Source organism: Pseudoalteromonas sp. BMB, from assembly GCF_001709235.1.
Taxonomy (GTDB): domain Bacteria; phylum Pseudomonadota; class Gammaproteobacteria; order Enterobacterales; family Alteromonadaceae; genus Pseudoalteromonas; species Pseudoalteromonas maricaloris.
In genome coordinates this window covers 115,344-173,014 of sequence record NZ_MBQA01000001.1, presented here as the reverse complement: position 1 = coordinate 173,014, position 57,671 = coordinate 115,344, and the positions used below count along the sequence as shown (strand labels likewise).

At 43.4% G+C, this 57,671-nt stretch carries 46 protein-coding genes and 1 other RNA gene (1 of these 47 only partly in view); 10 read left to right on the top strand and 37 right to left on the bottom strand.

Annotated elements, in window-relative coordinates; all coding sequences use genetic code 11:
• Nucleotides 1-798: the 5' portion of a TolB family protein gene (locus BB427_RS00770; protein ID WP_069018640.1), read on the bottom strand. Its footprint begins 153 nt before the window's first position; only the first 798 of its 951 coding nucleotides appear in the window; its start codon is at nt 796-798; the stop codon falls past the left edge of the window.
• A 364-nt stretch (nt 799-1,162) separates the two neighbouring features.
• Here BB427_RS00770 and BB427_RS00765 point away from each other — a divergent pair, with 364 nt between their 5' ends.
• A complete protein-coding gene (locus tag BB427_RS00765; RefSeq protein WP_069018639.1) occupies nt 1,163-2,371 on the top strand; it encodes a porin in 1,209 nt (402 codons plus the stop codon).
• A 134-nt stretch (nt 2,372-2,505) separates the two neighbouring features.
• Here BB427_RS00765 and BB427_RS00760 read toward each other — a convergent pair whose 3' ends face one another.
• Both BB427_RS00760 and BB427_RS00755 read right to left on the bottom strand, forming a co-directional pair.
• Nucleotides 2,506-6,948, bottom strand: coding sequence for a di-heme oxidoredictase family protein (locus BB427_RS00760; RefSeq protein ID WP_069018638.1), 4,443 nt, complete (start codon nt 6,946-6,948; stop codon nt 2,506-2,508).
• Between the two features lie 349 nt (nt 6,949-7,297).
• The gene (locus tag BB427_RS00755; RefSeq protein ID WP_069018637.1) at nt 7,298-7,810 is read right to left on the bottom strand and encodes a GNAT family N-acetyltransferase; all 513 of its coding nucleotides are present in this window, start codon (nt 7,808-7,810) and stop codon (nt 7,298-7,300) included.
• Nucleotides 7,811-8,167: 357 nt separating this feature from the next.
• Between BB427_RS00755 and BB427_RS24310 the strand changes: the two genes are divergently transcribed.
• Nucleotides 8,168-8,326, top strand: coding sequence for a hypothetical protein (locus BB427_RS24310; protein WP_019647551.1), 159 nt, complete (start codon nt 8,168-8,170; stop codon nt 8,324-8,326).
• Nucleotides 8,327-8,630: 304 nt separating this feature from the next.
• Here BB427_RS24310 and BB427_RS00750 read toward each other — a convergent pair whose 3' ends face one another.
• The gene (locus BB427_RS00750; RefSeq protein WP_069018636.1) at nt 8,631-9,176 is read right to left on the bottom strand and encodes a hypothetical protein; all 546 of its coding nucleotides are present in this window, start codon (nt 9,174-9,176) and stop codon (nt 8,631-8,633) included.
• Between the two features lie 174 nt (nt 9,177-9,350).
• A complete protein-coding gene (locus BB427_RS00745; protein WP_069018635.1) occupies nt 9,351-10,238 on the bottom strand; it encodes a LysR family transcriptional regulator in 888 nt (295 codons plus the stop codon).
• Between the two features lie 105 nt (nt 10,239-10,343).
• Between BB427_RS00745 and BB427_RS00740 the strand changes: the two genes are divergently transcribed.
• Nucleotides 10,344-11,210: an MBL fold metallo-hydrolase gene (locus BB427_RS00740; RefSeq protein WP_069018634.1), complete on the top strand. Its 867-nt coding sequence runs from the start codon at nt 10,344-10,346 to the stop codon at nt 11,208-11,210.
• The gene (locus BB427_RS00735; protein WP_069018633.1) at nt 11,204-11,827 is read left to right on the top strand and encodes a DsbA family protein; all 624 of its coding nucleotides are present in this window, start codon (nt 11,204-11,206) and stop codon (nt 11,825-11,827) included. Before BB427_RS00740 ends, BB427_RS00735 begins: the two co-directional genes overlap by 7 nt.
• Nucleotides 11,828-11,970: 143 nt before the next feature.
• Here the strand turns inward: BB427_RS00735 and BB427_RS00730 are convergent, their stop codons facing one another.
• From BB427_RS00730 to BB427_RS00710, 5 genes are all read right to left on the bottom strand, one after another.
• Complete coding sequence (locus BB427_RS00730) at nt 11,971-13,446, bottom strand: serine hydrolase domain-containing protein (RefSeq protein WP_069018632.1); 1,476 nt, start codon at nt 13,444-13,446, stop codon at nt 11,971-11,973.
• A gap of 352 nt (nt 13,447-13,798) precedes the next feature.
• Entirely contained in the window at nt 13,799-15,928 is a 2,130-nt protein-coding gene (locus BB427_RS00725; protein WP_069018631.1) for a tetratricopeptide repeat protein, read from the bottom strand.
• Nucleotides 15,929-16,568: 640 nt separating this feature from the next.
• Nucleotides 16,569-17,465, bottom strand: coding sequence for a TIR domain-containing protein (locus BB427_RS00720; RefSeq protein WP_069018630.1), 897 nt, complete (start codon nt 17,463-17,465; stop codon nt 16,569-16,571).
• On the bottom strand, nt 17,465-17,752 hold the full coding sequence (locus BB427_RS00715; RefSeq protein WP_069018629.1) for a hypothetical protein: 288 nt from the start codon (nt 17,750-17,752) through the stop codon (nt 17,465-17,467). The genes BB427_RS00720 and BB427_RS00715 overlap by 1 nt, the downstream gene beginning before the upstream one ends.
• Before the next feature lie 51 nt (nt 17,753-17,803).
• Nucleotides 17,804-18,517: a hypothetical protein gene (locus BB427_RS00710; RefSeq protein ID WP_069018628.1), complete on the bottom strand. Its 714-nt coding sequence runs from the start codon at nt 18,515-18,517 to the stop codon at nt 17,804-17,806.
• Between the two features lie 159 nt (nt 18,518-18,676).
• On the opposite strand from BB427_RS00710, the gene BB427_RS00705 reads away from it, so the two are divergent.
• On the top strand, nt 18,677-19,231 hold the full coding sequence (locus tag BB427_RS00705; RefSeq protein ID WP_069018627.1) for a recombinase family protein: 555 nt from the start codon (nt 18,677-18,679) through the stop codon (nt 19,229-19,231).
• A gap of 27 nt (nt 19,232-19,258) precedes the next feature.
• Here BB427_RS00705 and BB427_RS00700 read toward each other — a convergent pair whose 3' ends face one another.
• From BB427_RS00700 to BB427_RS00670, 7 genes are all read right to left on the bottom strand, one after another.
• The gene (locus BB427_RS00700) at nt 19,259-20,422 is read right to left on the bottom strand and encodes a hypothetical protein (RefSeq protein WP_069018626.1); all 1,164 of its coding nucleotides are present in this window, start codon (nt 20,420-20,422) and stop codon (nt 19,259-19,261) included.
• An 82-nt stretch (nt 20,423-20,504) separates the two neighbouring features.
• A complete protein-coding gene (locus BB427_RS00695; protein WP_069018625.1) occupies nt 20,505-20,924 on the bottom strand; it encodes a hypothetical protein in 420 nt (139 codons plus the stop codon).
• A 125-nt stretch (nt 20,925-21,049) separates the two neighbouring features.
• Complete coding sequence (gmtX, locus tag BB427_RS00690) at nt 21,050-21,700, bottom strand: gamma-mobile-trio protein GmtX (protein ID WP_069018624.1); 651 nt, start codon at nt 21,698-21,700, stop codon at nt 21,050-21,052.
• Entirely contained in the window at nt 21,693-24,281 is a 2,589-nt protein-coding gene (gene gmtZ, locus BB427_RS00685) for a gamma-mobile-trio integrase GmtZ (RefSeq protein WP_069018623.1), read from the bottom strand. Before gmtZ ends, gmtX begins: the two co-directional genes overlap by 8 nt.
• Nucleotides 24,278-25,747, bottom strand: a complete 1,470-nt coding sequence (gene gmtY / locus BB427_RS00680) for a gamma-mobile-trio recombinase GmtY (RefSeq protein ID WP_069018622.1) — start codon at nt 25,745-25,747, stop codon at nt 24,278-24,280. Before gmtY ends, gmtZ begins: the two co-directional genes overlap by 4 nt.
• Nucleotides 25,748-25,930: 183 nt before the next feature.
• Nucleotides 25,931-26,027: signal recognition particle sRNA small type (ffs, locus tag BB427_RS00675), an RNA gene on the bottom strand.
• Between the two features lie 146 nt (nt 26,028-26,173).
• Nucleotides 26,174-27,052, bottom strand: coding sequence for a DUF3014 domain-containing protein (locus tag BB427_RS00670; RefSeq protein WP_069018621.1), 879 nt, complete (start codon nt 27,050-27,052; stop codon nt 26,174-26,176).
• 554 nt (nt 27,053-27,606) lie between these two features.
• On the opposite strand from BB427_RS00670, the gene BB427_RS00665 reads away from it, so the two are divergent.
• The 3 genes from BB427_RS00665 to BB427_RS00655 are packed head-to-tail and all read left to right on the top strand — an operon-like array spanning nt 27,607 to nt 30,543.
• On the top strand, nt 27,607-28,746 hold the full coding sequence (locus BB427_RS00665; RefSeq protein ID WP_045964207.1) for a patatin-like phospholipase family protein: 1,140 nt from the start codon (nt 27,607-27,609) through the stop codon (nt 28,744-28,746).
• A 30-nt stretch (nt 28,747-28,776) separates the two neighbouring features.
• A complete protein-coding gene (locus BB427_RS00660) occupies nt 28,777-29,955 on the top strand; it encodes a beta-propeller fold lactonase family protein (RefSeq protein ID WP_069018620.1) in 1,179 nt (392 codons plus the stop codon).
• A 6-nt stretch (nt 29,956-29,961) separates the two neighbouring features.
• Nucleotides 29,962-30,543 carry a GNAT family N-acetyltransferase gene (locus BB427_RS00655; protein WP_069018619.1) on the top strand — a complete coding sequence of 194 codons (582 nt, stop codon included), beginning with the start codon at nt 29,962-29,964 and terminating at the stop codon, nt 30,541-30,543.
• 240 nt (nt 30,544-30,783) lie between these two features.
• Here the strand turns inward: BB427_RS00655 and BB427_RS00650 are convergent, their stop codons facing one another.
• Nucleotides 30,784-31,995 carry an alpha/beta hydrolase gene (locus tag BB427_RS00650; protein WP_069018618.1) on the bottom strand — a complete coding sequence of 404 codons (1,212 nt, stop codon included), beginning with the start codon at nt 31,993-31,995 and terminating at the stop codon, nt 30,784-30,786.
• A 115-nt stretch (nt 31,996-32,110) separates the two neighbouring features.
• On the opposite strand from BB427_RS00650, the gene BB427_RS00645 reads away from it, so the two are divergent.
• Nucleotides 32,111-34,201 carry a winged helix-turn-helix domain-containing protein gene (locus BB427_RS00645; protein WP_069018617.1) on the top strand — a complete coding sequence of 697 codons (2,091 nt, stop codon included), beginning with the start codon at nt 32,111-32,113 and terminating at the stop codon, nt 34,199-34,201.
• A 91-nt stretch (nt 34,202-34,292) separates the two neighbouring features.
• On the opposite strand, the gene BB427_RS00640 is transcribed toward BB427_RS00645, so the two are convergent.
• Nucleotides 34,293-36,263 (bottom strand): monovalent cation:proton antiporter-2 (CPA2) family protein, encoded by a 1,971-nt coding sequence (locus BB427_RS00640; protein WP_069018616.1) that lies wholly within the window; start codon nt 36,261-36,263, stop codon nt 34,293-34,295.
• Between the two features lie 153 nt (nt 36,264-36,416).
• Here BB427_RS00640 and BB427_RS00635 point away from each other — a divergent pair, with 153 nt between their 5' ends.
• The gene (locus BB427_RS00635; protein ID WP_010371382.1) at nt 36,417-37,313 is read left to right on the top strand and encodes a GGDEF domain-containing protein; all 897 of its coding nucleotides are present in this window, start codon (nt 36,417-36,419) and stop codon (nt 37,311-37,313) included.
• A 34-nt stretch (nt 37,314-37,347) separates the two neighbouring features.
• Here BB427_RS00635 and BB427_RS00630 read toward each other — a convergent pair whose 3' ends face one another.
• From BB427_RS00630 to tsf, 18 genes are all read right to left on the bottom strand, one after another.
• Nucleotides 37,348-37,695, bottom strand: coding sequence for a hypothetical protein (locus BB427_RS00630; protein ID WP_039497156.1), 348 nt, complete (start codon nt 37,693-37,695; stop codon nt 37,348-37,350).
• Nucleotides 37,688-38,995, bottom strand: a complete 1,308-nt coding sequence (gene tilS / locus BB427_RS00625) for a tRNA lysidine(34) synthetase TilS (protein WP_069018615.1) — start codon at nt 38,993-38,995, stop codon at nt 37,688-37,690. Before tilS ends, BB427_RS00630 begins: the two co-directional genes overlap by 8 nt.
• A gap of 87 nt (nt 38,996-39,082) precedes the next feature.
• Nucleotides 39,083-40,039: an acetyl-CoA carboxylase carboxyl transferase subunit alpha gene (gene accA / locus BB427_RS00620; RefSeq protein ID WP_010371368.1), complete on the bottom strand. Its 957-nt coding sequence runs from the start codon at nt 40,037-40,039 to the stop codon at nt 39,083-39,085.
• 16 nt (nt 40,040-40,055) lie between these two features.
• A complete protein-coding gene (gene dnaE, locus BB427_RS00615) occupies nt 40,056-43,547 on the bottom strand; it encodes a DNA polymerase III subunit alpha (RefSeq protein WP_069018614.1) in 3,492 nt (1,163 codons plus the stop codon).
• A 2-nt stretch (nt 43,548-43,549) separates the two neighbouring features.
• Nucleotides 43,550-44,143: a ribonuclease HII gene (gene rnhB, locus BB427_RS00610; RefSeq protein ID WP_069018613.1), complete on the bottom strand. Its 594-nt coding sequence runs from the start codon at nt 44,141-44,143 to the stop codon at nt 43,550-43,552.
• Nucleotides 44,133-45,287: a lipid-A-disaccharide synthase gene (gene lpxB / locus BB427_RS00605; protein WP_069018612.1), complete on the bottom strand. Its 1,155-nt coding sequence runs from the start codon at nt 45,285-45,287 to the stop codon at nt 44,133-44,135. The genes rnhB and lpxB overlap by 11 nt, the downstream gene beginning before the upstream one ends.
• A gap of 72 nt (nt 45,288-45,359) precedes the next feature.
• Nucleotides 45,360-46,133: an acyl-ACP--UDP-N-acetylglucosamine O-acyltransferase gene (gene lpxA, locus BB427_RS00600; protein ID WP_017216085.1), complete on the bottom strand. Its 774-nt coding sequence runs from the start codon at nt 46,131-46,133 to the stop codon at nt 45,360-45,362.
• A complete protein-coding gene (fabZ, locus tag BB427_RS00595) occupies nt 46,133-46,585 on the bottom strand; it encodes a 3-hydroxyacyl-ACP dehydratase FabZ (protein ID WP_010371351.1) in 453 nt (150 codons plus the stop codon). The genes lpxA and fabZ overlap by 1 nt, the downstream gene beginning before the upstream one ends.
• Before the next feature lie 10 nt (nt 46,586-46,595).
• Nucleotides 46,596-47,639, bottom strand: a complete 1,044-nt coding sequence (lpxD, locus tag BB427_RS00590) for a UDP-3-O-(3-hydroxymyristoyl)glucosamine N-acyltransferase (protein ID WP_039497143.1) — start codon at nt 47,637-47,639, stop codon at nt 46,596-46,598.
• The gene (locus BB427_RS00585; protein ID WP_010371344.1) at nt 47,639-48,157 is read right to left on the bottom strand and encodes an OmpH family outer membrane protein; all 519 of its coding nucleotides are present in this window, start codon (nt 48,155-48,157) and stop codon (nt 47,639-47,641) included. Before BB427_RS00585 ends, lpxD begins: the two co-directional genes overlap by 1 nt.
• 11 nt (nt 48,158-48,168) lie before the next feature.
• The gene (gene bamA / locus BB427_RS00580; RefSeq protein WP_039497140.1) at nt 48,169-50,640 is read right to left on the bottom strand and encodes an outer membrane protein assembly factor BamA; all 2,472 of its coding nucleotides are present in this window, start codon (nt 50,638-50,640) and stop codon (nt 48,169-48,171) included.
• Between the two features lie 166 nt (nt 50,641-50,806).
• Complete coding sequence (gene rseP, locus BB427_RS00575) at nt 50,807-52,159, bottom strand: sigma E protease regulator RseP (RefSeq protein WP_069018611.1); 1,353 nt, start codon at nt 52,157-52,159, stop codon at nt 50,807-50,809.
• A 2-nt stretch (nt 52,160-52,161) separates the two neighbouring features.
• Nucleotides 52,162-53,352, bottom strand: a complete 1,191-nt coding sequence (gene ispC / locus BB427_RS00570; protein ID WP_069018610.1) for a 1-deoxy-D-xylulose-5-phosphate reductoisomerase — start codon at nt 53,350-53,352, stop codon at nt 52,162-52,164.
• The gene (locus BB427_RS00565; protein ID WP_017216091.1) at nt 53,349-54,215 is read right to left on the bottom strand and encodes a phosphatidate cytidylyltransferase; all 867 of its coding nucleotides are present in this window, start codon (nt 54,213-54,215) and stop codon (nt 53,349-53,351) included. The genes ispC and BB427_RS00565 overlap by 4 nt, the downstream gene beginning before the upstream one ends.
• A 10-nt stretch (nt 54,216-54,225) precedes the next feature.
• Nucleotides 54,226-54,999, bottom strand: coding sequence for an isoprenyl transferase (locus BB427_RS00560; protein WP_017216092.1), 774 nt, complete (start codon nt 54,997-54,999; stop codon nt 54,226-54,228).
• A gap of 171 nt (nt 55,000-55,170) precedes the next feature.
• Nucleotides 55,171-55,728 (bottom strand): ribosome recycling factor, encoded by a 558-nt coding sequence (frr, locus tag BB427_RS00555; protein WP_010371327.1) that lies wholly within the window; start codon nt 55,726-55,728, stop codon nt 55,171-55,173.
• Nucleotides 55,729-55,820: 92 nt separating this feature from the next.
• Entirely contained in the window at nt 55,821-56,558 is a 738-nt protein-coding gene (gene pyrH / locus BB427_RS00550; RefSeq protein WP_010371324.1) for a UMP kinase, read from the bottom strand.
• 139 nt (nt 56,559-56,697) lie between these two features.
• Nucleotides 56,698-57,549 carry a translation elongation factor Ts gene (tsf, locus tag BB427_RS00545; RefSeq protein ID WP_010371321.1) on the bottom strand — a complete coding sequence of 284 codons (852 nt, stop codon included), beginning with the start codon at nt 57,547-57,549 and terminating at the stop codon, nt 56,698-56,700.
• Nucleotides 57,550-57,671: the final 122 nt, after the last annotated feature.

The window sequence follows — 57,671 nt, the reverse complement described above, 5'->3', positions numbered from 1 at the left end:
TGAAGCGAAATACACCTTTGTGCCGTCTGGAGACCAAGATGGATCCCACTCTTGAATGTCATTACGGGTCAGTCGCTTGTTATTGGTTCCATCAATATCCATGACATATACTTCCTGATTCCCATCTCTATTAGATAGATAGGCTATTTTTGCGCCGTCTGGGGAAATTTGAGGAGACATGTTGTCAGTGTCATCTTGAGTGAGTTGAATAGCCTCACTACCATCCAAATTGGCTATGCTAATTTGGCTTGGGCTGGCTTTAGATTGATATAGTAATCGCCCATCTGGCATAAACTCTGGAGCACGACCTTCAAGATTTTTAATTTGGCGCTGTTCACTACCATCTGCATTCATTAACCAAATTTCTTCTTGCCAAACGCCTTCCTTATTTTCATATTCTCTGCCAAACGCTATCGTCATTCCATCCAAAGACCAAGCAGGTGCACTATCCCACACATATTTTTTACTGGTTAATCTTTTCAGATTGCGGCCAGTAATATCAACGGTATGAATTGACCATGTTTTGAAGTTATCGTATTTACCGTAAAAGGTTACTTTTTCTCCTGATGGTGAGACAGCAGGATAGCCGTCACTTGACGTGGCTTTCACGATCTTTACTGGCGATTTACCATCTTGGTCACTTAAGTAAACCGCTTTGCTATTACCGTCTTTAAAACCGTATATAATACCGTACGACTCTGATGATGGTTCACTATACGATTGAACTTCATGAATAAAAAGCAACATAATGGTGAAAAAACAAGCCAATTTTGAGGTGCCAATTTTTTTAACAAGCATTACTCAATCTCCCTTTTGTAGTTGTGTATCTAATTGGAAGACTACAGAAGTCTATCTACCAAAAACATGATGTTTTATTAATTTTTCGCTGAATTACAATTTTTCGTACTATTTTGCTGTTACAAAATGCAGATATTGCTATAAACCCTTATATTTATTGCGTAAAATCAATCAATAATCTCAGAACGCATACTTCCCTAACTCATTGATATTTAGATTCAATGAACAGAAAATGAATAAATTTACCAAAAATCACGTTGTTTTCTTGATATTTTTTCACTTTTGCCTGTATTTTAGCTTTGATAATCTCCATTTTTTAGCTAATTTAACCCTATTTAGCAACAACATTGAAACAAGGTAATTCATGAAAAGAACACTTGCTGCCACTCTTATCGCTAGCGTGACTACTATTCCAACAGTAAACGCTATCGAGATATTCAAAGATGAAAAGAATAGTGTCACGATTGGCGGCTTTATCGATGCTCGAGTTATTAACACTCAAGGCGAGACTGAGTTGGTAAACGGCGCATCGCGTATTAACTTTGACTTTAAACGCCAATTGAAAAACAACTGGCAGGCTTTCGCACTCCTTGAGTGGGGTGTAAACCCTGTTGGTAGTAGTGATATTGTTTACAGCAACCGCTTCGAATCAATACAAGACGAGTTTTTATATAACCGATTAGGTTATGTTGGTATTAAGCACGATGAATACGGCCAAGTTACCTTAGGAAAACAATGGGGCGCTTGGTACGACGTGGTATACAGCACCAACTACAGCTTAGTTTGGGATGGTAATGCCGCAGGTGTTTACACCTATAACAAAGACGACGGCGCGATCAATGGTACTGGTCGTGGTGATAAAGTGCTGCAATACCGTAATCAATTTGGCAAGCTGAGCTTTGCGGTACAAGCTCAGCTAAAATCTGACGATTTTTATACTTGTGATGTCGTTGATATTTCCAGCAGCTCATGTGAAACCCTATTTAATCAAGGGGATAGTGCAGCACAAATGGTAGAGTTTAATTCAACCTACGGCGCTTCACTCACCTATGCAGCAACCGAAAACTTAACCCTCACAGCCGGTGTTAACCGCGGAGAGTTTGATATTGTGTATGCTGCTGGTCGAAATCAATCGGTTAAAGATTTAATTTATGGCGTCGGTATTACCTATGGTGATTTCTATAAGCCAGGTTGGTATGGAGCTGCAAACATCAATAAAAACGAAAACCACGATACAGATAACCTAGGCCGCTTAATCAAGGATGCCGTTGGATTAGAGTCGCTTGTTAGCTACCGTTTTGACAATGACGTGCGTACATTTATCGCTTACAACGTATTTGATGCGGGCGATGACTATGTGATCCAACCAAATTTTAATGCTGATCCTAATGATGTTTTTAAGCGTCAGTTTGCCGTGATAGGCGCACACTACTTTATGTCTGAAGACACCATTTTGTACATTGAAGCGCGTAAGGACTTTAGTGACTTCTCAAGCGCCGATGCCGCGCAAGAAGCACAAATGTCACAAACCGAAGACGACGGTATCGCCATCGGTTTCCATTACACGCTGTAAGACTAAGCACTGTAATAACAACTTCAAGTGCATCAAAGCTCATGACTTTCATGAGCTTTGATGCACTAATTGATTTCAACATTCTGCCCGTGGCTGTATCTGGCCAAAATATACGATATTGAAAACTTACAAATTTACAGTGAGTTTAAAAATGCCAACACGGCTGATTTATCATTTGCCGACAAGCTTTCGTAAGCGACCCTCGCCGCTTGCGCTTCACCATCATGCCATAAAATAGCCTCTTCAATCGTTCGCGCACGACCATCGTGCAGATAGCTTGGCTCAGCGGTACAAAACTCATTGCCTTGCCCACCTAACACATTATCAACACCACCTGTCACACAAGCAGACAATCCAATCCCCCATAATGGCGCTGTTCGCCACTCAGCACCGCTCGCGATGCCTTCACCTAAGTTATCCGCAAGGCCAGGGCCCATATCATGTAGTAATAAATCAGTATACGGATGGATCGTTTGCGCACGTAACTCCGCAAATGGATGATACTCACTGGTTTCAAATGTTGCTGTATGGCAACCTTCACAGCCAATTGAGGTAAAGCGCGCCTTTCCTAATTGCACCTCAAGGTCGTCAAGCCCACGCTGCGCTCTTACACCCAATAAAGCGATATATTTGCTTAGCGCAGTGAGATGTTGATCAGACACTTCTACACCGCCACCTCCGCAGCTTGATTGTGATGCCCCACAGTCAGGATTTGGAAATACCGAGTTGGTTACCCCCATATCCGTATTAAATGCACTAGCGACTTGGTGTTTAATTGATGCCGCCGCAGCTTTGTAGCCAAAGCGTCCTAACCGTGTTTGACCAGTAATAGGATCGTTCACGCGCTGCGCTTTGCCCGAAATACCGTCGCCGTTACTGTCGTTTTCATCCGCCAGGGCTAACACCGCACTCTCTGGTATCGCTTCAAGTAAGCCCAAACCCACCAGCTGAGGCGCGATACGGGCTGAATAGCGTGCTGGAGTGGTTTTATTAAATTGGTAATTGGGTGAACGCAAACCATTATTTTCAGTCCACGAGGCAATCGTTACATCTCCCTCGCCTTGCGTCTCGGTATCTATGCCTGTGTTTTTAGGCTGTAACACATTCCCCAATAAGGGATGGGTGTTGCCATTGATATCGGCCACTTTAAACACCCATTTTGCCAATGAGCCGCCAATAGCTGGTGGCGCCGCTCGACCATTGCGGACATGGCAAGCTGCGCAACTGTCGTTGATATAGTGTGGGCCTGACTTTCCAACCACCGCACTAAACACGCCATTTTCTCCGTTGCGTTCATCGTGCTCACCATTAACAAAACTACTGTGGTGAACACGTCGCCCCTGAACAAATGCCTGTCCATTTTGGCTCGATAAATTGGTCGCCATTTGCATAAAGTGATTATCAGGCTCATTGGTGTAATTGTATGGCAATGTGGTTTTGCCTCCTAACCACCCCGCTTCTGCAATCGGGTAAGAATCTTCGCGTTGTGATGATGGATCAGCAAAGTCGCCAACGGTTTTCCATGGGACAAGCCCTTCACCTACCATGTATAAATACGTTGTACCATAATAATTTTCTCGCCCTTCTGGTGGCGCATCAAGAAACTGGCTAACTTCAAACTCCATGCGCTGACCAACTTCAAGAGGCAAAAAGCCTGCCGCTGGGTCCCAATTTAGCGGTCTGTAGTCATCAATGATCACTCTGTAACGATATTGATCACCTGAATCACTTATCTTATTAAAGTTCGTATCATAACTGCCGTTATCAAGCTCAACGACCGCACCGCCACCAAAGTAATTACCATGGTACTCAGCAACTGTGCCTAACCCACGATACCAAGCACGAAATTCGCGCGCACCGAGTTTCCATTCTGTAATAAAGGTCACTTCAATGCGTGAGCCGCCTTTAGCTACAAAATCAGCGATTTCAAATTGCGCAGTTCGATGCGTCCAATAATGCGATAAATAGTGATCATAGATTTGAAACTGGTCTTCTTTTGCATGGCGGTCTCGGCCGCGATCAGCAAAACGCGTAATTATTGCATCTCCACGGTCATAACTCACAGCTTGCTCTAAAGGTGTTGTTGCATCATAAAGTGGCACAATAGTGCCAAAGCTGATCTCACAACCTTGGCTGTCAACTTGGCGGCCAGTAGGTGTATTGGGACATTGATCTAGATTATCTGGTACACCATCGTTATCGCTATCATTGTTAGATGAACCAGCGATATTGAACTCAAGCCAGTTTAGATTTAACTCGCCACCCGCCATTTCAACACGAACGGTATGCACGCCCTCATCTAACGTAATCGACGCAATATTTTGACTAATAAAGGTTTGCCAGCCACCCGTAGCAGGCACAACGGTACTGGCAACTAGATTACCATTCACAAGAACATTATACGCTCCGTCACCAACTTGGGAGGCAACGCGTGCGGTCAAGTTATAGCTTCCCGCGCCTAAATTAGCCTGATATTCGAGCCACTCTCCCGCCGACGTCCAACCTACGTTGTAGCCACCGCCGTTGTCACTGGTCAGCTCAATATCAACATCATCATTGCGATATTCGCCACCTGTATTGCCTGCATCGTTATCAAAATAGTTGCTATAGTCTTCCGCTTCGATACGAAGTTGTTCAGTAATTAAAATACTACATCCATCGGTGTTTACCACATCCCCCACAGGCGTATCTGGACACTGATCGATACCATCATTCACGCCATCACCATCGCTATCATTACCAGCTGAGGATTCTGAAAGTATATAGGCTTGCTCTGCGGTATCTACGACCGTTCCGTCCTCATGTAGGTAAGTGAACCAAAAACTAACCACATCCCCCACTGCTAGCCCAGATATTGTCAGCTCATTGCGACCATTAATCACTTGCATGCGGACATTTTGCTGCACACCGCCGTTGACTCGATAATGAACATCCGCCCAGCCGGTAGTGTTAACATAGAAAGTTAAGGTATCCAGAGAGACCTGTTCCAATCCATCGGGTAAATTATTCAGTGAACAGCCATTCGCATCAACTTCTTCATTTGGTTGAGTATTTGGGCACTGATCGACGCTATCCGCAACACCATCTTGATCGCTATCAACAGGCGCACTACCGCCTCCTGTCCAAGTAATATCGTCAATTGCCATTTGAAAAGAATAGTTAGGTTCTTGCCCAGCGACAGAGACAATATTGAAGTGATTTTTAATTGATTGTAATGCCACTAAGCTACCCGCTAACTCAGTGATTGGAATACGCACTTCACCCCATTGACCATCACGAACAAGGCCATACTGATTGGTGTTCGCGGGGAATGTGATCCAGTTCTCATTAGTATAAGTATCAGCAATGCCAATTCTGAAACTCACATCCGCAGGAATTTTAATCTTAAAATTTAAGTAACCATCCCTAAAGTTGCTCATGTCTCGTGTTTGACGGCTTTGAATACCGGCCCCAAACCACTGCGCTGGCGAATACTGCCATGCAATCACCTCGTTGCCTTCATAGGCAGGGGTATTACCCTGAGTGAGTGAGTTTTGGTTCCACACATAAATATCCGCGTTGCTTCCCGGCACTAACTGATTATCGCTTGGCCCCTCACTAAAAACGCCAAAGGTGCCAACTTCGGGCGCAGTGACATTGCCGCTGAACACTTCACCTTGACCATCTAGCTCATAAATACGCACATAATCCACCACCATTTTCCCAGGAAGTGGCGCGCTCACCTGTTCATTGCTAAGCGCGTCCGTAAATAACCCGCCGACAGCCAAATTCATCAATAGATAAAATGGCGCGTTGAATTCATTTGACTCTTCACTGATAGCAAACGGGCTATCGAACATATCATATTCGACCCCATTATCCTCAACTGTGAAACGGATCGTTTCTTCGGTCCAATAAGTACGATAGATAACAAAGCGATTGGTTAAGGGGGTTGAGGACAAATGTGCATTATCGGTTTTGTATGCCACACTTGCTGCACAGGTTGGATTACCTTCATTGCAGGCGGCATCTGCATAAAAAATTAAGTTTGAGCCTGTATAGTTATTACTTGGCGCACCGGGAAAGCCTGCATCATTACGAGCGGCTTGAGATTGGCCCATCTCCATGATGTCGATTTCGCCTTTTGCCGGCCAGCTAGCTGTACTCGTCCCTAGCATCCAAAGTGCAGGCCAAAGCCCCGTGTCGACATCAGATACCTTCATTCTGATCTCTATCATGCCATATTGCACAGCAAGCTTATTCTTACTCTGGATCTTACCTGAGGTAAATGCCTTGCCGCCTATCGCTTGATTTTTTGCTTCAAGAACAAGGCCTTTGTTTCCCGCCTCGCCTACAATGTCGCTAATATAGACATTATTTTCACTGTACCACTGTAATTCTTGATTACCCCAACCACATATACCTTGGTCACAACCATCCCCGATATCTATATTCCATGTGTTGGTATCTAAATTATTAAAATTATCTTCCCAAAGTAAATTCCCCACAGCCGCGTTACTTTGCGAAGACGCACAAACAATTAGACTGATAACGCTAATGTTTGCGAGCTTTGCGATTAACTTGCTACTCGTTTTCACTTTATGTCTCCAAATGTAATGTATAAAACTGCTTTAGTGATCAACCACTAAAACACGGATCCTTTTAATCACTTCATAAACTGCAGAAATGAAAGCGCTTACATTTCAATCCATAACAACCCCGAACAATTGAAAAATATAGCGCTTTTCAAACACACAAGCTTTACTACACACCTTTCAGCGCGGTGTAATCGTATGTTGAATGTTAAATCTAACATGTAAGCGCTTACATTAACAAGAAAATAACAACAATTGTTATATTTTTTACTTTTGTCAATTGATAGACTAACGACAAATAGAGCGCTGTGACCAAAGCACACTCAGGGAAATAAAAGTCAAACCGCTGAGGTCAACAGACACGATGGATCTCATATTCAAAGAAAAGTGGACTGTTTTCATCATGCACTTGCTGTGAAAACCCCAGCTTTTTGAGCAACTGAATGGACGCATGGTTGGATTGCTCCACTCCCGCAATGAGGGTACTCCAAAGCTCTACATTGGTAACTGCATGGATAAACCCTTGCAGCAATTCACTGGCGTAACCTTTGCCCCAGTGCTTTTCAGCCAATAAGTAACCGATATGCGCATCACTTTCGTTTTCAACGTAAACAAACAAGAAGCCAATTGTCTCATGCTGCCCAAGCTTAACTTGCAGTAAGCGGCTCTCTGAACGCATACGCTGAAACCAGTTTTCGGCCTGTTTTGTTGAATTAATACCATGAAAATAAGGGGGAAGGTTTTCAACCACATTAGAACTCAGGATATGGGGAATTTGCTCTATCAGCCGTTCACGATCGAGTGCCGGAAGATCGTCGTTAACCTCAATAATGTGCAACCTTAAGGTCTGAAATGATAATGCCATTAGCTTCCTACTTTTTATCAACTCGATTGTTATCCTAACTAGGATACTAGCATTGCTTCTTTTAATGTGTAAGGCGTATACAGCTATTTGCTGCAACAATTGATTGAATATAGGTTGCACAATCAACAAGATTGACATGCACAAAAGTCTAACGCTGTCATTTTTATTTACTTGATAAAAATTCAATATAATAAACAACTTAAAAAACAAACAACTAAAAGATCTACTGAAGTTATTTGCCATCCCCGCTTGAAATATGTTGAAAAATTAAACAGATTATTTAACAGGTGAGTACTTAGAAATAGGTATTTATCTACATTACCGAATAATCAAAGATAAAAAATAACTGGATACAACATGAAACTGAAAAAAGTAAAATTAAAAAACCTTAACGCAAATAAAGCGCTAGATGCTAAACAAACGAAAGAAATAGCAGGCGGAACCGGCGCTTACAGTAAAGACTACGGCGCATGCTATACCACTCCTGAATTTTGCCCAACAGTTTACATTTGCTAAGTATGCCAAGCCCAGCAACTAGCTGGGCTTAGTTTTAAGTAAAAAGTAATTGAGAAATAGCGATAACTGAGAGTTATGGATCGAAATATTAGCTATTGTTATTCGCATATTTCCTGCTTCGAATAACTATAAAGGCCTTTAATGCCCAAGGAGCACTGATAGCGAACACAGTCATCAAAGCTGAACTCGTGCGAATAACCAGAATAATAGTTATGTTTAACTTGGATTTTTAATTTTCTGAACTAATGGGGAGCCAGTAAATATTCTGAGTTCATTCATCCGTCCCAAGCTCTTCATTTTCAGGCTACTTAGTGGTCGCTGCCTTTTTATAATACACACCAACTTCTTCGGTGAGTAAGGATAGGCTTTGTAGATTACTCTTTTCTTGATCTGTGAGAGAAGACCAAATAGGTCGGTTTGCCGGCAAGTATGGGGTCACTATCCTATTTATTGAATTCGATATTATCTTAAGGTGGTCAAACACTCTGACTTGGAATTTCTCCAGTCCATCAGTTCCTGATCTCGAATCAATCTCTAACATCACATTTTGCAGAGAAGGAAAATATAATTGATTACCGGGATGAACTGCGTTGTACTGCATCTTGAGTAATATTCCACTTAAATGACTAATGTTAATATTTTCACCTTGTTCAGCACCAAATTTAATATCTTGAAGAAGTAGATTGAGTTCAAGATTTGCTTTTCGCAGGGTCTGCTTTTGAACTTTTTCTTCAGCGGAACTTTTCTGAATCTCAGCATATTGCCAAGATACAAAACCGATCACTACAGAGGACAAAAACCAAAGTACAAAAGGCTGGTTTAATATTTCTAAAATTCTTCCTCGGCTCATTCCTAAACCTCACAATTAACACCGTGTAATGTTAATTTATCTTAGCAGAGTAATGGCAGAGCACATAAACGAAACAAATCGCTGTTTTCAGTGTAACGCGTTATCAAATTTGAGAGAGTGCTTATTTCAACGTTAATTGCCATATAGAAGCCCGTGGTAATCCCGTACAACACTTCACCATGGCGTGTTGGCAAAATAGTGAGACAAATAGTCTATCAACGCCCTCACGGTTGGAGACATATACTTTCTCGAAGAATAGAGCACGTATATATTCATATCGCTTGGCTTCCAATCAGGTAGTACCGGCTTAAGCTCGCCAGATTTGATGTAGCGGTTAACCAAATAAGTGGGTTGAATTGCCAGACCAGCGCTATTTAACGCTGCGTGCAATAAGGCCGTTGCTTCGTTCGCAGTTAAACGGCAGTTTACGGCTACCGACTGTTGTGAGTTACCTTTGCGCAAATGCCAGATATGCTGCTGAAAATTCTTATACCCAAGGCACAAGTGCTCAGCTAGATCATCTGGCTTTTTGATTTCACTTGCATTCGCAAGGTATTGCGGCGACGCCACGATAACTGAGCTACATACTGCAATTGATTTACCAATCAAAGAAGGGTCCGGTGCAGAGGCAATACGAATAGCCAGATCTATCTGACTCTCAGTGAGATCGGCCACAGAATCTTGCAAATCAATGTCAATATTTACGTCGGGATGTGCTGACATAAACTGTTGAATAGCGGGCACTAGTTGAGAAAAGCCAAAAGACATACTGGTTGCTAGTCGAACCGTACCAGACAGTTTGCCGCTGGTATTCGCCAAGCCGGTTATGGTGTCGGCTTGCCTCAGCCACTGTCTCACTTCTTCCAAGCAGCACTCCCCTGCTGTCGTTAAAGACACCCTTCTCGTGGTGCGATGTAATAAACGAATGTTTAGCCAGCTCTCCATTGCTTCAATGTACCGAGTTACCATAGGGCGAGACATATCTAGCCTGTCAGCCGTCGCGGTAAAGCTACCCGTGATTGCAACGTCGGCAAAGACCTTAGCAGCGGTAAGTTTATCCATTCATTTGCTCGATTTATGAAACAATGATGTTTAGTTTGGCATGTTTTTCTGAGCCTATCAATTTCATATCATCTGCTCCGTACTAAACCTATTGAGGCAAAAGATATGAAACACCTAACGTTGATAGCAGCATCGACTTTATTAGCAAGCAATGCGATGGCAGCAAACACCGCCCCACTTACACTGGATGTTTATAACGCTGACAAAAACAGCTTCCACGTTAACTCAACGCTGGTGATTGGTGAGAGTGAAGTAATGGTCGTAGATACAGGTTTTACCAAAGCGGATGCTCTACGCATAGCAGCCAAAGTACTCGACAGCGGCAAAACCTTAAAGACGATTTTTATCAGCCAAGCCGATCCGGACTATTATTTTGGCGCAGAAGTGCTACACGCCTTGTTCCCAGAAGCTAAGATCCTAACCACAGCTGCCGTAAAAGCAGTGATTGAAGAAAAACTCGCGGGTAAATTAGCATTCTGGACACCAAAAATGGGGGAAAATGCGCCTGTTAAGCCATACATCCCAACAGTTGTAGAGGGAAACACACTCTTTGTAGATGGGCACAAAATAGAGATCCACGGCACGCAATCTGAGCTGGCACACCGCCCCTACTTATGGATCCCGTCAAGTAAAGCAGTTCTTGGCAATGTTGCAGTCTACGGTAATGTGCACTTATGGATGGCCGATGCGCAATCCCAACGCAGTCAACAAGCGTGGAGTCGCCAATTAAAAGAGTTAAAAGCACTGAAGCCAGAGGTTGTAATACCTGGTCACATGAAAGCAGGCACCAAACCTGATGCAAGTACCATAAGCTACTCGCAGCAGTATTTAAGCGACTTTAGTCAGGCAAAAATCAGCAGCAAAAATAGCGCAGAACTGATTGATAGTATGTCTGCACGCTACCCTGATGCAGGATTACCTATGGCGTTGGGTATTGGTGCTAAGGTACATATGGGAGAGATGAAATGGTAAAAGTGCACTACTTTTTCGATCCCATGTGTGGCTGGTGTTACGGTGCGACTTCACTGTTGGATGCAATTGCAACCAACAGTGACCTCAAGCTTGAACTGCATCCTGGAGGTATGATTGCCAATCAATCTATAGAAAAAGCGTTCCGCAGTCACATTCTCACAAGTGATGCGCGTATAGCCAGCATAACAGGCGCGCAGTTTGGCAAAGGTTACATCCAAAGAGTGAAGAGTAACGATCCGATGATCCTTGACTCATACATCACCGCTCGTGCCATCATAACCGCTGAGCAATTGGGCATAGCGCCACTTAACATGCTTAAAACTATTCAGCATGCCCACTATGTAGAGGGCAAAAAGGTTAACCGAACTGAAGTCATAGAAGGACTCGCGGTAGAGCTTGGGCTAGATAAAAACCACTGGCAACGAGCTATGCTGGCAAACCAAGGGGCTGAGCAAACAAAAATCGTGCAAAGCCGCCTATTAATGCAAAAGCTTCAAGTTACTGGCTACCCAACCCTTATCCTTGAAAAGCATGATACGTTCGTAAAGCTTCCACATACTGCCTATTACGGTAAGCCCGATGCTTGGCGCCAGCTAATTGATGACTATATACACTAGTTCTATGACAAGCTTTTGAATTGAAATTGGATTTGCTGTTACGCTAATGCGAGCCCCAAAAGGGGCTGTCGGCATATCCGCTACACAACTTTGACGTTGTCACACCAATTTGCATTTAGATTGCAACTAACCTTGCCTCTGAATTATCTAACTTTTTGGAATTGCCAATCCTTTAATTCGATAACGGACATGCTTTTATCAGCGGTTAGTTCGTAGAACTTACCCGGTCTAAGTTCTACTATAAATTCATTATCTGCTTGTCCACTGTAAACCTTGCTCTGTAAATCCCCCCAAGCAAGATGTAAATCGCTGTCTCTCTGTTTAATAGTCAACCGTCCAACTCCCGTGTTTTCGTATACACCTTCAAGTAATGACTTAAGCGAAGGTGATATGCTCCCGCGTTTTGACAAATCTTCTCTTTTAGCGGCAAGTTCTGCCTTTGCTTTCTCGACATAAACAGCAAGATCAGTCATCTCCTCTTGATGGAATTCAATAAGCTTACTCACATCTTGATTAGTTAACATTTTATAAGCGATTTCAGTTATTCTGCCATTTAACTCATTTGCAATGAGCCCACTTTCGTTATGAACAACAACGACACCAAGATTTTTTTCGGGAGCGTAAGATACTTGAACAGAAGCGCCATCAAATCCCCCTGTGTGCATTAACACACTTTCACCAGCGACTTTTGAGTGCATCCATCCCCATCCATAGCCGGAAAAATAGCTATCAATATCACTAACCAGTAGTTGTTGAGACGCTCTTACAACCGACTTGGGAAACGCTGAGCGCTCTACATTTATTGGTAGCAAGTGGGTTATCAACTTACCCCAATCATTTGGTCTGGCAAAGATACCCACTGAATACAAAGTCGCATTGTTTTTATTCATATAAATCTCAGATTGACCACTTCGAAATTTATATGAATATGGGCTTGGAATAGGCCAATTTTGCAATCTCGCTTGGTCAACATCTGCTGTTGAATTTTTCATTCCTGCAGGTGAAAGCACTAGCTCTTTAATCGCGTTGGGCCATCCTCCTTCATAATTCTCATCAAACCATATTGCTAAAAGATTGTACCCAAGGTTTGTGTAACCAAACTCACCTTGTTTAATTTTCGGGTGCTGTTTTAGCGAGGAAACAAAATGAAGTCGTTGCTTTTTGTCATGGTTTCCGGTGTAAGAAAAAGTCCATGTCATCGCGTCATTTGTTAACCCAGAGCGATGAGACAATAAATCTCTGACTGAGTAGTTGTCAGGATTGATATAAGAAAACTTAACGTTTGGAAATAGCTGCCTCAAGGTAGAGTCCTTAGAAAGCAAACCCTTTTTTTCAGCCTGTAATGTCGCCAGCCCCATTATCGCTTTAGTTGTCGAAGCGAAGTAGTAAACCGAATTTGTATCGACAGGGATCTGCTTTTCAACATTCGCCATACCAACGTGAACTTCGTGAGTAATTTGACCACCCTTAATCAATACAACGGATGTGCCTGAAACCGAATTAGTCACGGACTTGGCTTTAACGATAAAGTTGTCTAAAGGCGTATATTCTGACGCTACACTGACAGAGCTGATGAAACAAAGTAAATAAACTAAGCGAACAAAAGTTTTACTAGCCATGTGGTTTCCCTTCCGAATAGATAAGTGCTGCATAGTGCTTTGTAGTACACAATATCACTGAACCACATAACGCACAACATAATGAAAGTTAAACAAAAATCCGGAAGGTTAGATTAAAGACCATCAGAAAAAAGAGAGCCTCCCCCTTGATAAATTGGCCTACATTTAATCAATTGATGTGAACATAAACGGCGACATAAGCCATGCATTGCCTAACCCGCCTTTCATTTCATGGATGAAATGAATTACTCATCAATTGCTTATTTTCAGACGTGATAAAAGGGGAAAGGGTGTCGCCTTTTGGTTTTTTCAATGTTGCAAGAGACGACCCCACTTTTCACTTTCAAGTAATCTATTCGCCGTTAACTTTAAGCGCTTGCTGATAGAGGAGCCACTGCTGTTCAACGGTTTCACGGAAGGCTTTGTCTTGTTCTATAGGATGGATATCGAAATCCTTAAGCGTGCCTTGATACAAGGTTTCACCGCCATTCACTTCTGCGCGTAAAGCCTTCGCAAACACCTGCTCGGATCCTTCAATTTGACCTAATAACGCTAAGGCGTACGCCTTGTTCCCAATACAGACACCTGAGGCGTGCTCGCGAATCGCCAATTCAAATTTTTCTAAGGCTTGATTGAGGAGTATGTTAGCACCGTCAAACTCACTTTTCTGAATCAGTGGCTTACTCTGGCATAGCAAGGTAAACCCAACTTGATTAAGAGCCGTCGCAACATACTCTCGCAAAACTGGCATTTGGTCGTCACCAACGTAAGTGATTAAGTCATTGTAGGTTTGGATGGCTTGCTCAGACTGATTTAGCTGGCCTTGCCTAACGCCTTTGTTGAGCATGGCCATCACAACCCGCTCTCGCAAAGCCGGCGTTTGGTCGTCACCAACGTAAGCGATTAAGTCATTGTAAGTTTGGATTTCTTTCTCAGGCTGATTTAGCTGGCCTTGCGTAATAACTTTGTTGAGCATGGCCGTCACAACCTGCTCTCGCAAAACCGGCGTTTGGTCGTCACCAAAGTAAGCGATTAAGTCATTGTAGGTGTGGATGGCTTGCTCAGGCTGATTTAGCTGGCCTTGCGTAATACCTTTGTTGAGCATGGCCGTCACAACCTGCTCTCGCAAAGCCGGCGTTTGGTCGTCACCAACGTAAGTGATTAAGTCATTGTAGGTTTGGATGGCTTGCTCAGACTGATTTAGCTGGCCTTGCGTAATACCCTTGTTAAGCATGGCCTTCACAACCCGCTCTCGCAAAGCCGGCGTTTGGTCGCCACCGACGTAAGCGATTAAGTCATTGTAGGTTTGGATTTCTTTCTCAGACTGATTTAGCTGGCCTTGCGTAATACCTTTGTTGAGCATAGCCATCGCAACCGGCTTTCGCAAAACCGACATTTGGTCGTCACCAACGTAAACGATTAAGTCATTGTATGCTTGGATTTCTTTCTTAGGCTGATTTAGCTGACCTTGGGCTAGGCCTTTATTGACCATAGCCATTGCAACCTGCTCTCGCAAAGCCTGCGTTTGGTTGTCACCAACGTAAGCGATTAAGTCATTGTAGGTGTGGATGGCTTGCTCAGGCTGATTTAGCTGGCCTTGCATAACGCCTTTGTTGAGCATGGCCTTCACAACCCGCTCTTGCAAAGCCGGCGTTTGGTCGTCACCAACGTAAGCGATTAAGTCATTGTATGCTTGGATTTCTTTCTCAGGCTGATTTAGCTGGCCTTGAGCTAGGCCTTGAGCAAATAACGCTCTGCAGGCGAAATCTTTCAATCTTGGATCAGTATTAGATTCGATATAACCCCATACCTTTTCAAAAGCTAAAAGTGCAGCTCCGTAGTTTTTGTCATTAAAATCTTCACGTGCTTTATCAAAAATAGTTTGCACATGAATAAGCTTTCCTTGGATTTCTTGTTGCCCGTGGAGTTCGTCAAACTTAGTCGAATGCTTTTTTAGCTCGTCTTTGAAATTTTGTTCTTGTGCTTCAAGAAGACTCCGACTTTCTGTTTTGATGTAGTTCTGCGCTTCTTTTTGTGCTTCTGCAACCGCACGATTTTTAGCCGTAAAACCTAAAAAGATAGCAGCAACTGTAATGATAGCGCCAAAAACTGTCAGGATGAGACCCCACATATTGGTATTCCAACTAACGTCGCCAATCCTACGGTCATAAGACACTAGTTCTTTAGCTTGGTTTTCAGTCTGTGCGGTTAGCTTTTCTTTCACTTCAACAAGCTGAACTTGCAGCCTATTTAGCTCTGCCTCGACATTTTTTAGATCGCTTCTGCTTACATTCTGTAGCTGCAACGTCGCTTCAAGTTTTGCGCTTTTCGCTTGCAGCTCAATAAGTTGACCAATCAGCCACGTTTGGTCTACTACTGTTTGAGGTTTTACTGCGGCTTGATTAGCTGCATCAGAAGCAAAACATGTTGAGAGGCTGAGCAACCCGATAGAGAACGTCAAAAATAAAATTAGATAGCGCAAAACGAGCATCCTTGTCCGACTACTGATACATTAAAAAAGCGTTAAACGCGCAAAATACGCAGCCCCAATATACAGTAATTAGGTTTCTTTAAGTCATTGAATTATATGTTTGGTGTATTGACTAAAACAAGCAGTTTTTAGTCTCTAAAAAACCAATAGGTAATCATGGGGTCACACATTAACGCGGTAAGTTGGGCTTTAAATAAAAGTCATTTACCAACTTGTGTAGAGTTAGGTTCATTTCACACTTAGAAAATAAAATGTTAAATAATCATCTATCATTCTAGGATGGAGTTTTAGTAGATTAGTATAAGAAGTGCTATTGATCTAATGAACTGAGAATGAGTTTTTTACTTTAAAAAGATAGGAATTAGTATAGTTTTGAATGCTATTAATAAGACTTACACTTCAAACAACAACAAGTATTGGAGTTTGTAGTGACTTACAAATTTATAGCGGAAACCATACTAAATATACAAAAAATAATTAAAACAATGAGGTGTAATGGTAGAAAATTAGTAATCTATAAAAGAAGTAAGACATAGCTGTTCAATTATATTGCGCTTTTTAGCTTGCTATTTGCCAAAAATAGACGTTATTAACTGAGCGTATTGCACATAGCAAGACCCTAAGCTCCGTATCAAGCACGCATCACTTTGTTCCAGTCTATACTATACTCGGCTGCTTCAAGTTCACGCGCTAGAGCCTGTTTCCATCCACCATTATTATCCATTGTCTCCCAAATAACACCCGCGAAATCACTAGGAATTTCCAACGAGCCACGCTTTAGAGCACATATTTTTTCTCTGCCCAAGCGACCAATAAAGTAGCCCAGTTCCAATAAAACATTTTGCCGAGCCCTAGGCTCGAGTATTCCTCCCTTTACACACCCCTCATCATCTGGTGTGAGAAGGACTACCGCAAATCCAACATCGCTGTTTGCAACGACCTTTTCGATAATTGTTTTTCCTTGATTTGCCTGTTCATGAAGAATGACGACCTCCAAGCCCATACGCTCCAGAAAACGAGCCACAGCTTCCCGAGCACCATCGTCATGGCCGTGTACGATAAATATCTTGTTTGAGATTGGCGGCTTCAACACAGTCTCTGTACTCCCCTTCAATTGAATGTAGTTTTTATAATCACGAACGAATGGAATAATAAGCTGTCCAGTAAGTGAATGGATACCTGCGATAATTTTCTTCCCAGAATAGAAATACTGATGACCGAAATTAACGGCGTATCTTGGCTCGCTGGCCAACTTTTCAATGAGAAGTAACGTTAATCCCATCGTTTTTTTGGGATCATCCGGCCATGCAAGCTGGGCACTACCAACCATACCCAGATCTGTTTTTTTGCTTTCTGCAAGGAAAGCATCGAGATCAGCTTCTTTCGTTAATTCTTCGTTGTAAGGTTCAAGATCGGTATGCCGTAACAATTGAGCGAGCTTTTTCAGTGGACGTTCGTACGTTTGCATCTGCGAATTCTGCAAGTCCAAAACAGCGTTGTTAATTTCTTCGAAAATATCCTGGGCCATCACGAATCCTCATTGGACTGTAATCGGGCCTCAGCAGCTTTTTGTAGAATACTCTCTCTATATTGGTTTTTCATTTTTTCGGCGAGCGAACCAACGAAGGGGTTATCGGTGTACGATTCAATACGGTTATCTACTATTTGGTTAACCGATTGGATGGCAGCTTCAATACTCATAGGGTCATGAGGATCAAAGCTAACGGCGCCCAAATCACCATCAAGTTGGTTCAATGCTTGCGTTATTTCTTTTAACTCTTTTTGCAACTTGTCGAGCCCAGTAATTTTAAGCATGTTCTCTCCTGTATATAATGCCTCAGTTCTTTTTTACGCTTAAGGTCATTCTTATCTACTCTTAAGACGATTCACTATCCACCTATAACTGCATGGCTTTAGCTCACTTAAATCAGCCTTATGCCTTTCAACATTCAGCGTATCAAGCTGCTCAAGAAGTAGGTCATAAACCTTTTGATACCTCACCACCGTATGGGTGCGAAGGTACTCGTTTATCACTTCATCAATGAGGTCATGAACTTCTTGAGGCAATTGCTTGGTGCGATTGCCTTTGGCTTTATGCTTGGGCATCAGTGCGTGTTTATCCCAACCGCTTTCCACAAAGGTTTTGTTCCAATAGGCTAGCGTGCGCCATGACGGTGGGCTACTGTCGTTTATTTCCGAAGCCCTTTGGGTTATATACGGGGTTAACCATTTCTCGGTATGGGCTGGAACGCTTTGCTCAATTGCGCCTTGTACATACTTATAACGTCGCTCCATTTCTTTTTTGGATGTAACATCTTCCGCCGCCTCAGCTTTAGGCTTTTTAACGTTACTGAGTGGTTTAAAGGGTAACTTGGTGGGTAGCTCACGCCGCGCGATGGTTCTGAGCTGGCCGTTTGACACCAGTTGCTCAAGCCTTGGCTTCGCAAAATTAAACCGCCCACCGCTTTCAATATCCGTCAACACCACATCACTACCCGCAATGCTTTCAACTACAAAGTAGGAACATGAATGTTCTGATAGGCGTTTTACTAAAATCAGGTCAGGGTTTTGCAAGTCCATTGTGGTGGCATTTCCTAAAACGACGGCAAAGCATAAGTTCAAATAGCGTATACCCTAGTTGAACATCACCAATACCAATTAAAAGTGTTCATTTAGGGTGGTTTAAGGCGTTAGTACGCACTATATTTATTTAGTCTAGATGCTAAATGAACAATTGCCATGAGTAAGATTGGATATGCGCGAGTTTCGACCACAGATCAGTCTTTAGATTTACAAGTAGTCAAACTTGAGGAAGCTGGTTGTGACAAGGTATTTACCGATATGGCATCAGCATCGAATACCAAACGCGATGGGTTTCAAGCTCTACTTAGCTACCTTCGTGCTGGTGACACGTTAATCGTGACTCGAGTCGACCGCATCGCTCGTTCCGTACTCGACTTACAAACCTTAGTGAAACACCTAAAATCCAACGATATTCAGCTACAAGCGCTTGAGCAACCCATCTCAACCGAATCAGCCTCGGGCAAAGCCTTTTTAGATATGCTTGCCGTGTTCGCAGAGTTTGAACTCAATATCAGAAAAGAGCGACAGCTCGAGGGCATTGCAGCCGCTAAAAAAGCGGGTAAATACAAAGGCCGCAAGCCAATATCTAACCAAATAAGGTCAAAAGCTCAACAACTATATAAGCTGGAACATTCTATTTCTTCTATTTCGAGACAATTAAGTTTATCAAGAACAACAATATACAAACTCGTTAAGAAGAATATTGGTTAAACATATCAGCATACTCTCAAGTTAGTGTTACAGATTCCCTTCTACGGATGTACTAAATTTTATGTATCTACAAATTTGATCAAAAATTAAAAAACCCATCAGTGACTCTTTCATGCCAATCAAGTCTTCAGCAATTGCTCCGTGGGATATAGAGTTCCTACTTACAGGGTTTAGGTCGCTATGGGGATCAAAGTCCTGAAAGAATATACTTTTCAAAAAGCTGCAAAATTGTTCTGGGAAGTACAGGGAAACCGAGTATGATTTTTCAGTAATATGTGTCGCAATATGCTCAGATATAGCCGTCTGCCGCCTTCCTCCTTTATCTGTATTATGCATCAAAAAGTCGTCTCTCAACACCGACTCCAGCCTCGGATACATTAAATGAACAGCCGAATCGTAATCACCGCTTAGGTGAAAATCCAGAGCTCTCTCAACTCTACCTTGGTGTTTGTTTAATGAGTGCGCAGATTTTGAAAAAAGACTTGTTAACCACCTTGTGCTATCAGCACAAAAATCTGTATTTATCTCAGTAAGGAGTTTTGAATAATCCCAACTTAATAGGATATGCTGAATTAAAAGCTGTTGGTTTTGATAGTTTGTGTAAGCAAATGGAAACCAACCAGAGCTTATTACTAAATTCCACTGTTCTTCAGTAATATCGTAGACTTCATAAAACAATGCCCTGCTATATCCATAACTCAAAAAATGATTAACAGAATAATCTATGTCCCTTTTGACGTCTTTATCACTTAACAACGGACCATAGTCGTAATAGAAAATCCGATCCCAATCCTGACTCAATAATACTAGATAAGCAGAATCCTTAGGAAAGGAAACACCTTCAACTGACAACTCCTGAACATGAAGAATATCGTTGATCCTAACAGCCTCACCTTTAGTGAAACCCTCATGCTTATTAACCGCAATTCGAGCTAGGATTTCAATTTCATTAACATAAACCGTTGCTTCTAAATCTTCATTGATAATAACTACAACAGTTTTAATCATAAAAGGATCGTATTGCTCAGGAAGTTTGCTCAAAATACTGTTTAGCGCTTTGATCTTACGCAGAAATTCCCTTCCTTCAGATTGGACCGCAATCCCTCTAAACTCGACCCCCCCCATTTCTCCCTGTTTTGCAGGACCTAAAGCGAAACCCACAGGTCTCTCTGTTAGTTTGATTTTATACACTTTAATTTACCTCTTTAAATCAGGAGTCAAGCTTACTACTTATCCATGTTTCACATCCCTTACTTGAAAGCTAAGATGCTGATCAGTTTGGTGTGGTCACAACAACAGCCCTTGCCCATAATTCATCTGCGTTTTCTACTCTGTCATAAATACTCTCTGAACCACCACCAGAGCCATGTGCAATAACCCATTTAGTTGCTAAAGGGCTACTACCAAATAAGGCTCCACCATCCGCATCAGAGCCAGAGACTCCATAAACGTGAGATAAAGCTGGGTGTGCTTCTAAGTTATTTAGTGATTTTACAGGAAGCACAGATACAAGAAGAGTATGACTCCCTCCGCATTCTGAGTGCTCACATTTAAAAGTAACCTTAAAATCGGGTTTCCAATCTTCTATCGCAGCTGGGTTACTCCGCCATTCCCAACCTGCTAAATCAAAGAACGCAGCCCAAATAGCCTCTAAATCCGTGCCAAATTGTATTCCATTATATTTAGAACTCATTAATAACCCCTTATCCAATATCCGCAATTACTTCATATTAAATATCAATTAAGATACATAAAACTACAATGCCTTTATGTCTACGTAACTTAATTAAAATCAATGTATGTATCGTTTTCGTAGCATCAATTATTTTGTTTGATCACCTTCCTCAACCCATTCACGTACCCGCGCTTATAAATCTCATTCCCCTCAGCATCTTTGACTTGCCCTGTGAGCATAACTTCCCAGCCTTGTTTATTGAAAAATGCATCAGAAATTGCGGCTTTAATGGCTTCAACTTCCAGCGGTACCAATTGCCTATTTTCAAGTGTGGTATTAGCTTTATTGCCTTTAGTTCTGTCGATAAATAAGTCGGAGTTGGCTTTCAGCGTATTAAGTTGGTCACGGTATTTGTTACGTTCGGCAATCAGTGAGCCTACAACGGCTCTAATCACAGGGTCGTCTATAGCATCGAGAATATGTTGGTCGTTGCTATTCAATAGCTGTTTTTGGCGTACTGAGAGCGGCTTTTTACACGTTGTGCCTGCATAGGCTGCCCAAGCCTCAATTAATTGCTGAAAATGCTTTCCTGTGCGATTACGGATGGTTTGTGTTGATGGACCACCTTGTTCTTTTGACAACCGCCCGATCGTTGCCATAGAAAAGTCGAAAGGCGTTATTCTACTTTGTTGCTCAAGCACTGCATTCAATACCATTAAAGCATTGGATGTTCTTGCAGTGGCGCTTGCGCATAGCTCTTGCAGTACTAGGGTTGGGTCAACTGGATTAGCCATTTTTCTTCACTCCTAAAGTGGCTGTTGCCATGTTTGCTAATGTTCTGATGCTAATGCCTGTATTACTTTCAATCGCTTGTACACCTTGCTCGAGTAGGCCTGCGTCTTTCAAGTAAGCTTCAGTATCAAGGTAAGTTGAAAGCATTGTCATGGCTTTGCTTTTGTCTGGCTCTTTAGTGGCATTTAGCATGGCATTGACCATCACATTACCAAGCTTAAGCTGCGCTTCGTCGTCGAGCTGCATCAGGATTGGTTGGTAGCCCATGCGCATCAGCATGGTGTTTAGCATGTTTGATCTGTGATTAATGGCCGTGGTTTTCTTTAAATCGTCTTTTAAGTCTGCAAATACTTCTGCGTCATCGCAGATTTGGATCAGCTGCCTAAATTCAGATTTCGTGTCTAAAAAGCTAAAAAATGGTGATATGTCTTGTGCGGAGCCAAGCGCAATCACTTTGTCTTTGCGATCGTGTTCTTCCCGATTTTGCTCAATACTTAGTACCTTACGGATCACCTGAAAACACGCTACTAAGTCTTTGCAGTATTCATCGGCTTCGGACTTTTGTCGCTCAATACGCCGGTCTATGCTGTTTAGCTGGTCGCGCTTGCTAAAAGGGGTGCCATTAACTTCACAGAAATACTCTTCATCCAATAAGCTCGCCTGCTCGCCCTCGAGTTCCGCAGCAATTTTTGCAGCTTCTGTGGCGTGATAACTTAGGTTGTTAAAGTGAGCCGTAAGCGATTGAATATAGCGGATGCTGGTAATAAACCAACGACAGCGAATACAGTTCTCAATGCCATGGGGTACTGGCGCGTGTAAATCGGCTTGGTTCCGATTCGCTTTTTTTAGTTTATCACCGCCATTCCAACACCCTGCAATAGAGGCATGTTCAACCAAGGGCGAGGTATTGCCTCCCGCTAAACAAATGCCTATCGACTTTTCCTGCCACCCAGCTGGGTTGCGCACTCTCAATGCAGTTTGTAGCGATTCAATGTCTTTAAACGCCGCTTGCAAGCCGATTTCTTCAATGGATTTATTGGCCAAGAATGACTGCAAGCTATCGTCTTCTTTGTCGGTTATTTTGCCTTCGGCCTCGCGCATTTTCTTGGCCATCATCACAGGCGTGAGCTTGGTGTAGTGCAAAGTCATGATCAAACGACTGTGGCCAACCAACAGCTTTGACAATATCGGTGTGGGTATTTCCCCCTCAATGGCGTAGCAAGTGATCAAAGAAACGCGTAATGCATGCAAAGGAAATAGCGGCCTTCTGGCATTTTTAGGGTCTACAAAATGCACTTTGGCACCATCTCTTAAAGTATGCTCTTTTTTCGCCACATCTTGCTCAAGTTGAGCAAGCAAAGCCACCCAAAGTGCGTTAACATAACCATCTGTAATTGGCATGCGCCGTTCGCGCTTACGATACGCAGCGGCATTGCGAAACAAAAAGCAAATATCACCAATTTCACTGCGCTGAATTTTGGTTTTAGTGCTACCAAAGTGCTTGTAATCTAAGTCGTAAATTGAGGTGGGCTTGTTGATTGGATTGTACTTTTCTTGCCAGTTTCTTAGCTTTTCTAACCAATACAACACCTCTTCGTGTTGCCATGGGATCACGTATCCCCGAGTTATTTCATCTTTGTTTCTATCTGCGGTTTTATTGGTGTTTATGTACATACCCGTCATCACATCACCAATATCTGGCGTAATAATGCGGTGGAATACCCCTTTTTGCCATGGGCGCTTATCGCTGCCTTCAGCAAAATGATGTTGCTCATTCATTTGCCACTCGCCGTTGCTGTAACGCCATGTATCAGCTTCGCCCGAGTCCAGCATTCGCACTTGAAAGGTTCGTAAAGGTAACTGCAATTTAAGGTATAAAGCCATGGCACGAACAGGTGACCAAATTAAGTAAATGCTGTCTCCTTCTTCTAGGGTTCTAAGTGCACCATCTATTCTGATTTGCCGCTGTTTATCTAGTGTGTGTTTTTGCCAAACACAATCGGGGTCTGCTTTGTCTATCACCGACTCATCAACCAAAATCCAGTCTTTTAAAAAACGAGCATTGGTGAAGAAGATCTCACTGTAGTCGATGGCCCACTTCCATTGCTTAAAGTGACCCCGAGGCGCGGGGCATAATATGCTGCGCAGTTGCTTAATATAGGCGTAGGGTAAAGCGTTGTAGACAGTCTCCTGTCGTCTTACAGGGTTTTGCTCTTTATCAAAGGGGTTTTGAAATAGCGGCACAGGATCGCCATTGTCATCAGGCTCTGAGTAGTAAGTGTCAATTATCCAGTCAATAAAGCTACATACTTCGTTGTTTTGCCTAACACGGTAGCCTTCGTTCAGCTCAAACGGCATAAGAAACTTGTTGTAGTCTTGATCTGCCAGTGTAAATAGCTCAATGGGGTCGGTAATAAATCGCGGTACCAGGTATTCATCTAAAAAGCGTGCGATGGCGGCGCGTGAATGGTCAATGCCGTATTGCTTTTTTTCAAGCCAAGTAGAGGCCAGCTCCCGCCATGTTTCCCAGCCTGAGCCGTTTTTCTTGATAAACCAATTGAACTCATAATCCTGTGTTTTCATGGTTTATATCTCCTTAATTTAGGGTACTTACCGCTAAATAGCCCATCTGGGTCAATATCTTCAAAACCCGATTCCATCACCTTTTGCCAGCTCACGCTGACGTCTTCTTTAAACTCGGCATAGTGTTGGCCATCAAGGCTTTTTGACGCTCTTTCACATGCCAACGTCACATCTCTAATACTAGGTTGGGTATATACGGCTTGTGATAACAGCGAAGCATGATGGAGTGCCTTTTTGATCAGTCGTGGATCGATACCTGCACTCGACATACGTCTGCCATAAGCATGACGGTGGGCATGTGGAGTTCGCCCTTCGGGTTTTGACACCACTAGGTTGATACGGGCCATGGCCGCTTTATAACTTTGGTTAAACGCGTTTAGGGTGAGCGATTGACCTTCGTGTGTTTGTGAAAACGACACAAATGCGTAAGGGTGCATTCTTGGCAACGGTAATAGGTAAAGTAAGTATTGCTGCCACAACTTGGCAAATAGCTCACCGTAAAAGGCTGGAAACCAGTGCAGTTGAATGTAGTTTTCGTCATCATCAACCACTTTGGTTTTCCAGCCAACTCGGGCGGTACCCGTCATGCGGTTACGAGGAATTAAGTTAAAGTTCTCAGACAAATACGCTGCGCGTGTTTTTTGTCGTTTGCGGCCAGTCCAGTTATTTGGTGCTCTGCCATCTTCGGGGTGGTACAAACGTACTATCACACCACTTGGGTTTTCTGGGTCGTAAAACACATCATCCACCCAAAGGTGTAAAGCATCACTTTCTCGTACACCGGTGCCATGCATCAGCAACACAATAAGCTGATCACGTAGTGCCACGCGCTTATCTCTGGCTTTGCCTAAACCTTGAATAAAAAAGGGTTTAAAGAGCTTTTCTGGAAATGAAATGGCATCACCATCAACCTTTAGCACATCCTTTTTACCACGTACCTTGCGTACGGTTTTAAGCACACTGGGTAAAGGGTTACTTTTGATATGGCCTAAAAAGTTGTACTGATTGCGTTTGTACCACGCAGCATAGTTAAGGCGTTCTTGATGAGAGCTGGCTTGTTCAAATGGATTTAAGCTACTTGTATTTCTGTTATTGGCGAGCCAATCCGTTAAGCCATTTAGCGCAGATAAAAGTTGATTTACATTTGCTGTAGAGCGAGGTAGCCAATATAAGCCCGATGGATCATTCCCTTCTGGGCTAATGGTACCCAACGATAAACGCATTACAAATGATTGAAATAACTTGCTGGCGTCTGAAAATAATCCTGTGTTGGCTTCCATGTACTCGAGCAACAATTGGCAAGCAAACGTAATGCGATTCATCCATGGCAAACTTTTAATGTGCGACTGGCTTATAACGTAATCAAGTAAGGGATCGAATACACCATATTCGCTAAGCAACACAGGTACTTCAATCAATAAACCTGAATTATCTGTTTTAACTTGCGCAAGAACTTTGACTAACACGGTAACTAAACCAATTAGTACGGATGAGTTTTAGTAGATTAGTATAAGAAGTGCTATTGATCTAATGAACTGAGAATGAGTTTTTAATTGGATTTATAAGGGAATTAGTACAGATTAGTATAGTTTTGAGTGCTATCAATAAGACTTACACTTCAAACAACAGTATGGAAGTTTGGGTGGCAGTCTTACCAGCCACATCCCGGCACACAAGTCATACGCTGTGGCTGCTTCGTTCCCGACCTGACCAGATTCACGTACTATTGTTGCGAGAGGACCAATAAGACTACCATTGAGGGCCTTGTTTGGCGCGGGAAGAATTATCTCGAAGATTGCAGGGGGATGCAAGGGAAAAGTCAAAAAGCTTGGCTAACTGAGTGATGTTTAAACAGTTTGCCAAGCTTTTGTGGATTTTATGAGGCTATGTGCTTATTTGTTCAACGCAATTTTGATTTCTTCTAGGCGCTTTTTCACTTTCTTCATGTTTTCAGGGCCCATTCTTAAAAACTGTTTTTGCGCCGGAGAAAGTTGCTCCCATTCTGCATAAGCATATTTATAGGTAACTGAGTCTTTTACCAAAGGCAATGCGGTGTCTGGAATGGGTGTTGCCAACAACTCGTCGATTGCGTCAGTTAACGTGCCGTTGAATGCATCTCCTTCGTAGCCTATTTCTTCGTATGCTTCTTCAAATAATGGTTTGTATTGGTCGTATAATCTAACTACTTGCGCGGTGCTCATGGTGTCGAACATGGCGACATAGGGTGTGTAACGCTCGTAGCTGTTAGGATCGGTAATAATAATGTCGTCATCAATTACGCTAAAGCCATCTTGCGGCTTCACCACTGGTGAATGGTTTTCTGCCACTTTACCCTTTGCTAGGTTATCTACATAAACTACCGTGCGGCGGATCACGTCATCGTCTGCCAGCAATTTTACCGCTTGATTAGAGAGATAATTCGATACCGCTTCTTTAATTTCTGTATCACTTTGTGAAAGCGGCGGTAGTGTTACTTCAGGTTCAACCGGCTCTACTTGCTCTGGCTCGATTTGCTCTCGTTGCGGTGGCAAGGTTACTTCAGGTTCAACCACTTGTTCAGGTGGTGTTTCTCTTGCGGTATTGACCAGTGGCGTTTGGGTTTGTTCAGGCACAACAATATCTTGCTTTACCTTTTGGTTTTCCGTCGATGGAGTGTCTTTTTGTGCTAGCACAAACACAGCCACAATAATCAACGCTAGTACAACTACTGCGGCAAATAACAACTGGCTGTTAGAAGGTCTTTTATTACCTTCTTGATGATTCTCTGACATGGGGACTCCCTCTTCGTCATTGTTGATACGCGTTAATGTAAAACTATCACCAAATACTTGACTAATAACTTAATGCGCGCTGAAACCCTAAAAAAATGCGTTGTGGTGCAAACTCTGGCTACACCTTGTTCAAACATTTGATCTTAATAAAAATACTTGAGCACCGAACTTAAGTTCAGTACATTGAAGTTAAGCTAAATTGCCACTTTATTAAATACAAAATCGCGCCAATTAGCGACTAAATTAAACCGCTAGTTTGTTAAAATTTGTTTGTGCCACCATAGCGCTTTAGTGCTTAAATTTCAAAATAATAGCCTAATATGTTGCGCGGGTATGTGCACTCAAACAACTTGGGTTTTAGCTAGGTTCAACTAGAATAAATAATACAACCTATAAGCGGCTTAAGGGCAGAGTGGCACTTTACTACTAAAAATAACGCATTTACTGGAGTTATCAACTCTTTGCACCTAAAGCATTACAACATCAACAAAGATAAATAACGCATAAAAAGACCAAATTTAAATTAAGCAAATTTAACAGCAGGATAGCCTCTTTTGAGAAAGCATAGAACGAGTGATAAAAAAATTGCCTTACTACTGACTGGAGGTGGCGCAAGAGCCGCTTATCAAGTTGGGGTATTAAAGGCGCTTGCGCAAAGTATGCCTCGTACTTCTCCCCTCCCCTTTGAAATCATTACTGGCACCTCTGCCGGCGCAATTAACTCGGCGGGGATTGCCTGTTACGCATCTTGCTTTCACCTTGCGGTGAAAAAAGTGGAATATATTTGGAAGAACTTTAGCACCGACATGGTGTACAAAAGCTCGTTTACTGGTGCATACGGCCATTTATTTGCCAATATGATGCGTAGCTTTCAAGCGCAATACCTTAATCAGCCACCAGCCAGCTTGTTAAATAACTCGCCGCTTCGAAAGCTGCTGGCCAATGTGCTTGATTTAAATCGCATCGATCACAATCTACACCGCCATTATCTTGATGCCATCGCGATTACGGTTTCGAGCTATTCTACTGGTAAGTCAGTGGCGTTTTATCAAGCGAACAATGCTGAGCCTTGGCAGCGCTCAAAGCGCGAAGGTGTTCCGGGCACAATTTCGCTCGACTTACTCATGGCAAGTTCGGCTATACCTATGGTGTTTCCAAGCGTGCGCGTTAAACATCATTACTATGGAGATGGCTCTATCCACCAGCTTTCCCCGCTTAGCCCTGCCATTCATTTAGGTGCGGATAAAATCTTTGTGATCGGTGTTGAACAGCCTAAACTACCACAGCCGCTCGGTTATGAGCCGCATTTTCCGGGAATGTCTGTGGTCGCCGGTCACCTGCTAGACAGTGTGTTTAGCGATACCCTAAATTCAGACATCGAACGGCTCGACCGCGTTAACCGTACGGTAAGCTTGCTACCGGCCAGAGAAAAGCACAAAGAACTTAGGCGAGTAGATCATATGCTCATCAAGCCAACGGTTAATTTTAATGAAGTCGCAGATCATTATTACGAAGATATGCCGTTGGCAATCAAGCTGTTACTCAGAACCATGGGGGTTAAAAAGCATTCTCCGTCGAGTTTAACTAGTTACTTGCTGTTTGAGCGTACTTATACACAAAAACTCATTGAGCTTGGATTTGAAGACGGCATGAACCGCTTGGACGAAATGAGAGAGTTTTTGGAACTCAAGTAAGATTTACAATAATAAAAATAGGTAGTAAAGATGTATAAACCTACTATAAGTGCACTTATGCATATCGCACTTGGGTCAATTTCATTTAGCGCACACAGCCAAACGTTCGACGTTGTTCAAATCATCCAAAATAACACCGCTGGGTTTAGCGGCTTAGATAATCCCAGGCAGCTGCGTTTTAATCACCAAGGTACGCAGGCCGTTGCAGTAAGTGGCGACGATAACGCAGTGGTTACATTTGCACTTAATGCAAATAAGCAGCTAGTCCAAGATCAACTCTTTCAATCGAGCGATGCGCAACCACTTTTACTTACTGGCGCATCCGATGCGGTATTCGTAAATAGCAATCTCATTCTTAACACTAGCTTTTACGATGGTGCATTAAATGTGTTTGCAAAAGATAAAACGGGTAAGTTTAACCTTGTGCAAACATTTTCTGACGAAGTGTCTTACAAAGTGGTGTTTGATCCAACCAAAAATGCCTCAGCTCATAACACCCTTAGCTTGTTTGCACCTTGGAAAATTAGCTTAAGTGGCGACAAGCGCTATGCATTTATCCCTAGTTATAAAAGCAATACGGTCACTGCTTTTAGGATCACTCCTACAAACAGCGTGACGTGGCTAGGCCCTATTGATAGCGCTGAGCAAACTGATATGGGTGGGCCTGTGGATGTGCTAGTAAGTAAAGAGGCTAACGCGCTTATCGTTGCAGGTTATGAAGGTGATGTCATTACGCTATGGCAACAGACAAAAGGTACTTATACTGTTAAACAGCGCATCGTTAAAAACGACACTAACTTGCTCGCACTCAGTAAACCACAAGCCTTGGTTGCTAGCTCAGATTTCACTGTTTTTTATGTTGCAGCGGCGGGCAGTAACAGCATTTTAGCCTTTGAGCGTCAACAAAATGGTCAATATCATTTGCTCCAGACCATTGATGCAAGCCAAGTTGGCAAGCCACTTAACGGTGTCTCCACCTTGTTACTTGCTGCTGATGGCAAAAGGTTGTTCGCAGCCTCTGAGAGTAGCTCTGGTATTGCAGAGTTTAGCGTTACCGCAACGGGCAAACTTACATATATCGCAACTTTTGATGATTTGACCAATCCCTTAGCCAATATATCAGCCTTGGCTTTTGTGACAGACGCAAATCACTTAGCCGTATCTCTTGCAAAACAAGATACCATCAAAATACTCAAAATAAGGAAGTAGTAACGCATGTGGCCAACTGATAAATCACTGATAGGACACCATGTCACCCTTGAACCATTATCAACAACACATATTAATGCGCTGCAACAGGCAGTAAAAGATGGTGAAGCTTGGAAGCTTTGGTATGCCAATGTCCCCACCCCAGACGATATGGAACGCTATGTTAACACTGCGATAAGTCAAGGTTCTGAAGGCAACCTTGCCTATGCGGTAAGGCTAAATAGCAGCAACGAAATCGTGGGAACCACCCGCTATTACAATGCAGATATAGCTAATCGCCGTGCCATGCTAGGCTATACATGGTACAGCGATAAAGTGCGTCGAACAGCGGTTAACACGGAGTGTAAGCTTTTGCTGTTACAGCAACTTTTTGAAGATTTTGACGCCATTGCCGTAGAGTTTAGAACTCACTTTTTTAATCATGCCTCTCGCAATGCCATTGAGCGACTTGGCGCCAAACTCGATGGTATCTTGCGCAGTCACCAGATTGGTAGAAACGGCGAGCTAAGAGACACCGTTGTGTATTCGATTATCGCCTCAGAATGGCCCACCGTTAAGCAGCATTTATTGAGCAAGCTCGACAGGTAGTAAAAGCATAAAAGATCGCAGGGTGAACCTGCTCCTACTCCGTGTTGTAGGAGACGCTTTACGCGACGAGCAGTAACAACAAAAACAACACACAAGATCGCAGGGTGAACCTGCTCCTACTCCGTTGTAGGAGACGCTTTACGCAGCGAGCAGTAACATAAAAACAACACACAAGATCGCAGGGTGAACCTGCTCCTACTTTGTGTTGTAGGAGACGCTTTACGCGGCGATCTGTATAGCTTACTGCACGATTTTACTTTTTGCTTGAGCTATCATGCTTTCAAAATAATCATATACTGACGGATCGTCGACTTGCTGTGCTTTCGCAAGTTGCAAGGCGTGATTAAAGCTTTTCAGCGCCTTGTTATACGCTTTGTTCTCTATATATCCATGGCCTAGGCTTGCATGGGCATAAGACGAGTCGGGATAACGCGTGACAAATGCATTTAAAGTCGCAAGTGCAGCGTCTACACGTTTATGGCTGATTTGCGCGTCAGCAAGTGCTCTGTATATAGACTCTGGCACTAACACATCAAACTCATAGCGTTTAGAGAGCTTTAGATAATAATCTTCAATATCAGAGATATGCGCATATTTTCCTGCTTCTTCGTTAAGCTCAAAATAAAAATCATCAAAAAGTTCCGTTAATCCTTCATAGAGACTTGGGTAAAACGTAGTTTGATGCGTTTCCAATTCTTTGAGGCTAAATTGCCAATTTACTTCTTTTGATCGAAGTGCTTTCAGGTTTGACGCAACTCGCATACCGTTGGTGTAAAAGTCGCCACCTTCCCCAGCGATACTAATATACAAATTGCGACGTAAATCATGAGCTGAGTTGCTGAGTGCTTTAAACTGCTGATCGAGCTCTTCCTCACCCCACCAACCTGGCGGACTAACAAGCAGATAATTAGTAAATATCTCTGGCTTATTTAAAAAGGTGTGTAGTCCGTAGATCCCACCATTGGAATACCCTACTAACGTACGATTAGGTTTGAGTAAATATTGTGACTCAATGAAAGGAAATAACTCTTGAGTTAAGAAGGCTGTAAACTCGGTTGTCTTGCCAAATTGAGGAAACTTCTCTTTAATCCAGCGCTGTCTATCACTTTGAGCCTCACCGTTAATTGGCGGTAAGTAGTCTCTAGTTCTTACCGTGGTTTTCAACCCAACAACGATGGTAGCTGGTATTTTTCCAGTACTAACCAAAGACTCCACAATGCCCACGGTTTGGGTAAAAAAGAATTCTGCATCGAGTAAGTACAACACTTGATATTGTTTCTTAGGGTCATAATCATTTGGTGTATAAACCATGACCTCCCTATTCTCACTTAATATCTTAGATGCAAAAGTTATTTTAGACCCAATAGTGATGGCTTGTTGTTCTAATGTTTGCCCATACACCTTGCCCAATGCTGCAAGTAGCATTAACAATAGCAAAATAATAAAACGCATGACTTTCCTTTTTAGTTTATTTTTATCAGTGTGTTACATTAGAAAAAAACAGGGCGATAAAATAGCAAAGTTTGCTGATTTTTCGCTGATAATTCGCTGAAAAAAGAATTTTAAAATGGAATTAAAGCAGTTTTTGATTGCGGAACACCTTGTGGATGTAAACCGCAATCATATTGTTATCGACCAACAAACGTATGCGCTCCCCCCTAAAGCAATAGCGGTGCTTTGTGAATTGGCAAAACAACCTAGAGAAGTAGTGAGCTTTGAGCAACTACTTAACACCGTTTGGCACGACAGAGTTGTTTCTCCCAATACATTGCAGCGCTGCATTTTTCAAATTCGCCAAGTATTCAAATATGCTGATAGTGAGTTAGAGTTTATAAAAACGCACAGTAAAAAAGGCTATAGTTTAGAGGCATCCGTTACGTCAACAAGCAATAAGCCAAGCGCGCATAAAGCGACTCAAAAATCTCGCCCACGCGCTGCAAAATTTGGGGTAGCGGCACTAGCGATAGTTATCACGGCTTATCTCTTTACGGTTATAATTCAACCAAAAACCAAGCCCAGAGTACCGATTCAGCCTACTTTTACTCCAATGACCACAAGTGACGCATGGGATGCAAATGCCAGCTACTCACCCAATGGACAATGGATTGTTTTTCAGCGCTTTAGCGATAATTGCCATAGTCAGCTTTGGGTAAAAAATCTAGCCTCGCACAAAACCTCTCGTTTAACCGCTCGCCAGGGCGTATACGGAAAACCAAGTTGGTCACATGACGCAAAGCAACTAACTTTTACTGAACGGAGTCATTGCAAGGCTCAAGAGACGTCTCCCTTTTGCTGGTTTTTAAACACACTAAATGTCGATACTGCAATCAACTCACCACAAAATCCACATGCCGTTATCGCTTGCCAAGAAAAGCCCATATGGCGTGCAAATTGGATGAAAAGCGGCGAGATCAGTTACTTATCTCATTTGCGCCCTAAGCGAGTAGTGCCCTACCTTTTTGATTTAAATACAAAAAAAAGCCGCACTACCGAGTATTTGCCAAACTTTGAAAACTACACTCTTGACTATCTTGCAGATCAAAATGTTTTCGCAATGGTGAGCATTGATGAGCACAACTCTCATCACCTGAATATTTACAATCCTGATAAGACACTAACGATCACGGCAAAGATAGTACTACCGCACGAATTGTCACCATTACAGCCAATTGAAGTCAGTTATCATCCAAGCGGTGAGTATTTGCTCGCATCGACGACTAATGGACTTTATAAACTGCAAACCAACGGGAGAATGGTTGCACTTGATACTGGGGGCAGAAAGAATCTAACAGAGGCTTCTTTTTCAGCTGATGGAAAACAGATTTTAGCGACACAGATAAATGCCGATACCGATATTTTTACCTTAAGTCTTGCTCAAATACGAAATCACCAAACCGCTGCGACAGCAAAGATAGCCAGAACAACAATGAAGGAGGACAATCCACAGTTTCAACCTCATGGTGATCATATTGCTTTTACATCTACACGTACCGGCTCAAGACAAATATGGCTTTACAATGACCAAGGTGTTTCACAGCTTACCGATTCACGGCACGACAATATCAGCAAACGAATTGTGTGGTCTCCTGCGGGTAATGAGATAGCTGGCACAACACAACAAGGACTCACTATTTGGTCCTTAAATGGTGAGAAAACCCTCATTGCTAATTCGCTTGCCATTGATTCCGTCCTGCAGTGGCTGACGCCGAAAACGTTGTTGGTCACAGCAAGGGAAAATGGAAACGCGGGGCTTTACATTATAAATAAAGATACCAAAGATGCCTCACTCATTGTTTCTGAAAATGTAGTTTGGGCCGCGCAAGTAGATAGTGAGCATTTTCTTTATCAAGATATGAGTCAGCGTTTTTGGCTTGTTAACACAAACGCAGCTCCCGTACCGACTGAGATCCATGCGTTACGCGCTCAGTTAGCGCAGCCATTTGCCGTTTATAAAGACGGTATATTGTACGGCGTAAACAACGACAACCAACTATGGTCTTATCATCTCAGTACAGGGATATATCAACGCCTTTCAGAGGTACCCAGTAACAGCCGTTACTTAGCAGATTTTAACGGTGACACCTTTTTGTTTACTCAAATGCATTTGATGCAAAAGCATATCGTGTCATTTAATACACCTGATGATCAAGGCACATAGATAGAGCAAGAACGCATCCTGCTCCTACTCCGTGTTGTAGGAGACGCTTTACGCGGCGATCTGTTAAAAAAGCATAATTTAAAAAACGTTATTATGGCAGGCCATCGAGTAAAAACTGCTCCGCACGTTCAACGCGGCGGGGTTTCCCCTTTAACAGCAAAACATCATTAACGCGTAAAATGGTTTGCTCATCTGGTTGAGCAATTTCTTCGCCGTCACGTCTTAACGCAGTAATATCAACGCGCTTAACGTTGAGCTCAAGCTCAGCAATTGACTTGTTAACAGCAAATGCATGGTCAGGCAAAGCAATGGCATGCAGATATTCTAGCCTCTCGCCTGTGACTTCATGCAGATCACTGCTGTCTCCAGCAAAAAAACCATGTAAATACGGATAACGATTTTCTCGCTCTTTACTGACGCGACGAAAAATCCTGCGCATTGGCACGCCAGACATGTACAACACATGAGAAACCAACATCAAACTTGCTTCTAAAGTTTCTGGCACAACTTCTGCGACGCCCATGGCTTTTAATTGCTCCATGTAGCTGTCATCTTTCATGCGTACCAAGATCTTCACTTCGTGGGTACGCCGACGAATGGCGTCTACAACCACTTGCGTCTGTTCAAAGTCATCGAAGGTAATGATAACCAAGCGCGCTTTATCAATATTTGCTGACTTTAACAGCGTTTTTTGTGCCGCATGACCAAATAGCACAGGCTCACCCGCAATTTGTGCGTCTTGTACAATTTGCGGGTTGCGCTCTACCGCAATATAAGGAATAGCCTCTGGACGTAAAAATCGTGCGATAGTTTGACCAACACGCGCATAACCAAAAATCACAACATGATTTTTTAAATCAGCCGCGTTATAACCACTCGGAGCTTCGGGTTGCCAGTCTTTTTCTATTCCCAAGATATTGAGAATATGCGCGGTTTTACTAATAAGATAAGGCGTTAACGCCATAGACAACACGCCAAGCGTGATCAAGAAGGACACCGCATTTTGATCCAACAACTGATGTTTACTGGCAAGCGCGAGTAACACAAAGCCAAATTCCCCCATCTGCCAGATCAAAATACCAGCGCCCCAAGCGTCTTTTTTACGCTCACCCATTAACTGCGCAACGCCAACGATGATCAACACTTTGATCACAAGCACCGCGGCAAGTGCTGCAACAATATAAATAAACTGGTCGAGCACATAAGGAATATTTAGCTGCATACCCACTGTGACAAAAAAGAGTCCCATTAGAATATCTCGAAATGGTCTAATTTCTGCCTCAAGCTGATGCCGATATTGGCTTTCCCCTAGCATCATGCCCGCTAAAAATGCGCCGAGCGCCATTGAAAGCCCGAATGCATAAGTGAGCGAGCCCGCGCACAGGGCTACAACCAAAGTAGATAAAACAAAGAGCTCATCTGTTCTTACTAATGCGATTTCGTTAAATATTCTAGGCAGTAACCACTTACCTATTGCCCATAAAACCAGACACACCACAGCCCCCTTAGCAAATGCAAAAAGTAGCGCTGATGCCAGCTCTGAATTACTTGCAGAGGAAATAAGCGGAAACGCGATGAGCAGCGGCACAACGGCAATATCTTGGAATAACAACATGCCAATACCGAGCTGACCATGACGTGTGTTGAGCATCCCCAGCTCTTTTAACAGCTTAACCACAACCGCCGTAGAAGAAAGTGCGATGAGGCTCGCAATCACAAATGCCCCTACCCACTCATATTGCATAAAACGCAACACCAACATACCAATTATCGTGGTCACAATGACCTGTAAACTCCCTAAACCGAATACTACGTTTCGCATTGCCATTAATTTTGGCACGGAAAATTCAAGCCCTAAACTGAACAGTAAAAACACGATCCCAAGCTCGGCCATAAAGTGAATTTCTTGGCTGTCACTCATCCATCCAATGCCGTGACTGCCCGCAATGACTCCAGTGAGCAAATAAGCCAGAATAGGCGGCAAGCCAATCCGCTTAAAGGACCAGACTAAAATTACAGCACATAACAGCAAGGCAAAAACCTGCGCGAAGATACTTTGCAATCTGCCTCCTGAGCGAAAAAATTGACGGGGAATAAGGGTGGATTTCTTTTTCTTTCTCTTAAATATAGCAAGCGTTTGTTTTTAAGCCAGTTTAAATTTTTGGCACAAAGTTCGCATATTAATCATGTATTGTTGTATTTAAGGGGAAGAAATATGGAAAATGTCCATATTTTGACACAAAGATTGCCGACCAGAGGCGATTACTTGCCGTTCAATTCTGAACAGTATAGTACGCAAGGCGGTGAACACTACGCGCGATTAGTCGACAAACTTCAGACAACACTCAACATTGAAGAGCTGTTGACTATTTACGCGGAGCATGTGGCAAGAATTTCAAAAATTTCGGGACTCCAGTTCCATTGTAGCCTTGGCGTCTTTCAGATGAAGGACAGCGATAGCCAATTTCCAGCTAGTACGTTTGATCTTGAGCTCGAAAAAGAACACTTAGGCCAGCTGGTGTATTTCAGTGAGTTTCCATTTAGTGAAGCTATCAAGGCAAAATTGTCAAAATTACACGCCTGTTTAATTTACCCAATGCGTAACGCTTTGATGTATAACCGTGTGTTGCAACTAGCAACCAAGGACTCACTAACGGGACTTTACAATCGCAGTCAGTTTGCTGACAACTTAGAAGAAAAGCTTGAACGATGCCGTCGTCAACATCGTAATTTCAGCTTAATGCTTTTAGATTTAGACAACTTTAAGCAGGTGAATGATGTTCATGGCCATAAAGCCGGTGATGAAGTGTTGGTTGAGTTTTCACGTATTTTACAAACCTCAACACGCGCAACTGATTCGGTATTTAGGTTCGGTGGTGATGAGTTCGCCATTTTAATTGACGATCCTGCGTTTACAACCAACAAAGTGATCGCAGAAAGAATTATGGAAGCCGTAAGAAAGTCGAGCATGTTGGCTAAATATACGGTGACCACAAGCATTGGCTTTACGCTGGCATCGAGCCATGATACTGCCGACAATATATTTGCTCGTTCGGATAGCGGCTTATACCGCGCAAAAGCAGCCGGGCGAAACTGCGCTCGCGCAGTATAAAAAAACCACTTCCCCTTTTGCTCAGTGTTATGCGTTAACGCTGAGCATCTTTTCCTAAGTATAGGTATGCCATCAGGGCAAGCGCCGCGCCGTTAAAAAATCCATTTATTACCCATGCAAGCGCAAGGAAATCGGGTAACTCTGAAAACATCACCGCAAGCATTGGCGCAAGTAAGCCAAGAATAAAATACATTCCGCCCTTACCATGCCAATACAATAGTAAAAACACAATACTGATAATGCCTGATGCCGAAGCAAATATTTGATTCAGCCACACCACTTCACTCGACATAAAGAGTACGATAAACACCACCGCAGTGAACACCACCGCATAAGGCGCTTTTTGCGCTAACTGTTGGCCAATTTTTTTACTTTCAGTCATCTTTTACTACCCAAATAATGCCATTATCCTCTGCGTGCTCGGCACTCACAAACAGTCCGTTCACCGCCACCGGTGTATCATTGTAATAAACAACCGCAATAGAATCACGCTCCCAGCTTGGAATATGTAAATCTTTTAGCCAATGTTTCAAGGTATTAGAACCAGGTTTGCCCTGTGGTTTGATTTTATCTTTAAGTCTGCCGTAACGAATGCTAACGATTTCGTCCGTGAAAGGTTTGCGGACCCCCTTGCCCGTTTGTAAAGCAACAGGTGTACTTTGCCCGCTGAGTTCGTTGAGGTTAACGGTCTCAATATCATGCTTTTGGCTATTTTCCGTTACCCAATAAAGTGCATCACGATAACGCCTCACTGCGCCTTGCTTAAAACGTATTTCAAGTTGGCTATCTTGGCGTGATGAAAACGCCTGTTGTACAATTTCATCCAACTGTTTTTGACTCGGCATCTCTATGCCCTGCTTTGATAACCACAGTCTGATGACATTATCTCTTCTTGCACAAGAGAGCTGTTGTAAAGCCGTGATGTTTAGCGCCATCCGACAACGACACTTTTGCAAATCTTCTTCACTCACCTCATCAATTATGGTTTGTTGGCGCTGTAAAATATCGATACTACGCAGTGTGTTACCTACAAAACCATTGAATCGAGAGGTAAGTAACGGGATCACCTGATTGCGTAAAAAGTTACGGTCGAACGCATCGTCGGCGTTGGACTCATCAGTAATATGCTCAAGGCCACACTGCTGTGCAAATGCTTCAATCTCGCCACGACTAACGGCAAGTAACGGACGAATACAATATCGCCCAGATGCCAGCTGAGTTGTCGCTCTCATCGCTCCAAGCCCGAGTAACCCTGACCCACGCTTTAATCTCAGTAAGAAAGTTTCTACTTGGTCATCGGCATGTTGCCCAAGTACGATTGCAAAACCTGCTCTGGCCGCGTCATCTAATGCTTGATAGCGAGCTTCGCGTGCTTGCGCTTCAAGGCTAGTACGGGCTTTCCGAGTAATCGAAACCTGTTTTGCAACAAAGGGAACTTTGAGTGTTTCACAAAGTGATTGGCAAAATTGCTGCCACTGCGAAGCGTGCTGAGATAAGCCATGATTAACATAAACCGCTTGGAGTGCAATGTTATGCTTATTTGCATATTCTCGACAAAGATGGAGCAACACAACCGAATCCACACCACCAGATAAAGCAATGCACAACCCTTTGGCGTCAAGGCTGGAGCTCAATACCTTTAAACTTGACTCTACTTGTTGGTAAACCCGACTATTAATCATGTTTTCTTACAATCAATAAAAAAAGCCGCTCAATAGCGGCTTTTTAACTTAAATTAGCATTGATATCAATACGAGCAGAAACCCGTATTAACAATAACCAAATGACATCAGGCGCTTATAACGCTGATCTAACATCTCTTCGGTGCTTAGTGCTTCAAGATCAGCCAAGTCACGTTTAAGCTGCACTTTCAGGTTTTTCGCCATCGCATCGTAATTGCGGTGTGCGCCACCTAGCGGCTCTTCGATGATGTTATTGATAAGATCCAGCTCTTTTACGCGAGAGGCTGATACACCCATAGCTTCAGCGGCAAGTGACGCTTTGTCTGCGCTCTTCCAAAGAATAGAAGCACAACCTTCAGGTGAAATTACCGAATACGTGCTGTATTGCAGCATGTTTACTCTGTCACCAACCCCGATAGCCAATGCGCCACCAGAGCCACCTTCACCAATTACGGTACAAATGGTTGGTACTTTTAGCGCTGCCATCACCTTAAGGTTACGTGCAATCGCTTCACTTTGACCGCGCTCTTCAGCGCCTACACCCGGATAGGCTCCCGGTGTATCGATAAAAGTAATGATTGGCATCTTAAAGCGTTCAGCCATTTCCATTAAGCGCAATGCTTTACGGTAGCCTTCAGGCTTTGGCATACCAAAGTTACGTTTGATTTTTTCAGCGGTATCACGACCTTTTTGCTGACCGATAATCATTACTGGCTTGTCGTCAAGACGTGCAACACCACCAAGAATAGCCGGATCGTTAGCAAAAGTACGGTCGCCTGCGAACTCGTCAAACTCGGTAAAAATGCGTTCAATATAGTCACGAGTATATGGACGAAGCGGATGACGTGCTAATTGAGACACTTGCCAAGCGCCTAAACCGTCGAAAATTTTCTTTGTTTGCTCAACATTTTTGTCTTTTAAGCGGCTGATCTCTTCTTCAAGGCTAAGATCTAAATCGCCAGAGCGACTAACGTTTTGTAATTCTTTGATCTTTGCTTCCAATTCAGCGATTGGAAGTTCAAATTCAAGATAATTGAGGCTCATGCTCTAAACTACCTGTTTAGTTAAATTCTAATTCTAATTCCTGCGCCGCCAACAGTGATAAACGAGTTAAAAGCTCATCACTTGGCGTCACACACCATTGTGTTCCTAATGTTAACTCTGCTAATGCATCAGGACGCTGATATTTAATTTTTACCGGACACGTTCCAAATTTATATGGTTCTAGCACTTTTTTGAAATTATCAAAGAAGTTCGCGTCAATTTGAGCCATATTTAGCGTCATTTTTATTGCACTAATACGCTTTTCTCGCGCCTGAGCAATGGTAGAGATTTCTCTTGCGGTCATTGTAATGCCACCAGAGAAGTTATCAAAGCTGACCTGTCCAGATATTACCAAGATTTGGTTAATTTGCAGCATTTCTTGGTACATTTCAAACTGTTCAGGAAATAAGCGTACATCAATTCGGGCACTTTTGTCATCTAAAGTGATAAGTCCCCAACGCGCTCCTTTTTTGTTTATCAAGGTACGAGCATTGATAACCAGTCCCGCCGCGGTTGCTACCGTATCACGATTACCGGGTTGTAAGTCAACTAACTTGCCAGAGGTATAATATTTTAATTCTTTGCGATATTGATTAATTGGGTGGCCAGTTAGGTAAAGACCTAAGGTTTCTTTTTCCCCATTTAACCATTCTTTATCGCTAAGCGGCGTAGCTTTGATAAAGGCTTGTTCAACCTCCTCGGGCTCAACCGCAAGCAAACCAAATAAGTCGCTCTGTCCAAGTGATTCGGCTTTGTGATGCTGCTCTGCCGACTTCATGGCATCCTTTAAGCTTGCCAGTAAAGTCGCGCGCCCAGGCTGATCTCTATCTGGGCCAAGCTTATCAAGCGCTCCTGCGTATATTAGCTTTTCAATCACGCGTTTATTTAGACGCTTTAAATCAACTCTGGCACAGAAGTCGAATAAATCTTTAAATTCTCCCCCTTGGGCTCGCGCTTCAAGGATCGCTTCAACTGGACCTTCACCTACGCCTTTAATCGCTCCTATACCATAGACGATCTCACCTTGACGATTTACAGCAAATTTGTAGACACCGGCATTCACGTCTGGTGGTAGCAGCGTCAACTTCATGTTTTCGCATTCATCTACCAAGGTTACGATTTTGTCGGTGTTATCCATATCCGCTGACATTACCGCCGCCATAAACTCGGCAGGGAAATGGGTCTTCATCCATAGCGTTTGGTACGACACTAACGCGTAGGCTGCGGAGTGTGATTTGTTAAAGCCGTAACCCGCGAACTTTTCTACCAAGTCGAAGATTTTCATGGCAAGTTCGCCTTCGACGCCATTATCTTTGGCACCATCTTCGAACGTTGCACGTTGCTTCGCCATTTCTTCAGGCTTTTTCTTACCCATTGCACGACGAAGCAAGTCAGCGCCACCTAGGCTATAACCGGCAAGCACCTGCGCTATCTGCATTACCTGTTCTTGGTAAAGGATGATCCCGTAGGTCGGTTCTAGTATAGGTTGTAGACTTTCATGCTGGTATTGTGCATCTGGATACGATACTTCTTCACGGCCATGCTTACGGTCGATAAAGTTATCTACCATGCCCGATTGTAAAGGACCCGGACGGAATAGCGCAACCAGTGCGATCATGTCTTCGAAACAGTCTGGCTTCAAGCGACGGATCAAGTCTTTCATACCACGAGATTCCAGCTGGAATACCGCAGTTGTTTGTGCGTCTAGTAACACTTTAAAACTTGCAGGGTCATCCAATGGGATGGCAGCGATATCTATCGGCTCACGACTTTCTCTGCCAAGGCGTTCATTCGCCATGTCGAGCGCCCATTGCAAAATGGTTAGCGTTCTTAGACCGAGGAAGTCAAACTTAACCAGGCCTGCGGTTTCTACGTCGTTCTTATCAAACTGGGTAACTGGGAACTTACCTTCTTCGTCGCAATACAGTGCTGCAAAGTCGGTAATGGTGGTAGGCGAGATAACAACACCACCGGCGTGTTTACCCGCGTTACGCGTACAGCCTTCAAGAATGCGACATTTATCAATCAGTTCACGAACTTCTTCATCGCTATCGTAAGCTTCAGGCAAGCGAGGTTCAACATCAAACGCTTTGGCAAGTGTCATACCTGGATCGCCTGGTACAAGCTTGGAGATCCTATCTACGAAGCCATAAGGGTGACCAAGCACACGACCAACGTCTCGAATTACCGCTTTTGCCGCCATCGTACCAAAGGTGATGATCTGAGATACTGCGTCTCGACCATACAGTTTAGCAACGTGATCAATTACCTCGTCTCGTCTATCCATACAGAAGTCGACGTCAAAGTCAGGCATCGAAACCCGCTCGGGGTTAAGGAATCGTTCGAATAGGAGATCGAATTCAAGTGGGTCAAGATCCGTGATCTTAAGCGCATATGCCACCAAAGAGCCGGCACCGGAACCACGACCTGGACCTACAGGGATGCCGTTATCCTTACTCCACTGAATGAACTCCATTACGATTAAGAAGTAACCTGGGAATCCCATTTGGTTGATAACGTCGAGTTCAACCTGCAGACGGTCGTCATACTCACCACGCTTTTCTTTGCGGTCATTTTCATCAGGGAATAAGAACTGCAACCGTTCTTCTAGACCATCTCGCGATACTTTTACCAAGAAATCTTCAATCGCCAGATCGCCCGTTGGATAATCTGGTAGGAAGTAGGTGCCAAGCTGTACCGTCACGTTACAGCGCTTAGCGATTTCTACGGTGTTTTCTAAAGCTTCTGGAATGTCACTAAAGAGCGCTTGCATTTGCTCTGAAGTCTTTAAATATTGCTCTTTAGAAAAGCGTTTTGGTCGATTTTTGTCTTCTAATGTATAACCGTCGTGAATAGCAACGCGAATTTCGTGGGCATCAAAGTCTTTTTCGTGTAAAAACACCACTTCATTCGTCGCCACAACAGGTATATTACGTGCAGCCGCGACCTCCACAGCACCATGGAGATATTCTTCTTCTTGTGCACGTGCGGTGCGTTGCAGCTCAATATAAAAATGGTCGCTAAAATGCTGCTCGTAAAACGCCAACGTTTCTTCAATTAGCTTAGGATTGCCTTTTAAGATAGCTTTGCCTAAATCGCCATCTTTCGCGCCAGAGATAAGGATCAGCCCTTCTTTGTATTTTGCAAGCCATTCTTTATCAATAACAGGACGATGGAATACATGGCCGCGAAGATAGGCATCGGAGATCAACAAGGTGAGGTTTTTATAGCCTTGATTGTTCTTGGCGAGAACGAGAATTCGGCTTGGTTCATCAGGAAATTGATCTGACTTTAGCCAAAAATCCGCACCAATTATTGGCTTGATCCCTGCCCCGTGTGCGCCACCATAAAAACGCACCAAACCACATAAGTTCATTTGATCGGTGATGGCAAGCGCAGGCATTGCAAGCTCTTCGGCCCTTGCCACAATTGGTTTGGTCTTCGCTAGACCATCCACCATTGAGAAGTCACTGTGTACACGCAAATGGACAAACTGCGGGGCTGGCATGCTTACTCCTTCTCGGCCAAAATTCGTTGCACAGGCTTAAAGCTTGTACGGTGATGCGGAGTAACCCCATGTGCTTCGAGCGCGGCAAAGTGGGCTTTGGTTGGATAACCTTTGTGGCCTGCAAAACCAAACTCAGGATATTCCGCATCGAGTGCTAACATCTCATTGTCTCGGGTGACTTTCGCCAATATGGATGCCGCACTTATCTCGGCAACTAGGCTATCCCCTTTTACAACTGCGGTTGCCGAAACACTCAGCTTAGGTAAACGATTTCCATCAACAAATACATGATCAGGTTGAATTTCCAATCCTTCAACTGCGCGTGTCATCGCCAGCATTGTTGCGTGAAGAATATTCAAATCGTCAATTTCTGCAACTGATGCTCTCGCAATGCAGTAACATAATGCCTTTTCTTTTATTTCTTCTGCCAATGCATTGCGCTTTTTCTCTGACAGTTTTTTCGAGTCGGTTAACCCTATTATTGGTTTGGTTGGATCTAAAATGACGGCAGCGGTTACAACGTCACCCACCAACGGGCCACGTCCTACCTCGTCAACGCCTGCAATATACTGCACATCAGGACGTTCAATTTGCATCTATTAACTCCATTACAGCCTGAGCCGCTTGTTTGCTGGCATTTAGGCGAATGTTCTCATGTATCTCGTAAAACTTTCTAACAAGCTTACTATTATTGCCTTTTAACATCGGGAAAAGTGCATCAGCGAGTGCGTCAGGATTACACTCTGCCTGTAAAAACTCAGGCACAAGCGGTGCGTCAGCCAATAAATTCGGCAAGGCAAAGTATTTGATGTTAAAGGTAAAAAAGGTATTAAAAATCCAATAACTCTTAGGGTTTAGCTTATACCCTACTACCATTGGCTTTTTATATAGCATCGCCTCAAGTGTGGCAGTTCCTGAGGCCAGTAAAACGGTATCCGCAGCTTGCATTGCCAGTGCTGACTGGCCGTCAAGCATAATTGGGTTCAATTCCGGCGCGACTTCGTTCAAGGCTTCCAAAAACTGTGCTCTGCGCTTTTCGTTTACCAAAGGTACGACTATTTTTAAGTTAGGAATTTTATCGACTAATTTTTTTGCAGTGGTAAGGTAAGTGCGGCTCAATAAGCCAACTTCAGAGCCCCGACTACCAGGAAGCAGTGCTAAAACCGTATCATCTTGACTTAAGTTCAGCTGTGCACGCGCACCTGCGGTGTCCGGCTCAAGTGGAATTTCATCCGCTAGCGTATGACCCACAAATGTACAAGGCACTTCATGTTTATCATAAAAGGCTTTTTCGAACGGCAGCAAAGACAGCACTAGGTTAGTCGCTTCAGCAATCTTATGGATGCGTTTTTGACGCCACGCCCACACGCTCGGGCTTACATACTGAATAGTTTTAATTCCTGCCGCTTTCAACGGTTTTTCAACACGCAAATTAAAATCCGGCGCATCAATACCGATGAATACATCAGGTGGATTATCAATAAAGTAGTTCACCAACTGCTTTTTAATTTTTAGCAAGCGAGGCAAGCGACCAAGCACTTCGACTAGTCCCATAACAGCCAGTTCATCCATGTCAAACAGGCTTTTACAACCCGCTAGTTGCATTTTAGGACCACCGATCCCGACAAAATTAGCATTGGGGTAATGAAGTTTTAGCGCATTTATCAGGCCAGCACCGAGTATATCGCCCGATAACTCTCCTGCGACCACGCCAATGGTGATATTTTTTTCGTTAGCCATTATTATTTTTCAGTATAAAAAAACGCCATACATAATGTATGGCGTAAGTATAACCTGTATTGCGGTTCAAGTTTAGCGGATCAAACCACGATTAGAAGTCGCAATAAAATCAATCATTTGCTGAACTGCTGCGAACTCAGAAGCATCTTCTTTTAGCGCTTCTAACGCATCTTCTAAACGCAGCCCCTTACGGAACAACGTTTTGTATGCGCGTCTTGTTGCCATGATTTCATCAGACTCAAAGCCGCGACGCTTTAAACCTTCAGTATTAATTGCAACGGGTCTCGCTGGCGTGCCGGTCGTTGTAACAAAAGGCGGCACGTCTTGGTTCACTCCCGAGTACATACCAATAAAGGCATGTGAACCCACTTTACAAAATTGATGTACACCTGAATTACCCGCAAGGATAACCCAGTCACCAATATGTACATGTCCGGCTACACTTGCATTGTTAGCGAAAATCACATTGCTGCCAATGACTGCGTCGTGTGCCACATGGGTGTAAGCCATAAATAGGTTGTTGCTACCAATTCGAGTGATCCCTTCGTCTTGAATTGTGCCACGATGGATAGTCGCACACTCACGAATAACGTTGTTATCACCAATAATTAGCTTGGTTGGTTCATCCTTGTACTTTTTATCTTGGCAGGCTTCCCCTACTGACGCGAATTGGAAAATGTGATTGCCTGAACCAATCTCAGAAGGGCCTTTGATCACAACATGTGATTCAATCTTACAGTTATCACCAATGACTACGTCATTGCCAATATAACTATAAGGGCCTACAGAAACATTCTCGCCTAGACGCGCGCCTGATTCGATAATTGCGGTAGGATGAATAGCCATTAAAACTCTCTTCTAGCACACATAATTTCAGCTGAACACACAGTTTTGCCTTCTACTTTAGCTTCAGCACTGAATTTCCAGATGTTACGGCGTTCTTTTTCGAACTTAACGTGCAAATGCATCGTGTCACCCGGTAGAACAGGTTGTTTGAAACGTGCATTATCAATCGCCGCAAATAAGTATAGTTCATTCTCGCTGCGATTCTCGACCGTTTTAAAACCAAGTAAACCGGTTGCCTGAGCCATCGCTTCTAAGATCAACACACCTGGGAAAATAGGTTGCTCTGGAAAGTGACCTGTGAAAATAGGCTCATTAATCGTCACGTTTTTAATCGCGTGAAGATATTCGCCAGGCTTAAAATCTACCACTTTGTCAACAAGCAACATTGGGTAGCGGTGCGGAAGAAGTTTTAAAATCTCTTGGATATCAAAGCTGTTTAATTCGTTAGCCAAAATAGCTTCCTTATTCTACATCAGTATCTTTAAGCTGTGCTGTCAGCAGCTCAAGTGCCTTCAGGCGCGACTTAAAGTCAGATAAATTGCGTAAGTGTGCAATAGACTTACGCCACTCTTTATTCGTTTGGTGAGGTAAACCAGAAGAATAGATCCCTGGCTCAGTAATTCCTTTAGTAACCATGCTCATACCAGTAATGACAACCCCATCACAAATTTCGTTGTGACCATTGATTGCTGTCATGCCACCAATTTGGCAGTACTTGCCGATTTTAACACTGCCCGCCAGTACCGTGCAGCCTGCGATAGCTGTACCGTAACCAACTTCAACGTTATGGGCAATTTGGATCTGGTTATCTAAAATGACGTTGCTATGAATAATGGTGTCTTCTAGCGCACCTCTATCAATAGAAGTACTCGCGCCAACTTCGACACGGTCGCCAATAATTACGGTGCCAACTTGAGGGATTTTAACCCACTCGCCTTTCTCGTTGGCGTAGCCAAAACCATCACTTCCTATTACGGCACCTGACTGGAATAGACATTGTTCGCCTATCTGTACTTCATGATAGACGGTTACGTTTGCCCAGAGTTTAGTCTTTGCGCCTATTTTGGCATGTTTTCCAATGAAACAGCCTGGCCCTATCTCAACATCATCACCAATCACAGCACCATCTTCAATTACAGCATTCGCACCCACACTGACGTTTGCACCAAGTGTTGCTGTATCAGAGATAACTGCTGTACGATGAACTCCTGATGCTGCGCTAGGTGTTGAGTCTAGCTTCTGTGCAAGTTTTGCATAGGCTACATAAGGATCTGCGATAATGAGTTTATTACCCGCAAAATAATCCGCGTCTTTTTCACTCAAGATCACGGCCCCCGCAGTCGTGCTTTCAAGCTGACCACGGTATTTGCTGTTGGCTAAAAACGCGATTTGGTCGTCTTTTGCCTGTGCGAGAGTGGCGATATTTCGAATTGATTTATCGCCATCACCTTGCAGCTGAGCACCTAGATACTCAGCAAGTTGAGATAAGGTGTGAAGTTTTGTCATTACTTATTGCTAACCGCTTTTACCACTTCTTCAGAAAGGTCGGCTACTTTATCAGGATTGAAGTAAATTGTCGTATCTTTTACTTTAACTTCGTCAAACTTACCTTTTTTAGCAACAGACTCAATCGCATCTACGATTAGCTTTTGTACTTTAGCAAGCTCTTGGTTTTGACGAACTTTAATTTCTTGCTCTAGTGGACGACCTTTTTCAGCAAGTGTCTTTTGCATGCCTTGGATCTTTTCACGAAGCGCTTCTTTTTGCTCTTCACTCATTGTCGTTGCTTCGCGCTTAAATTTTTCAGCTTCGAAACGAATGTCACCTTGAATTTTTTCAAGTTCTTGACGACGCTCAGCGAACTCAGCTTGTAGTGTCTGTTCAATTTTCGCCATTTGTGGAATTTGCTTATACACTTCCTGCATGTCTACGATGCCTACTTTGTGTGCAAATGCGCTACCTGAAGCACCCATCATTAGTGCTGCAGTCATGGCTAGTGTTGATGATTTAATAAATTTTTTCACAATAAAACTCCTTAGAATGTATTACTGATATTGAAGCTGATCGTCTTCGTATCGTCTTCTTCTTCTTTTTTGAGTGGGTAAGCGAAACTGATCAGCATAGGTCCCATAGGCGAGATCCACTGAATCGATAAACCCGTTGATACTCTGAACCTTGATGGATCAGAGAAATCAGAAAGTAGATTGTATTGATCTTCTGGCAAGTTGTTATAACGGTCTACATCAAACTCAGTATCCCAAACGTTTGCCGCATCGACGAAGAAGCTCGTTCTTACTGAACTCGTGTTTTCTTCGTCTAGGAATGGCGTTGGTACGATAAGCTCAAGACCTGCTAGTGCTTTTGCGTTACCACCGATACGACCACCTAGATTTAGCGTATCAAATTGCTGATCGCCGCCAATACAGCTACCTGATGTACCATCTGGTTTAGGTGTGCCCGGAATACACTTAGGCGCACGCTGTACCGCTCGAGGTAGAATCGTGTTTCGGTCAAAACCACGTAGTTCTTGCTCTGAAATACGGAAGAACTCTTGGAATGGCAACACTTGCTCAAAGCCATTGGTCTCGCCATAACCATTACCATAGCCTAAACCCGCTCTCGCTGAGAATACCCAACGATGGTCATTACTGATTGGCCAGTAAAAACGTGAATCGTAATTGATCTTGAAGAAATTAAGATCTGAGTTTGGTGTAGTAATACTTAAGTTCAAGCTTTGACGAGAACCTGCTGTTGGGAACATACCACGGTTAACCGTTACACGTGACCAACCTGCACTTAACTCATATTTAGTAAAGTCATAATCGGCATTTGGATCGCTTTCGTTTAAGAAGCTCTCACGAAGTACTCGTGTTTGCTCAAAGTCCGAAATTTGCGAAAGGCTTTCTTCAATCCAACGAATACCAAAGTTAACACGGTTAATCGCATTAATTGGGAAACCAAAGTTAGTACCGAGACCATAGCTGGTCGATTTATAATCTACGATACCAAACTCACTCGCATCGAACTTACTGTAGAAGATACTGCTGCCTTGCGACACACCGTCAGGCGTGAAGTAAGGGTCAGTGTAGGACACACTATAACGTTCTGAACCACGCGAAGTGTTGATATTGAAAGCAACTTGGTTACCAGATCCTAAGAAGTTAGACTCACTGACACCAATGTTAAACTGAAGGCCCGCATAAGAACCATAAGCAACACCCGCTTGGAAACTACCTGCCGGCTGTTCTTTTACTTTAAAGTCAACATCAACCTGATCTTCAACACCAGGAATTGGCTTGACTTCAAACTCTACCGATTCCATATATGGCAAACGTTGAATTTGAAGCTTTGAACGCTCTAGGTTTTGGTTAGACAACCACGCACCTTCAAGCTGCGTCATTTCACGACGTAATACCTCGTCTGCTGTATTTTGGTTACCGTTCACCACGATGCGACGTACATATACGCGCTTTCCAGGATCAACAGATAGTGTTAATTGTACTTCTTTGTTTTCATCATCGATTTCTGGAACGGTTCGTACTTCAGCATTGGCATATCCAAAACGCGCCAAATAACTCTTAATGAAGTCTTCCGTTGCCGTCACAACTGAGCCGTTGTAAAGCTCACCAGCACGAAGTGGCACTATGCCTTTAATTAAGTCTTCACGACCTAATAAGTCACCAATGAAATCAAACCCTTTAACGGTATATTTTTCACCTTCGGTGATGTTTGCCGTAACATAAACTGATTCACGTTCTGGGCTTACTGAAACCTGCGTTGAATCGATGTTAAAACGTAAATAACCACGGTCTAGGTAAAAACTGCGGATCTTTTCTAAATCGCCTTCAATGGTTTGTTTTTGATAACGGTCATTAGAGAGGAAGCGCCACCAAGGTAAGTCCTGCTGAGATTCAATTAGGTTAAGAAGTTCTTCGTCCGAGAACAGCTCATTACCAACGAGGTTAATTTGACGTACAGAAGCAGCATCACCCTCTTCAAACTTCAGCATCAGCTTCACACGGTTACGTGGCAATTCAACAATGCTCACCTCAACCTTAGCGTTGTATTTACCAATACTGTGGAAGAATTCCGTTAAGCCTTTTTCGATACTATCAAGTACCGTTCTGTCTAACGGCTCACCTTGGCGAATATTTTGCTGTTCTAAACTCTCGTTTAGCTGCTCGTCTTTGATGTCTTTGTTACCATCGAATTCGATTGAGCTGATAGTTGGACGTTCTTTAACCTTAAAAATAATCTGATTACCATCACGGAATACCGCAATGTTGTCAAAGTGGCCAGACTTATACAGCGCCTTGATTGTGCGTGAAATAGTAAACTGATCGACATTGTCACCAACGTTGATCGGAATATGTGTCAATGCAGCACCTAGTGCAACGCGCTGCAGCCCTTCTACTTTTAAATCTTCTACGATAAAGGAGTTTTGCCCTAAGGCAGCAAAACTAGCGCCCAGTAAACTGGTTACTGCAATGTGTTTTTTTATAGGCATTTTATTATCTTTATCCTTTACAACAATTTTGGCGCGATACGCTAAGGCCCATTACATCACAACATTCAAACGTTACAGCTTTTGTATTATGTTATCCGTTGTATGCTTGAACAAAAATGCAAACATTTAAATTGCATATAATGTGCGCTTTTTAGCACCGCACGGCTTAAAGCCGAGAAACATCATTAAATAGTGCAAAAAACGTTAAGGCAAGAAGAAGCGCCGCTCCAATCTTAAACCCAAACTCTTGTGTCTTTTCAGAGACTGGTTTTCTGCGAATTAGTTCAATTAAGTAATACATTAAATGCCCACCATCTAAGACAGGGAGCGGTAATAAGTTAAAAACTCCTAAATTCACGCTGATAAGCGCTAAGAAGCCTAAAAATGCAACTAACCCGTAACTAACACTATTTCCGGCACTAACCGCGATCCCCACAGGCCCGCTTAAGTTTTTTACCGAGACTTGGCCCGTGATTAAGTTGCCGATCATGTCGAAACTTAAGGCAATCAAGTCGTAAGTTTTACGAATGCCAAGCACCATACTATCTAGGATGCCGTATTGTCTAGTTTCAATGTAACCATTTGGCCATTTTTCCATCACAGGCACAACGCCCAAATAGCCTTGTACGACACCTTCTGGTGAAGTTTTTGCCTGAGGTGTTACCGTTAGGGTTTGTGGCTGACCATCGCGCAGAATATCAATGCTTATGGCTTGATTTGCAGATTTTTGAACTCGGCTCACCAGCTGTTGCCACGATGCCAATTTGTCACCATTTATCGCAACCAGCGTGTCTTCTACTTGTAAGCCACCTTTGTCGGCAGCTGCACCTTCTTCGACATAACCGAGCTGCAGCGTCAGCGGCGGCCTATAAGGCGTAATGCCGACTGAGGTCAGTGGCGCTTCATCTTGCTTTTCCAGTTTCCAATCGCTCAACCGTAGCGTACGAATCGCCAAACTACCTTTTTCATCTTGTACTTTGGCAACCAGAGATGCTTCACCTAAATGCGCCATCAATTCAAACGTAACGTCTTGCCATGAGTGTACTAACTCATCATTCAGTGCAATGATGTGGTCACCTGATTGAAATCCAGCATCCGCCGCGATACTGGTTGGTGTCACACCACCAACGACGGGTTTTACTGATTGAACCCCTACCATATACATTGCCGCTAACGCGACAATGGCAAACAAAAAGTTTGCAATGGGGCCTGCAGCTACCACAGCGATACGAGAAAGTACTGGCTTATTATTGAAGGCAAGGTGGCGCTCCTGCTCTGGCACATCATCAACGCGTTCATCGAGCATTTTGACATAGCCGCCAAGTGGAATTGCGGCAATAACGTATTCGGTTTGATGTTTGTCATACCACTTGACTAAAGGCTTACCAAAACCAATAGAAAAACGTAAGACCTTAACGCCGGCTTTTCTGGCAACCCAAAAATGGCCATATTCATGGACGGTAACTAAAATCCCTAAAGCAAGAATAAATGAGCCTAAGTGCCAGAAAAATTCAAACATAGTTACCTCAATGTGGCGATAATTTGCTGCGCTCGGTGGCGTGCCGCTCGGTCTGTTTCCATAATAGACTCAACGGATTCTAATACGCCAAGCTCACTTTGCTCAAGCGTTAAGGCATTGACTCGATAGATATCGCAAAACCCTATCTTACCCTCTAAAAATGCCGCAACAGCGATTTCATTTGCGGCATTCACTGTTGTTGTTGCAGCCTGACCACTACGACATGCGTCAATCGCTAATTTGAGGTTGGGATAACGGTTAAAATCTGGTTTGGTAAAAGTGAAATCGACAATCTGAGAAAAATCTAATGGCTCTACACCGGCGTCAATTCTTTCAGGATAGGCAAGCCCATATGCAATCGGCGTTCGCATGTCTGGCTGCCCCATTTGTGCCAGCACCGAGCCGTCGCGATACTGCACCATTGAGTGGATCATGCTTTGTGGGTGGATCACCACTTCAATATCGTCAGCCGAGCAGTTAAATAACCACTTAGCTTCAATAAACTCCAGCCCTTTATTCATCATGGTCGCAGAGTCGACAGAGATTTTTCTGCCCATAGACCAATTAGGATGCGCAACCGCTTCTTCGACTGTTACTGCAGCTAAGGTAGCCAATGAACGCTGCAAGAAAGGTCCACCAGAACCGGTTAATAAAATCTTACTAACACCGCTGTGACTTAGGTTTGAAGATTGCCCAGTTTGTATAGTCGTTGGTAGGCACTGATAAATGGCATTATGTTCACTGTCGATAGGGAGCAAAGTCGCACCATGCGCTTTTACTTTATCCATAAACAGCTGGCCACTCATTACTAATGACTCTTTGTTCGCCAGCAGCACTTTTTTACCCGCTTCGACTGCCGCTAAAGTCGGTAACAACCCTGCTGCACCAACGATTGCGGACATCACGATATCCACATCTACGTGACGAGCCATCTCAGCCATTGCTTCAACGCCATGGAGTACTTCGGTGGTAGTGCCCGTCAAACGTTGAGAAAGTTGCTGAGCTGCGTGCTCTGAGCTCATAACCGCGTATTTAGGCTGATAACGTAAACAAAGCTCAGCCATCTTTTCCGCGTTTTGCCCTGCAACTAAGGCAAATACACGATATTGTTCTTTATTGCGGCTAACGACGTCTAAGGTTGATAGTCCAATAGAGCCTGTCGCTCCCAGTACTACCAAGTTTTGCTCGCTCATAGCACAACCGTCCAAGCGTAGCAAAAAGCAAAAATGGGTGCCGCAGCCGTTAAGCTATCAATGCGATCTAGGATACCGCCATGACCTGGCAAACAACGGCCTGAATCTTTAAGACCTACTTCGCGCTTAAACATACTTTCCAGCAAATCACCAACGGCAGAAAATAGCGCGATAATAATGGTCATTGCAGCGTAAATTGGCCACATATTGAGATCAATTGCGGCGAAGTGACAAAACACTAACACAAAAACAACTGCGGTGATCACGCCACCAACAAGACCTTCAATCGTTTTATTAGGGCTCACTTTAGGCATGAGCTTATGCTTACCTAAATTCTTTCCAGCGAAGTAAGCGCCAATGTCCGCGCTCCACACTATGCCCAATACCACCATGATAAGGACTGAGCCTATATGCTCGCCATCTTCATATCCGGCACTACGCATCACGTTTAACGCAAGCCACAACGGGACTAGCGTCAGTACACCGGCGATGGAGCGCATCATGATCCCTTCATTCCAAGCACGAGCTGCTCGTGGGTATTTCACTACCAAGAAAGTAGCGACCAACCACCACGCAAAAGCGAGCGTAAATACATAATTGGCATCAGCGACTAAGCGCCCTTGCTGCCATAAATCCTGTATCGGCCAATGGGTGTTAAGCAATAGAATTAACACCGCCATAACGCCAACGAAAGTAAAACGCTGACGCTTTTGACATAGGCCCGCAAGCGCCGACCACTCCCATGCACCAAGCAAAACGATTAGTGCGGCAATCGTACTAAACATTGCCAGCGGTGTATAAAACACCAAAAGTAGAGCCAGAGGTGCAAGCACCGCTGACGTTAGAATACGTTGTTTTAACAAATTTGAACCCTTAACTTGTTGCGTCTTTCTCTGCGAGGAGCTGCTTTATCTGCTCTCCTGTGCATCCGAAGCGTCGCTCTCTAGACACGTAACAAGCAATGGCTTCAGAGAATGCTTGCTCGTCAAAATCAGGCCAAAGCGTGTCGGTAAAATAGAGTTCGGCATACGCAGCTTGCCATAGCAAGAAGTTACTGATGCGGAAGTCGCCTCCCGTTCTGATCAGCAAGTCGAGATTCGCTTGATCGGCCATCGTCATCTGCTCTGTCAAGGCATCTTCGGTTATATCACTTGGTTGCAATTCACCTGCTGCAACTTGTTTTGCGAGATGTTGTGCTGCCTGTGTGATATCCCAACGTCCACCGTAATTTGCTGCAATGTTTAAGTTAAGCCCTGTATTGTCCTGGGTCAATGTTTGAGCTTCATGAACACGCTTTTGGAGGCTGTCAGGAAAACGAGAAAGATCGCCAATAATGGTTAGCTTTACGTTGTTCTTATGTAATTTTTTAACTTCTTTAGACAGCACATAAATAAATAATTCCATTAACGTGCTGACTTCATCTTCTGGCCTGCGCCAGTTTTCACTACTAAAGGCAAATAGCGTCAGAGACTCTATACCTAACTTGGAACAGAATTGTACAGCACTGCGAACCGAATCTACGCCCTTCTTGTGTCCGAAGGCGCGAGGACGCCTGCGAGCTTGAGCCCAACGACCGTTGCCATCCATTATTATCGCAACATGTTTTGGCAATGATTGCTGCGAAATAACCTCTGCTTCTAAAACCATAATTCCAATTTAAGTGAAAAAAAACGCCGCCTAGTATACCCTAGGCGGCGCTTCAAACCTAATAAATTTGTCAGTGTACCTAGTCAAAAAAACGCTAACTGCTCAGAAACAAAGCAGAATTTTCTGCAATACGTAAACAGTGCGTAAACATATACGCTAGGACATAGACATTTAGATTTCCATCAACTCTGCTTCTTTCGCACTTAGTTGTGTATCCATTTCTTTGATGAACTTGTCAGTCAATTTTTGGATATCATCTTCAGCTTGACGTGCTTCGTCTTCAGAAATTTCTTTGTCTTTTAGCAATGATTTAATATCACCGTTTGCATCACGGCGAATGTTACGTACTGCAACGCGACCACCTTCAACCTCACCACGTACGATCTTGATAAGATCTTTACGACGCTCTTCAGTTAATGGAGGAAGTGGAACACGGATCACAGTGCCTGCTGACATTGGGTTTAGGCCCAAGTCAGAAGACATGATTGCTTTTTCTACCGCTTGTGCAAGCGATTTGTCGAATACGCTGATAGCCAGTGTACGAGAGTCTTCCGTCGTTACGTTTGCTACTTGGTTTAACGGTGTATCTGCACCGTAGTAAGAAACAGAAATACCATCTAGTAGCGCAGGGTGTGCACGACCTGTGCGGATTTTAGAAAGCTGGCTTCCAAGTGCCGCCACACTTTTTTTCATGCGCTCTTGAGCGTCTTTTTTAATATCTTCGATCACAATACTTTCCTAGTCTGTTCTTGTTATGCCAGATTATACTCGCAATTTAGAGATTCGCTACTTAACTGCGAGTTGCTGAAATAGTCGTCAGATTATTCTGCTGCTTGAGAAGAGATAAGGGTACCTTCCTCTTCACCCATGATGACATTTTTCAATGCACCCGGTTTATTCATGTTAAATACGCTGATTGGCATATTGTGGTCACGTGCCAATGTAAATGCAGCTAAATCCATCACTTTCAATTCTTTGTCGATAACTTCGTTGTAAGTTAACGTGCGGTACAGCGTAGCATCTGGGTTTTTCACTGGATCGTCACTAAATACCCCTTCAACCTTAGTGGCTTTAATCACAGTATCCGCTTCAATCTCGATACCGCGCAAACATGCTGCTGAGTCCGTGGTAAAGAATGGGTTGCCCGTACCTGCAGAGAAAATAACAACACGGCCAGATTTTAATAGGCTAATTGCTTCTGCCCAATTGTACGCATCACACACACCATTTAGCGGGATAGCAGACATCAAACGTGCGTTTACAAAAGCACGGTGCAGCGCATCACGCATCGCAAGGCCGTTCATGACGGTCGCTAGCATGCCCATGTGGTCGCCCACAACTCGGTTCATGCCCGCTTCTGCAAGTGAACCACCACGTAAGAAGTTACCGCCACCGATAACCAAACCCACTTCTACGTCGAGCTCTACTAACTCTTTGATTTCTTGTGCCATACGATCCAATACTTTTGGATCGATACCAAAGCCTTCATCTCCCATTAAAGCTTCACCACTAAGCTTTAAAAGAACGCGTCTAAAAACAGGTTTTTTATTGATAGTCATAATATCCGGGCCAATTAAAAGTGAGGTAAAAAATAACCGCGCTTATGCTAGACATAAATGCGCGGTTATTTTAGAGAATTTTCAGCAATGACGCAAAGCTAATGTCAGCTTTTACGTCATTAGGCATCACAATAAGTGATTACTGGCCTTTTGCTGCAGCGATTTGTGCTGCAACTTCTGCTGCGAAGTCTTCTTCTTTCTTCTCGATACCTTCACCTACTTCTAGGCGAACGAATGAAGAAACAGATGCATTCTTCTCTTTAAGGTAGTCACCCACTGATTTCTTAGGTTCCATGATGAAAGCTTGACCAGTAAGAGAGATCTCACCAGTGAACTTCTTCATACGACCAACAACCATCTTCTCAGCGATTTCAGCTGGCTTACCTTCGTTCATTGCGATTTCAACTTGAACCGCTTTTTCTTTTTCAACTACTTCAGCAGGTACGTCTTCTGGGTTTAGGTAGTCTGGCTTAGAAGCAGCAACGTGCATTGCAACGTGCTTAAGTGTTTCTTCGTCAGCATCACCAGCTACAACAACACCGATACGCTCGCCGTGACGGTAAGCAACTAGCTTGTCACCTTGGATGTAAGAAACACGACGGATGTTCATGTTCTCACCGATTTTAGCTACTAGTGCAACACGAGTCTCTTCAAACTTAGCTTGTAAGTCTTCGATAGTTAGTTGCTCAGCTACAGCTGCGTCAGCAATTTCGTTAGCAAATGCAAGGAAGCTTGCATCTTTTGCTACGAAGTCAGTTTGACAGTTAACTTCTACTAGTGCAGCAAAACCTTCGCCTTGCTTGATGATGATTGTACCTTCAGCAGCGATGTTGCCTGCTTTTTTAGCAGCTTTAGCAGCACCACTTTTACGCATGTTTTCGATTGCTTGATCGATATCACCGCCAGTTTCTGTCAGTGCTTTTTTACAATCCATCATGCCAGCGCCAGTGCGCTCACGAAGTTCTTTTACTAGGGCAGCAGTTACAGCCATTAGAATATCCTCAAATCTGAATTCAGTTCTTGATAAAACCAACCTTAGGTTGGCTGAATATCAAATCAAGTACAGCTCGCCTCAATTTGATAAAAATCCGTTATCTTTCAAGGTCTGCTTGG

What these genes read in the sequence shown, in the direction of transcription:
- BB427_RS00765 (WP_069018639.1), top strand. Translation starts at nt 1,163, where the DNA reads ATGAAAAGAACACTTGCTGCCACTCTTATCGCTAGCGTGACTACTATT.
- BB427_RS00755 (WP_069018637.1), bottom strand. Translation starts at nt 7,810, where the DNA reads ATGGCATTATCATTTCAGACCTTAAGGTTGCACATTATTGAGGTTAAC.
- BB427_RS24310 (WP_019647551.1), top strand. Translation starts at nt 8,168, where the DNA reads ATGAAACTGAAAAAAGTAAAATTAAAAAACCTTAACGCAAATAAAGCG.
- BB427_RS00750 (WP_069018636.1), bottom strand. Translation starts at nt 9,176, where the DNA reads ATGAGCCGAGGAAGAATTTTAGAAATATTAAACCAGCCTTTTGTACTT.
- BB427_RS00745 (WP_069018635.1), bottom strand. Translation starts at nt 10,238, where the DNA reads ATGGATAAACTTACCGCTGCTAAGGTCTTTGCCGACGTTGCAATCACG.
- BB427_RS00740 (WP_069018634.1), top strand. Translation starts at nt 10,344, where the DNA reads ATGAAACACCTAACGTTGATAGCAGCATCGACTTTATTAGCAAGCAAT.
- BB427_RS00735 (WP_069018633.1), top strand. Translation starts at nt 11,204, where the DNA reads ATGGTAAAAGTGCACTACTTTTTCGATCCCATGTGTGGCTGGTGTTAC.
- BB427_RS00730 (WP_069018632.1), bottom strand. Translation starts at nt 13,446, where the DNA reads ATGGCTAGTAAAACTTTTGTTCGCTTAGTTTATTTACTTTGTTTCATC.
- BB427_RS00720 (WP_069018630.1), bottom strand. Translation starts at nt 17,465, where the DNA reads ATGGCCCAGGATATTTTCGAAGAAATTAACAACGCTGTTTTGGACTTG.
- BB427_RS00715 (WP_069018629.1), bottom strand. Translation starts at nt 17,752, where the DNA reads ATGCTTAAAATTACTGGGCTCGACAAGTTGCAAAAAGAGTTAAAAGAA.
- BB427_RS00710 (WP_069018628.1), bottom strand. Translation starts at nt 18,517, where the DNA reads ATGGACTTGCAAAACCCTGACCTGATTTTAGTAAAACGCCTATCAGAA.
- BB427_RS00705 (WP_069018627.1), top strand. Translation starts at nt 18,677, where the DNA reads ATGAGTAAGATTGGATATGCGCGAGTTTCGACCACAGATCAGTCTTTA.
- BB427_RS00695 (WP_069018625.1), bottom strand. Translation starts at nt 20,924, where the DNA reads ATGAGTTCTAAATATAATGGAATACAATTTGGCACGGATTTAGAGGCT.
- gmtX (WP_069018624.1), bottom strand. Translation starts at nt 21,700, where the DNA reads ATGGCTAATCCAGTTGACCCAACCCTAGTACTGCAAGAGCTATGCGCA.
- gmtZ (WP_069018623.1), bottom strand. Translation starts at nt 24,281, where the DNA reads ATGAAAACACAGGATTATGAGTTCAATTGGTTTATCAAGAAAAACGGC.
- BB427_RS00670 (WP_069018621.1), bottom strand. Translation starts at nt 27,052, where the DNA reads ATGTCAGAGAATCATCAAGAAGGTAATAAAAGACCTTCTAACAGCCAG.
- BB427_RS00660 (WP_069018620.1), top strand. Translation starts at nt 28,777, where the DNA reads ATGTATAAACCTACTATAAGTGCACTTATGCATATCGCACTTGGGTCA.
- BB427_RS00655 (WP_069018619.1), top strand. Translation starts at nt 29,962, where the DNA reads ATGTGGCCAACTGATAAATCACTGATAGGACACCATGTCACCCTTGAA.
- BB427_RS00650 (WP_069018618.1), bottom strand. Translation starts at nt 31,995, where the DNA reads ATGCGTTTTATTATTTTGCTATTGTTAATGCTACTTGCAGCATTGGGC.
- BB427_RS00645 (WP_069018617.1), top strand. Translation starts at nt 32,111, where the DNA reads ATGGAATTAAAGCAGTTTTTGATTGCGGAACACCTTGTGGATGTAAAC.
- BB427_RS00635 (WP_010371382.1), top strand. Translation starts at nt 36,417, where the DNA reads ATGGAAAATGTCCATATTTTGACACAAAGATTGCCGACCAGAGGCGAT.
- BB427_RS00630 (WP_039497156.1), bottom strand. Translation starts at nt 37,695, where the DNA reads ATGACTGAAAGTAAAAAAATTGGCCAACAGTTAGCGCAAAAAGCGCCT.
- tilS (WP_069018615.1), bottom strand. Translation starts at nt 38,995, where the DNA reads ATGATTAATAGTCGGGTTTACCAACAAGTAGAGTCAAGTTTAAAGGTA.
- accA (WP_010371368.1), bottom strand. Translation starts at nt 40,039, where the DNA reads ATGAGCCTCAATTATCTTGAATTTGAACTTCCAATCGCTGAATTGGAA.
- dnaE (WP_069018614.1), bottom strand. Translation starts at nt 43,547, where the DNA reads ATGCCAGCCCCGCAGTTTGTCCATTTGCGTGTACACAGTGACTTCTCA.
- rnhB (WP_069018613.1), bottom strand. Translation starts at nt 44,143, where the DNA reads ATGCAAATTGAACGTCCTGATGTGCAGTATATTGCAGGCGTTGACGAG.
- lpxB (WP_069018612.1), bottom strand. Translation starts at nt 45,287, where the DNA reads ATGGCTAACGAAAAAAATATCACCATTGGCGTGGTCGCAGGAGAGTTA.
- lpxA (WP_017216085.1), bottom strand. Translation starts at nt 46,133, where the DNA reads ATGGCTATTCATCCTACCGCAATTATCGAATCAGGCGCGCGTCTAGGC.
- lpxD (WP_039497143.1), bottom strand. Translation starts at nt 47,639, where the DNA reads ATGACAAAACTTCACACCTTATCTCAACTTGCTGAGTATCTAGGTGCT.
- bamA (WP_039497140.1), bottom strand. Translation starts at nt 50,640, where the DNA reads ATGCCTATAAAAAAACACATTGCAGTAACCAGTTTACTGGGCGCTAGT.
- rseP (WP_069018611.1), bottom strand. Translation starts at nt 52,159, where the DNA reads ATGTTTGAATTTTTCTGGCACTTAGGCTCATTTATTCTTGCTTTAGGG.
- ispC (WP_069018610.1), bottom strand. Translation starts at nt 53,352, where the DNA reads ATGAGCGAGCAAAACTTGGTAGTACTGGGAGCGACAGGCTCTATTGGA.
- BB427_RS00560 (WP_017216092.1), bottom strand. Translation starts at nt 54,999, where the DNA reads ATGGTTTTAGAAGCAGAGGTTATTTCGCAGCAATCATTGCCAAAACAT.
- pyrH (WP_010371324.1), bottom strand. Translation starts at nt 56,558, where the DNA reads ATGACTATCAATAAAAAACCTGTTTTTAGACGCGTTCTTTTAAAGCTT.
- tsf (WP_010371321.1), bottom strand. Translation starts at nt 57,549, where the DNA reads ATGGCTGTAACTGCTGCCCTAGTAAAAGAACTTCGTGAGCGCACTGGC.